The organism is Nocardia sp. NPDC050713 (assembly GCF_040654315.1).
GTDB lineage: Bacteria > Actinomycetota > Actinomycetes > Mycobacteriales > Mycobacteriaceae > Nocardia.
The window spans coordinates 1-57149 of the sequence record NZ_JBFAHS010000022.1 but is presented as its reverse complement, the minus strand read 5'-3'; the positions used below and the strand labels follow the sequence as shown (position 1 = coordinate 57149).

Here is a 57149-nt window from a genome sequence, read left to right as displayed (position 1 = left end):
CCTCGTGCACGAACGCGGCCCGCCGCTCGCAGTATCGCCCGAAAGCCGCGAGGAACAAACCCATTTTGCTGCCATAGGCGGCGTAGATACTTCCGTTGCCGACACCGGAAGCACCCGATACCCCCTCGACCGAGGTGCTGTCGAAACCGTCGGTCCAGAACAGTTCGATGGCGGCATCGAGCAACGCCGACTCGTCGAACTGCCGCGGACGCCCCATTCGTCCACGCTAGCAACGCCCGGCATTCGCCTCCGTCGCGGGCATGACGTCCGGCACACGGTGGCCGGTCAGCTTGGTTGTGGAGGCGTGATTCCATAATGATTGTCCAATGGATTCCACAGCAGGTACCTCATCGCGGCGGCGCATCGGAATCCTGGTCTTCGACGGGGTGAAAATGCTCGATTTCGCGGGCCCGGCCGAGGTGTTCGTCGAGGCCAACCAGTCACTCCCCGCCTACGACCTAGTGCTGGTCTCCGCCGACGGCAACGACGTGCAGACCTCCATCGGCGCGCGAGTCGCCGTGACCTGCGCGGCGGCGGACGCGGGCCGCTTCGACACCGTGGTCATCCCCGGCAGCGAGCTGCCCGCCGCCCAGTTCGTGACGCCGGAAGTACTGCGGGCCACCCGTCACCTCGCCGAGCACACGCGCCGCCTCGCCTCCATCTGTAGCGGGGCCGCCATCCTCGCCCACCTCGGCCTCCTCGACGGCAGGCGCGCGACGACGCACTGGAAGTTCACCAAAGACCTCGGCCGCCAATTCCCCGCGGTCCAAGTGGATTCCGACGCGATCTTCGTGCGCGACGGGCACATCTACAGTTCCGCGGGCGTCGCCGCGGGCATCGACCTCGCGCTGGCGCTGGTAGAGGAGGACCACGGCGCGGCGGTCGCGCGGCGGGTCGCCCAGTCGTTGCTGGTGTACATGCAGCGGGCCGGTGGGCAGTCACAGTTCTCGGCGGCGCTGAGCGGACCCGTCCCGCGCAGCCCGCTCATTCGCGCGGTCGCCAACCTGATCTGCGCCGATCCCGCCCAGCCGTACTCGGTGAAAACGCTCGCATCGCACGCCAGGGTGAGTCCACGGCACCTGACCCGATTGTTCCGCGCCGAGCTGGAGAGCACGCCCGCGGAGTACGTCGCCTTCGTCCGGTTCGGTTACGCCAGAGACAAACTCGACGCGGGCTACAGCGTCACCGAAGCCGCCATGGCCGCCGGATACGGCAGCGCCGAGGCGATGCGCCGCGCCTTCATCGCCCGACTCGGCGTCTCGCCGCGCAAGTATCAGCAGCGCTTCCGTTCCACGGCGTACGCGAACGGCCGCTGATCTTGGTTCTGCGGTTTGCCGTCCGGTGTCCCAAAACGGGCGGATACTTGGCTCAACGGTTGGGGCGCGTGTGCGCCCGGTTCACGAAAACTGGAGGCCCCACTCAACAACGACGCCGAAAGGTAGGGACCATGGCAGGAAATCCCCTCGGTCTATCGCTCGAGCCAGCCGCGCAGGAGTTCGTGGACGCGACCTCCGAGCCGCCGTTCCTGTACCAGCTTCCGCCGGAAGAGGGCCGCAAAGCGGTCGACGGCGTACAGGACAGTCCGATCTTCAAGCCGGAGATCGATGAGGAATGGATCACCATCGAGGGCGGGCCCACCGGCTCGGTCCGGGTGCGCATCGTCAAGCCGGTCGGCGCGGCGGGACCGCTACCCGTCATCCTCTACACGCACGGCGCGGGCTGGGTCTTCGGTGACGCGCACACCCACGATCGGCTCGTGCGCGATCTGGCGATCGGCGCGAACGCCGCCGTGGTGTTCCCCGAGTACGACCGCTCGCCGGACGTGCGCTACCCGGTGGCGAACGAGCAGTCCTACCGGGTCGCCCAGTGGGTCACCACCGAGGGCGGCACCAAGGGCCTGGATTCCGCGCGCATCGCCATCGCGGGCGACTCCGTCGGCGGCAACATGGCCATCGCGTTGACGCTGATGGCAAAGGAGCGCGGCGACGTCTCCTTCGTACAGCAGGTGCTGTTCTACCCGGTCACCGACGCGAACTTCGACACCGGCTCGTACCGTGACTTCGCCGAGGGCTACTTCCTGAGCCGGGACGGCATGCGGTGGTTCTGGGACCAGTACACGACCAGCGAAGAGGACAGGGCGCAGATCACCGCGTCGCCCTTGCGCGCGACGACCGAGCAGCTCGCCGGACTCCCGCCCGCCCTGGTCATCACCGCCGAGGCCGACGTGCTGCGCGACGAGGGCGAGGCCTTCGCGGCCAACCTCCGGCGCGCGGGCGTGCCCGTGACGCAGACCCGCTACGGCGGGATCGTGCACGACTTCGTGATGGTCAACTCGTTGCACGACACCCACGCCGCCAAGGCCGCGATCGCCCAAGCCGTCGCGGCGCTGTCCACGGCACTGCACGACTGAGCGCTTCGCCTGATCAGCCGTCCGCCGCGGCCGGGGACTTCTCGGCCCCGGCGGCTCAGCGGTCAGGGAAAAAGTCGCCGAACTCGTCCAGGAATTCCGATACCGGGTCGACACCCACGCTGTGGTGCACGAGGCGGCCGTCGACGAACAGGCCCAGCGTGGGGAAAGCCCGGACCCCGTACCGCTCGGCCAGTTCGGGCTGCTCCTCCACGTTCACCGTGACGACGACGAGCCGATCGGCGAGTTCGTCGGCGAGTTGGCGCAGCGTCGGTGCGGCCCTGCGGCAGGGGGCGCAATAGGGGGCGGAGAAGGCGACGAGCACCGGCTTGCTGGAGTCGAGCACGGTCGTGGCGAAGGTTTCGGCGGAGACGGTGTTCGGGACCTTCATCGCTTGCCTCCTCGACGCTGCGCTCAGCTATCGCATTGCCGGGTGGTGACCGGGCAAACGTCCGAATTCGCTGCCGGCAACCGTGCCCTTGGCGAGGCTTGGCGCGCCCTCCTCACCTATTGACCGACCGACGGTCGGTCGGTAGCGTCGAACGCAGGGAGGTGCGCCGTGCGACAGGTGAAGAAGCCCGAAGTCCGCAAAGCCGAGATCGTCGACGCGGCCGTGCGCAGTTTCGTGGAGCGCGGCTACGACCAGACCACCGTCGAATCCATCACCGGCGGGCTCGGCGTCGCGAAAGGCTGCTTCTACCACTACTTCAGCTCCAAGGAGCAGGTGTTCGCCGCCGCCGTCGACACCATCGCGCAGCGGCTGTGCGCGACCTATCTCGCTATCCTGCAAGACGAATCGCGATCGCCCAGCGCGCGGCTGCTCAGCTACGTCGACCACAGCTACGCGCTCACCGAACGCAACGAAGCGCCCGGCCTGCTGGCCGCGCTGCACGGGGATCGCTTCCGCGACATGCACCATCGAATCGTGGATAGCGTGGCGAACGAACTACGCCCCGCCCTGTGCACCCTGCTGACAGCGGGTGCGAGCCAGGGCGAATTCCGCGTTCCCGACCCGGAATTCACCGCGATCGCCCTGCTCGGCGCACTGCGGGAACTGCACGAGGTCTACGCCGAGCGCCCGGACCTGGACCTGCGCGCGCATCGCGCCACGCTCGTGGATCTCCTCGAGCGCATGCTCGGCACGAAGCTCCCGCATTCCGATCGGCACGCGGAGGAACGATGAAAACCGTTGCGATAACCTTCGATTCGTCGGGCACCGAATGCGCGGGCGCCCTGTACACCGAGACGGACACCGTCGGTCGCCCCTGCGTCGTCCTGTGCACGGGTTTCAGCGGCACCCAGGACACCCCGTCGGTCGTCGCGGCCGCCCAGACCTTCGCCGCCGCGGGCATGACGGCGTTGACCTTCGACTACCGGGGCTTCGGCGCGAGCGCGGGTCGACCGCGTCAGGTCGTCGACATCGAGGACCAGTTGGCCGACATTCGCGCCGCGGTCCGCTTCGCCCGCGAGCATCCACTGGTCGATCCCGATCGAATCGTGTTGTGGGGCACCTCGCTCGGCGGCGGCCATGTCGTGACGGTCGCCGCCGACGACGAGCGCATCGCGGCGGTACTGGCGCAGGTGCCCTTCAACGGATTTCCGCGCCGAGCCGAAGGACGTTCCACCAGAGCCACTTTCGCACTGCTGCGCGTGATGGTCGTGGACTGGTTGCGCGGCGTCTTCGGCCTCTCGCCGCACTACATTCCCGCTGTCGGCCGCCCAGGCGAACTCGCTGTCATGACCGGCCCGCAAGCACAGGCCACCATCGACGCGATGCGCAGCGACACCTGGCGCAACAGCGTGGCGCCGCGCGGCCTGCTCCAGATGATGCGTTACAAACCAGGCGATCACGCGCCGCGGCTCCGCATGCCGCTCTTGGTCTCCATCGCGGAAGGCGACCGCGAGACCCTCGCCGAGAACACCGTCGAACTCGCCGAGCGCGCGCCCCGGGGCGAGCTGCGCACCTACCCGTTCAGCCACTTCGAGGTGTATCGCGCCGACAACCGCGAGAAGGTCCTCGCAGACCAGATCGACTTTCTCCGCCGAGTACTTCCCGAAGTCTGATCACGCCCCTTCCGTACGGTGTAAGAATCACCTAGGGTGACGGCTGGATGACAGTCCGATGAAGGGAGTGCGCGTGTCGGTCGCCGCCGCGGTCAAGAAGCAGGTCCAGGAACTCGGCGGGGGATTCATGTTCTCCCGGGAGGCGAAGGAATTCGCACGCAGTACCGGGGTCGACGGGTTCTTCGGCCCGTACGTCCGCGGCAGGGGCGGTGTGCTCGGCGACGTCGACGCCGACGTGGTGACCGCCGCCTTCGGATTCTTCCCCGCCCATTCGATCCGCAAGGCCTGGGAGTCGGTGCCGATGCCCGCCGCCAAGGCCGCCGACGGCTACGCCGCCGCATGTCAGGATTTCGGCCGCCGCAAACTCGCCGATTTCGACCAGGCCGAACGCCTCGCCCAACTGCTGGAAGTCGTTGTCGCCGCGGCCGATCCGGCCGGCCTGCCCCTCTTCGCGGGCTGGCGCGCCTTGCCACTTCCCGCCGACGCCCCCGCCCGCGTCGCGCAACTCGCGCACGTCCTGCGCGAACTCCGCGGCGGCCTGCACCTCCTCGCCGTGCGCACCAGCGGCCTCACTCCGCTGCAAGCCGTCCTCGTCTCGGGCTCCCCCTTCAACAACGGCCCCAACCAGGCCCGCTGGTACGGCTGGCCCGAGCCCTTCGAAGAGATCACCCCCACCATCCAAGACCGCTGGCAACGCGCCGAAGCGCTCACCGACACCCTCATCGCCCCCGCCTTCGCCGTCCTCGACGAGGCCGCGGGCGCCGAACTGACCGCCTTGCTCACCACCGCCCACACCACCGTCTTCACCCGCTGACCCACGAGCGGCAGCCTCGGTCGCCCTCTCGCGTTCCTCCGGCAGGTCCACACCGAGCAGGCCGGCGGCACCATGCTTGTTCCAGACCTCGCGGTCCACTTGGTGCCGCTCGGCTCAGCGCCCCTGATTCGGCGTCGACTCCTCAGCGCGAAACGCCCGGTCAGGGGCGAATCACTCCGATGGCCCGTTCACCTCCACCGGGGCATCGAGTCCCGGTAATCTTCTCCGAGCGTGTCGTTGATCGTCTGTGCAGTTAGCCGTGTTGGGATGTGCGGGTGAGTTCCAGCTGTCCGGGCAGCCGCTGACGTTCGCGCTGGTCGCTGCCGATTCGCTCGACGACCGGGCAAGCCCGCCGGGATCACCGAGCGAATCCAGGCCAATGGCCGCGGGCTTGCCGTAGCGACCGAAATCGGCGTCGGACCTTCCCGCCCGACAAGTTCATGCTCCACACCTCGTTGTGCCCGGCCATACCGACCGACCCGAACCAACCGACGAGCCCACGAAATTCGCACCGTCCCGCCGTGATCCGGCCCGTAGCGCGGGCCGACGCCACAACTTGAGCATTGTCGAGAAAGAGGGATACCCGTGAATCTCGAGACCACCATCTCCGCCGCACTATGCGCCCTCGGCCTTGCCATCCTCCCCGCCGTTCCGGCGCAAGCCGACGACCCCGTCGTCGTCGGCCCGGGAACCTCGATCGGAGTCTGCACCATCGCCTCAGTCGGCACGGACAAGCACGGCAACCTCGTCGCGCTGACCGCCGGGCACTGCATGCGGGTCCCGAACCAGCGCGTGAGCGTCGGCGGTCGAGACGTGGGTTACTTCGCGGCGTGGTCCAGCAAGTGGCCTTCGGAACTCTTTCGGGAGGACGCCCAGCTCGACTACGCGGTGATCCAGCTCGACCCCAAGATCGTCAAGCCCACCAACCTGACCCCGGCGGGTCGGCGCGTCGACCGCATCACCCCCTATCCCGATCCCAGTCAGCTGCTGTGCAAGTACGGCCAGGTCACCGAGCACACCTGCGGCAACATGCTCGAACGCGACGGCAACGCGGTACGGTCCTGGCAGCTCGTCTTTCCGGGCGATTCCGGTGGTCCGGCCTACGCGGGCTCCGGGCTGGTGGGCATCGCCTCCTCGATCAACCTGATGCGTATCTGGGCGCCCATTCAGTTCACCGGAATCAGCGGCGTGCTGGCGGATCTCGCGGCCCAGGGTGGCGTCGGCGCCGGCTTCAAGCCGATCGGTTAGGGCAGCTGCTCGTTCGTCAACCTGGCGTTCCGATCCCAGGCGGGCAGACGACTCGCTCCGGGTTCGCTCGCAAGTATTTGAGGCCCTGTTTCATGTAGACGCGGGGGTTGGTGTCGAGGTGCTCGGCCCACAACGGTCTGGGGTCGCCGCGCATCACGCTCCAGCAGGCGAGCGCGTACCCGAACATCGGCTGTGACAGATAGCCCAGCCGCTGGGATCGCCAGCCGTGGCGACTCTGGGCGAACTGGAACGCCGCATTGGCGTTGAAGACGCCGAGCCCCAGGTACACGGTGACCAGATCGGTGAGCTGCTCGCCATCGTGCCGATCGGGCGCGATGCGGTCCTCACCGAGAAGACGTTCGTGCGCCAGCTCATGGGCGACCGTCGCTACCAACGCGACCGGCGAGCGCATCTGGGACATCGAGAGCGACACCACCGCGCGGCCGCGCTCCAGACGGTAGTGTCCCGCCTCCCCGTGCGAAGAACCCTCCAGAAACGCGATGTCCTCCGGCAACACATCGCCGTCCGTGTCGATCTCTACGACGACGCGATCCCGACGGACACCCATGTACCCGCTCACGCGCTCGACCAAGGAACGGACCTCCGGCTCGGTGCCGGAGTACGCGTCGGGAAAGAAGTCCGAAGTCGGCAGGATCACCGGCGTTCGCAGCGTCCTGTGCCCGAATTGCGTTGCGCACCAGCTCAACATCTCCTCGACCCACAGCCGCTCGATCTCCCCCACCGGGCACCTCGGCTTGAAAAATCCCATGCGGCATTATCTCTGGCTGCTCGATCCACCGCGCGACTGCGCTATCGCGCACCCGACGCCGAACGCATCCCGAATGGAAGGCGTTCGCTGGAACGCACACGCGATCTCTGCTGCACCGGTGAATTCCGGGCGGATCCGTCGTCACAGTCTCTGGATATACCGAACGAGATGATCATGGGCCGCCCCGCGGCGCCCGGTCCCATGCTGGCCACCGTCGCGGCCCTGACCGACCTGCGCGTTGGCACCTGGGTGTACGACTCTCCGCTACGCCCGGCCTGGCTGACGGCGTGGGAAGCGCACTCGGCGCCGACCTCGCCGACCGGTGCGCTCCGGTCGTCGCCGAGCTCGCCGGAAGGTAGCCAGGACCGTGGGATTGTCCGAGCCTTGCAGTTCCGTGACCGTCTTGTCCGAAAACTCCGATCAATCGCGGAACGGTGTCGGTTGCGCGACGGATCGGTGGAGATACCGCCCGTTGCCGTCTCGGCCGATGCGTAGCTGCCACATGCTAGCGGACAGAGGTCGGCCCTGCTGCACCCCAGCGAAGGGAGAGACACGGTGGCATTGGGACGTCGTCGGATGCTGATCGGCTTCGCCGGTGCGGGTGGCCTCGCACTGGCCGGATGCGGGCAGTTGGAACCCGCGCCTCCCGAACCCGCCACAATCCGGATCGATCCGCCACCCGGCGCGCACGACGTCGATGCGCGCAGCCCCGGCACGGTCACGGTCACCGACGGGACGCTGCGGTCGGTCGAATGGATCGATGAAACGGGCAGATCACTACCCGGTGCACCGGCGCCCGATCATCGAACCTGGACCAGCGCCGAACCACTCGGTTACGGACACACCTACACCGTGAAAGCCGTCGCGCACGGCGAAACAGGCGACGTCACCACGACGGCGACCTGCGCCACGGTGCGACCGCAACAGCTCATCGACGTCTCGCTGCGCTCCGCCAATCTTGTCGAGCTGGCCGAAAACGACACCTACGGAGTGGGTTTCGTGCTCGTCGCCCATTTCGACGAACCCGTAGACCGGGCCGCCGCGGAACGCCACTTGAAGGTCACCACACAGCCCGCCGTCACCGGCGCCTGGTATTGGCTCGACGATCACAACGCACACTGGCGGCCGGAGCACTATCACGCGCCGGGAACCCAGATCACGGTCGAAGCCGACCTCTTCGGACGCGCGCTCGGCGAGGGCCGCTACGGCCTGCGCGACCAACGGGTTTCCGTGAACATCGGCCCCGCGCACGTCGCGATCGCCGACGACGACACCAAACACATCGAGGTCTTCGACAACGGGAACCTGGTGCGCACCATGCCCACATCGATGGGCAAGGGCGGCACCATAGCTGTCGGAGGCAAATATCTGTCGTTCTGGACCCGCCCCGGCATCTACACCGTGCTGGACCGGAACAACCCGGTGATCATGGACTCCGCCACCTACGGCCTGCCCACCAACTCCGGCGGCTACCGCACGAGCATCGACCACGCGGTCCGCATCAGCCACGACGGAATCTTCGTCCACGCACTGGCCTCGAGCATGTGGGCCCAAGGCAACACCAACGTCTCACACGGCTGCCTGAACCTCTCCCCCGACGATGCCGCATGGTTCTACGACTTCGTCATCCCCGGCGACGTCGTCGAGGTCCGCAACACCGGCGGTGACCCCCTCGACATCTGGCAGAACGGCGATTGGAGCATCCCCTGGCCCGACTGGCTTCGCGGCGGCACCCCCGCCTGACACGAGCAGGCAGCTCACCGAATTCCGCGTGAGGCCGGTGCGGGACCGGCATGCAGACGCCGATCACCGGGCCGCACCGGACGCCGAATCGGGTGTTTGGTTGTGCCGGTGAATTCTGACGTCGTTCGCCGGTGAATTTGGTTGTCGTTCAATGGCGGATCGGTCCGATCCGATCGGTGAATTCTGACGTCACCAGGTCGCTGAGGCGACTGTCCCGGATTCCGGGCTGCTGTCAGTGGGCGGCAGAGATACAAGGGGCCGCTGATGTCGGTAGGTCCGATCGGTGACGGCGTGACGGCGTGACGACGCACACACCCAGAGTTATACCAAGAATCACGACAGAGGGTGTCGTGATTTGTTGGGAGCCTTGATTTGGCGGCCATCGGACAGCGCGATCGGTCAGTTCACGAAGGAGCGTTCGAGTGGGTTCTCAGGTCAATCCATGTATCACGTTCAATGGGAACGCGCGGGAGGCGATGGAGTTCTACCAGCAGGTCTTCGGCGGCGCGCTGGAGGTTTCAACGGTCGCGGACTTCGGCTCACCGGATTCGCCGAGTGCTGACAAGGTCATGCACTCTCGTCTGGATACTTCCGCCGGCTACACGTTGATGGCATGGGACTTTCCGGATGAAAGACCCGGCCACCCGTCCTATCGGCCGGGCAACAACGTTGCGATCTTCCTTGGTGGCGACGACGGAGAGCTCCACGACTACTTCGAGAAGTTGTCTGTCAGTGGCACCGTCACGCTGCCTCTTGAAACGCAGGTATGGGGAGATGAGGCAGGCTCGCTCGTGGACAAATTCGGGATAAGCTGGATGTTCAACATCACCGCCCGGCACCAATGACCGACTCCCGTCGCCTCTCTGATCGGTGACCGGCTCGCCCCAGCCCAGCGTCGTCCTCAGCGGGGCCATTTCTGGATGTTGACCTGGGAACTATCGGTGAATACCGACATCACCCAGCAGCGGCAGCCTTGGCTTGGGCAGTGCGGGCGAGACAGTAGGAGTCGGTGCCGGTCTAGATGATGTGACCGCCGAAGGTGAGTCGGTCGACGATCGCGGCGCAAAGCCTGGGGTCGGTGAAGGTCTTGGTCCAGCCGGAGAACGACTCGTTGGAGGCGATCGCGACGGAGTTCTTCTCCTCGCGTTCGGTCAGGACCTGAAACAGCAATTCCGCGCCGCGGCGGTCGAGTTCCATGTAGCCGGGCTCATCGATACAAAGCAGATCGACGCGACCGTAGCGAGCGATCGTCTTGGTCAGCTGCTTGTCATCGGCGGCCTCGACAAGCTCGTTGACCAGCTTCGTGGCCAGCGTGTATTCGACCCGGTGACCCTGCATGGCGGCTTCGGCGCCCAACGCGATGAGCAAGTGGGATTTGTCGGTGCCGGAGTCACCGATCAGGCAGAGCGGGAACCCTTCTTGATACATTCGCCGTTGGCCAAGGTGTGGATCGTGGCGGGGTCGACGACGTTGGGGTTGGCCTCGAAATCGAACGCGCGCAACGACTTGTCTCGCGGGAACCCCGCGGCGCCCATACGTCGTTCGCTGCGTCGGCGGGCGCGGTCGTCGCATTCGACGAGTAGGAGTTCGGCCAGGCATGCCCGGTAGGTCATCTGCTCGCGTGTGGGGCCCTCGGCGATCTCGTTGAACTGGGCTCGGATGGTGGGGAGTCGTAGCATTCGGCAGGCTTGGTCGACGGCGGCGTCGGCGGCTTGATCGGTCATGCCGTGGCGGCGTGGTGCGGCGATGCTCATGCTGTAGTGCTCCCTTTCGTCGAGGATGGAGTTCGGACAAGCAACTGGTCATAGGCCCGCGACCGAGGGCAACGGCCGCCTCGTTCGGCCACGCAGCGTTCGTTGCGGCTTGCACTGTGCGCCAGCCGACCCCGTACTTCGTCTGTAACGCCCGACCCGACATCCCCGCTCGTGCGTCGCGCCGGATCGCGGCGTAGGAACTCGACCTTCGTCTGGCGAGGCAACGGCGACTCCCTCCAACGCGTCTGTATGGGCGAAGCACACGCATCCTTGCACCGCAACCAAGATCACGACATCAAAATCCGCCGATACGAACATCTTCGAGTTCGAGGGCGACGTCAGTATCCACCGATCGGCGACGTCATAGATCACCGATAGAACCAGGGTGTTCGCTGCGACCGCGCCGAGCACGATCGCCGCCAGCAGTGGGCCGATCGCGGGCAGCCATCGTCCCAGCATCGAGGCGGTGAGCACCGCAACGGCGGCCAGCGCGAGCCCGGGCCAATGCTCGCCGAACCACGACGCGATACGGCCGATGACTCCGTGCCGGGCGCCCGGTCGCGCCGATTCGCCGGGGTGTGTGGGAATGGTTGGTGGAGAGGATGTTTCGGAGGGAACCATGATCCTGGGCTGAGGTTGTCGCGGCGGGCTGCGGTCGCCAGCGGCGTGGACGGCGGTCGGTGGCCAGCGGCAGCGGCGGGCTGCGGTCGCGAGCGGTCTGTGGTCGCGAGCGACGAGCCGCAGGCAGCGGACAGCGGGCAGCGGGCAGCGGGCAGCGGGTAGCCCCCAGTACGCGTGCCACGCGCCCGGATGCGGGTAGCTCCCGGGCGCGCGGCATCGTCAGTAGCTATTTCGCGGTCGAGGCAGGGTTTCCCGGACGCGCGATGCCGGTAGCCGCTATTTCGCGGGTAGCGCGGGCTGTGCCGGGTCCTTACAGGAGGGCAGTTCGGGTGGGCAGGGGGCGAGGACGGTGGAGAAGTACTGGATGGCGGAGAACAGGGTGATGGGTCCGCCGGCCAGGACGACTCCGGCCATCGTTCCGACCGCGCCGAGGGTGGCCATGCCGAGGACGCAGCCTGCGACGGTGGCGCCGACGAAGGGCAGCAGCAGTGCGATGACGGGGCTGGAGACGACAGCTCCGGCGGCGCCGCCGACCAGGCAGCCGATTCCGGCGCCGATGACCGCACCGAGCACGGCGCTGACCGCGGCACCGATGGCGGCGCGTTGGGCGAACACACCCAGTGCCTGGGCATCACGGGGTGTGAAGGATTCGGCGACCTGGGTGGCGGCTCGTTCGACGGTCACGATGTCGGAGGCGGCCACGGGTGTGACCGGTTTCCCATGATCACCCGAGGGTGTCAGGGTCGCGGTCGCACCGTCGATGCTGGCGGTGATGGGGTAGGCGATGTCGTCGACGCGGTAGGTCAGCGGGATCGCCGCGACCGGCTTGTCGCTGGGATCGAACAGCACGAGCTGCTGATCGTCGTGGCGCAGCGTGCCACCGCTGACCGCCACGACAGCGGAGTCCCCGCGGCGGGTGACTTCGTAGTGCACGCCACCGGATTCCTCACCGGCCGCGGGTGCGGCCTGCGCGGTCGCCGCTGCGACCACTACGGCAGTGGCGGCCAGCGCCGCGGTCATAGCCGTTGTTCTCATCTTCATGGGTTCCTCATCTTCATTGGTGAGTTGGGCAGCGCCCTTGTGACCGCCGCCCGCTGGGGATTCAGTGCGTGCTGTGTGCCCTGCGAGCGAGGACAGACCGTTCGATCAGTCCGCGGGGGCAGCCTGGGTGCGGCTGAGGTCGTTCACGAATCCCTCGGCGTCAGGCCAGTGTCCGAACCCTGATGCCGGATTCAGGTGCCTGACGGGACCGAGATCGACCAGTCGGGCACCCCAGGCCTCCGCCATTCCGGCGACCCGCCGGAAAGAGGCGAGGGCGTCGTTGGTACTGGCGGCCACGATGCTGGGGAACGGCAGGCGCTGCCGCGGAATCGTGTTCCAGCCGTGGCGTTCGAGTTCTCCGCGGGAGGGAAACCCTTCGGGCAGGGGCAGTTCGAAGTCCGGCGGGGTGGCCAGCAGCGCACCCAGGATCGGGCGGGTGGGTTGCTGGGCCCAATGAACGGTGGTCAGGACCCCCGCGCTGTGGGCGACTAGGACGACCGGGCCCGCGATGGCGCTCACGGTGGCACCCAGTGCGGCCGTTCGTGCCTCTCGACTGAGCGGAGCATGGGCGGCCGGCTCGACGATCCGGGCCTTGGGCAGCCGCTGAGCCAGCAGGTATTGCCAATGGTCGACGGTGGTGGGTGCAAGGCCGGGCACGAGGACCACGGTCGGGTCGACGGTAGTGTTCACGGTTGTTCCTCGGAGGAGTTCAGCGAGAATCTGCGGCGCCGAGTGCGGCAACCCTGGCTCGTCCTGCCGGGTACAACCGCTGGCCGAGCAGCAGTGCGGCGATGGCGCCGAAGTAGACAACGGGCGACAGTCTCAGGGCAGACTCCAGGCCGATGTCGTCGGCCAGGGCGCCGATCACCATCGGGCCCAGTGCGATTCCGAGAACGTTGTTGGCCAGAATGCCGATGCCGAATGCGGAGGCACGCACGCTCGAGTGGGCCAGGTCGGCGACCAGCGCGGACATCGGTCCGGTGGCGCCTGCGCTGACGAGGGCCCCGGCTCCGAGCAGTACGAACTGTAGCGTTCCGGACGCGCCACCGAATCCCGCGAACAACAGGACTCCCGACACCGTGCAGTAGATGGCCGCGATGAGCCACTTACGGGCTGGGCGATCACGGCTGAGACGATCGGTGAGGCCGCCGAAGACGATCATGCCGATGCTCATGAGCACGATGAACAGCGCCGCGGTCGCCCCCGCCTTGTCCGGGGCCATACCGTGGGAACGGTTGAAGAAGCTGGGTAGCCAGAGCATGAGGGCGGCGCTGACGAACATCAGTAGCCCGCTGCCCACGTAGGCGCACAGCAGCGCCGGGTTGGTGGCCAGCGTCGACAGCGGCGCGCGGTAGGTATCCGTTGCGGCTTGCTCGGCGACGGCCTCGTCGGCCTGGTGGCGAGCGAGTCCGGCTTCGGTGACCAGAACCCGAAGCAGCGCCACCAGGAGCAGGCCGAGAACCGCCATCGAGGTCAATGCCCAGCGCCAGCTCATGTGGACGGCGATGATGCCGCCGAGGGCGACGCCGACGACCGAGCCGAAGGTGGCACCGGACAGGAAGGCGCCGCTGATGGTGGCCCGCAGGCGTGGTCCGAAGACGGTGAGGATGACAGCCAGTCCGACACTGCTGTATGCCGCCTCACCGACGCCGAGGAGGAAGCGGGCGCCGAGCATCTGTCCGTAGTTGGCGGCCAAGGCGCACAACAGTGTTGCCGCGCTCCAGATCACCGCCATCGTGACGAGGCTCTTGATGCGTCCCCATCGATCCGCCAGCAGCGAGATCGGGAAAGCCAGCACGCCGACTGTCAGGGCGACGATGCTGTTGAGCGAGGCGAGTTTCGAATCCGACAGTGCCCATTCGTCCTTCAGAAACGGGAAGACCGCGCTGAGGACCTGCCCGGGACATGTAGTCCGATAGGAGTAAGCCGAAGATCAGGGCGAAGACGAGCCACGGGTAGCCGCGGGTTCGTGTACGCGTCGTTCCCTCCATGGTCGTCGAAGGGGCGATCGCGGTGTTGCGCAGGCCCATGGGCGCTCCTATGGCCGAGTGAAGCTGGGGGCGCGGACTTCGGGCGTCCGCGCCCCCTGGGTTGGAACAGGTTGGTGATCGGTCAGGCGTGGTGCAGGAAACCGACCTGCCCCGGCTTGCGGTTCGGCGGGAAGCCGATCTTGGCCAGCGCCTCGTCGGTGCCGCCGTAGATCTCGTCGAGCTTGTAGATGTCGCGGGATTCCTTGCAGGTGGCGACCTCTCGGCCGAGTTCGTCGGCGATGCGCACCATCTGCTCGACCTGCTCGACCGAGGTGCGGCGCTCGCCCTTGCGGCCCCACAGGTTGTCCTCGATGCCGACCCGGACGTGCTGGCCCAGCGCGATCGCGATCGTGCACATCGGGGTGACATTGCGCATGATCGACTCGATTGTCAGCACCGCACCATCCGGTGTGCGGCGAATGAACTCGATCAGGTCGGCCGGATGCATTCCCGCGGCGCCGCCGCCGATGGCGACGTAGTTCAGCACGAGGGGTCCGGTGTAGTGGCCACGCCGAATCAACCGCTCGACCGTCTCGAGTTGCGTCAGATTGCCGAGCATGAAGTGCGGCTGGATACCCGCCTCCGTGAGCCGGCGCAGGTGTTCGAGGTAGAACTCGGGCCCGGCTTCTACCACCATGTCCCGATAGGCCCGGTAGTAAGCGGGGTTCTGCAGCGAGGTGCCTGCGATGTCGTCGTCGGTCAACAACTCCATGATGTTCATTTGCGAGGTGTTGATGGCAATGGTCACCTGGTCCGGCTTGGGATCGAGCTCGGCGAGCAGGTGCCGGGTGTCGTACGACAGCCACTTCGCCGCGTCGCCGTCACTGGGCGGCGCGAAGGAGATCGAGCCGCCGACCTGCAGGATCATCTCCGGGACGGCCTCGCGCAGCCGGGCGAGCATCTCGTTGAACATCTCGAGCCGCTTGGAGCCGTGGCCGTCCTCCTCGCGCACATGCACATGCAGCACCTGGGCGCCCGCGTTGTAGCAGTCGACGGCCTTCTGGATCTGGGCGTCCATCGTCACCGGGATGTCATCGGAGTCCCCGGGTAGGAACTCCGGCCCGTACGGGGCGACCTGGATGACGAGCTTGTCCTGGGTTTCCGGAAGCAGCGAATCGTCGAGGTAGTGCATCATTCAGTCCTTTCAGTTGTGGTGATCGGCAGGGCAATCGGCCTACGCCTGCGTGCGGCGCTCGAATGCTTCAAGTTCTTCGGCCAGAATCGGCGCACCGAGGTTGCAGGCGTGGATTCCGAGCACGCTGACCATTTGGAGAACGGTCAGGATCTCGTCGCGGCTGACACCGATTTCGAGCGCGGCCCGGATATGGCGGCGAACGCCCGGTGAGTACATGTGGGTGCAAGCCGCATCGATGGCGATACTGAGCAGCTCCACGAACTGCGGCGGGAACACGCCGCGCCGGATCGGTGTAGTCCCCATCGCCATGAATTGCTCGGTCCACTCCGGATCCCACTCGGACAGCTGGTCCCACAGCGGGTTCCAGGTGCCGAGCTCACGCATCCGATCGATGACCGGGGTCGGGACTGCCTGGTCCGGGCTGGTGTTCTGAACGGTCATGACATGGCTCCCTCGCGGTCTCGGTCATATCCAGTGGGCGCCGTATGTGTCGCCGCACTCATCCGTATGGGGTGACGCCGATCACGCTACGAGAAGGGGGGCTGATATTCTTCACCAGATGGGACACAAAATTTGACAATTTGGGGCAGCAGATGGCGCAGTATCAAGTCCGCAAAGCCGTGCTCAACGGGTACGTGGACCTCATGTTGACGTTGGGGCACGATCCGTCATCGCTGATGCGCGAAGCGGGAATCGGTGCCGCGACGATTGCCAGGGAGGGATGGTTGCCGGTCGAGCCGGTGGATCGTTTGTTCGAGATGTCTGCCGCCGTGACCGGCCATGATGATTTCGGATTACTGCTGGCGGCCGCCCGAGGGATGTCCAACCTCGGCCCGGTGGCATTGGCCGCTCGCGAGGAACCGGACGTCCGCGGCGCTTTGGGCATCATGATGCGGCATATCAGCCTGCACAACGAGGGATTGCGCAACCGGCTGATCGAAGAGAACGGGCTGGTCACAGCCGAGGTCGGTCCTGCGCCGAACTTCACTCTCGGGCGGCAGAGCACGGAGATCGCGGTCGCGGCGACATGCCGAATACTGCGCGAGTTACTACACGACGACTGGCAGCCGCTGACGGTGTGCTTCGTCCACGACGCTCCGGCCGATCTCGACGCACACCACCGCGCTCTCGGCCCGCACGTCGAATTCGGCCGCCGATTCAACGGAGTCGTCTTCTACTCGCGTGAACTCGACGCACCCAACGCGATGTCCGATCCGCTGCTGCGGCCCTACGCGCGTCAATACCTCGAATCGCTGCTGCCCCGCGAAGACACCACCACGATCGATCAGGTCCGAGGCATGATCGAGTCGCTATTGCCCACCGGGCGCTGCTCGAGCACCTATGTCGCGCGCAGTCTCGGGATGGATCGGCGCACACTGCACCGTCACTTGACCGAATCCGGGGAGAGTTTCACCTCGCTGGTGGAGGCTGCGCGAATCGAACTCGCTCAACGCTATGTCGTCCACCGAGACAGGCCGCTGACCGAGATCGCCGAGGACCTCGGCTTCGCCGCCCTCAGCTCCTTCTCTCGCTGGTTCAAAGATCGCTTCGGATGCAGCCCGAAATCCTGGACTCCGGCGCATGAACCCCGCGCCCGCCGGCCGGTGAAAATCCCGAGGAGGCACCACCGGCCGACTGACGAGTAACTGGATAGCCTGCCCCGTAACGGTTTCACCGGGCGCGACATACCTCGTCGAATGCTGCGAGCTGGGAGCGGACAAGATGGCGCGGGACTCGTCCAGCAGCATCTTCCCTGCTGCACGCGCCATGGCCACTGGCAGGCGGGGGACTTCTCGAGGTGGGCCCTGTCCTTGTCGAGGTCCGCCGGCAGGCCGTCGGCTCCCATCAGATAGGCCAGACCGAGTTCGAATGGGCGTTGCCCTGCACGAACCGATCGTCGTCGTAGGCGAGCGGGGAGCCGAAAAGGAGGTGTATTCGATCTCGGACTCAGGCGGATGTCGCCGCACCGTTGCGCCGGCAGCCGCACCGACGTCGTTGTCGTTCAGGCCCGATAGATCGATTCGTTTGTCTTGCACTCCCAAGAATGCCGACCTCTGCGAGGGTTTACACGGGTAGTCGACTACGCCAATTTCACGCGAGGCACCGACGAGAACGACGGTTCTGGAGAAGCGCAGCGCCGCCCCGGAGCGCACACCGATTCGCATGCAGTTCAACCCCTTCGGACCGCGGTGGAATCGGAGTAGTGCGCTACTTCGGCTCGGCAAGTACCGGCGGGCAACGGCGAGTACGGGTTGGTCTCACGTGCAGGCGGCGTCGACCACCACCGATGGTTGCCGACGCCGCCTGCACATTGCCGTTGTCGGCGCGGCGCTCGCCGACCACCGCGCCACCGATTCAGCGGTCGGCGAAGACACCTTCGAGCATGCCGGTGGCTTGGCCGATTTCGATGAGGTAGCCGTCCGGATCACGCAGATAGCAACGAATTTCGGCTTTGCGGTCGAGGGGCTCGGTGAGGAACTCGGCGCCCTTGCGGCGTGCGTCGGAATAGAAGGCGGCGATATCGGCTACCCGCACGTTCAGGAACGCCGAAACGGCATCGGTGGGCTCGGGCGGACGCAGGACGATATCGGGTTTGTCGGGGGTGGGTCCACCACCGGGATTCATGATGATCCAACTGTTGGCGACTTTGACGATGCACGGGTTTTCCTCGAGCACCACCCGGCCGTTGAAAATGTCGGCGTAGAAGGTCCGGGAGCGGCTCACATCGGAAACGGTCAAAAAGTGGGTCACCAGTAGCCCCTGGTCAGGGGCGGGTAAATCGGAGTCGTTCATGAGCGCTGCCTGCCTTCGCGGTCGGTCGGTGGGAAGCGGTGTGCTGTGAACTGCGCTGAACCAGAACCCGAGGGGTGCGTACTACGGCACGGTGAACTTCTTCGCCTGTCCGGAGACCACGATGCCGTTGCTGTCGACGAGCGCTACCCGCACCTGCGCCTCGGAACCCGAGGTCAGCGATGGCTCGCCGGGGTCCGCCGTCAGGGAGACGGTGGCGCTCTGCGGGGAGCCGTCGCAGACGACGGAGTTCTGGATGCCCTGGGCGGCGGGACGGTCGGCGTCCGGCTCGCCCATCATCGCCTGAATGCTCGTCACTCCGGCGGAGCCGTCGCAGGTGTAGTCGACTTGGATCAGGTTCGATCCGGCACCGGTGATGTCGAGAGTCGCGGCGGCGAGCGCGGGAGCGGCAGCGGCCACCGAGGCTGCGGCCATCGCGGCGAAAACACCGACGATGCGGGCGGGGCGCCAAGAGTTCGGGGTAGTCGTCATGGGATTTCGTTCCTCCTGTGTGGCGGACATAGATCGCGGAACACAACGGGAAGAGACGCGGTACGCATCGCACCGCTCGCATCCATGGTCCAGCCCTTTTGCCCGCCGCGGCGGGAAACCACTCGAATCGGCCGTCGCGGCGGTGTCACCTGGACGATGAGGGACAGTCGCCGAGCGGCGTCTTGGCCACGACCGCGGACTGCCGTCGCACTGATACCTGCTACCCGCTGGGCGATCGCACAGTCAACGCAGCCAGCGCAGCGCCGCGTCGGCGCAGTCCTCGGGACTGCTGTTGAAGGCGATAGCCGCGTCGGGCGCGTACTGCCGGACCAGATCGACCACCTTCTCGAAGAATTCGAACACGGCGCTGTCACAGACCTGATGGGAGGTGCGCGGGCGATCAACTGTGACGAAGTCCCACCGCGGAACGTGATGCACGTCATTGCCCGAGAAGACGTTGTTGGGCATCGTCATCAATTCGTTATCGGAAAGACCCTGGTTGGAGATGCCCGAAATGGCCGACCACAATTTTGCCTACGACCTCACGCTGGACGAGGCACGCCGGCGCAGCGCCGTCGTCGCGGCGCTCGGTGACAACTGGGATCCGGTGGCGGTCCTCGCCGAGGAAGAGCTGGCATACGACATGCTGTACTCGAATCTCGACGATGAGCAGCAGCGAATCTACGACGAACTCGTCGAGGCCGGGATCCTGCCGGATCGGGCGACGCGCACTATTGCCGACTGATCGCACCGCCGAGACGCAGCTCGATCTGGCACAGGCCGCCGGCAGCTCCGCGCGGCTTCTCTCCTGCCTCGAGACCGGCAAGTCCCCACCCAGCCGGGCAATGGTGGTGAACTCGGCGAAGTCGTGGAAGTGCCACTGAGAGAACGTAATACGATGCTGTTGGTGGGTCCGAAGACCGAATCGGAAGCGGCCGCAAGCCACCGAGCCCGTTGATCACCATCGGCGATGCCCACCCGCCGCCGCACCGGCTTCTGACCAGCCCGAGCGCGTCGCGGGCCAGGTCCCGAGCCCCTCGTAAATTCTCTGATATTCGTGGGCTATGACCAACCCGCATGATTTCGAATTCGAAGAAATCTACCGAGGTACAGGGGGCCCGTTCGGGCCGGGCGTCAAACCACCGTGGAGTATCGGGGAGCCCCAGCCGGAGCTCGCCGCGCTGATCGAGCAGGGCAGATTCCATGGCGATGTCCTCGATGTCGGATGCGGGGAGGCGGCGATCTCGCTGTATCTGGCCGAGCGGGGTTTCACCACCGTCGGCCTGGATCTGTCGCCGACCGCGGTCGAGCTGGCCCGCGCCGAGGCCGCAAGGCGCGGCCTCGACAAAGCCTCCTTCGAGGTCGCCGACATCGCCTCTTTCACCGGCTACGACGACCGCTTCGGCACCATCGTCGACAGCACGTTGTTCCATTCGATCCCCGTCGAGTCGCGAGAGGGCTATCAGCAGTCGATTGCGCGCGCCGCCGCGCCGGGTGCGTCGTATTTCGTGCTGGTGTTCGACAGAGCCGCGCTGCCCGAAGCACCTCAACCGGGGCCATCGCCGGTCACCGCCGACGAGCTTCGCGAAGTGGTGTCGCAGTACTGGGTAATCGATGAGATCAGGCCGGCGCGAATCCATGGCAATCTGCCTGCGGCGTTGCCAGCGGACGCGGGCTTCCAGTTCGAGGGCATGCGCGACGAACCCAGTGGCCGCAAGTCGCTTCCGGCTTGGCTGCTGTCGGCCCATCTCGACTGATCTCGCGACACGGGATCGCGGGTGCGTCGCCCGGGCCGGATGCGTCAGAGCATCGAAGTGCCCGGGCACTCCCAGCCCATCGCTCGTCGGATACAGCGACGATCACGTTCCCAGGTCGGCCATTCGGGTCCACGACGCGGCCCGGGCTTCACCCGCTGCGGTTGGAAGATCCGCTGCAGGCGGCCGAGGGTGATCTCCTCGCCCTCTCGATTGCTCACCGCCGACCGGCAGCGAGCAATCGAGAGGTCACGTGGAATCACCCAGGCAGACCTGCCTCGATCGCGGCGATGATGCGCGGGCGCATGTCGGAGGCGCTGATGATGGCGTCCACCGAACCGACCTCGACGGCGCGCTGGATATTGTGCACGCGATCGAATTCCGCCGCGACATCACCGAGCTTCTCGGCGCGCACCGACGATCGGATCTCGTCGAGCTCGGCGGTCAGGGCCATGCGGTCGGCGCCGGTCGCGTTCGCCGCGCGCGCCTCGAGTTCCCGCACTCGCGGATCCGCCGCGGTTCGCGTGTCGACCTCACCGGAGAACACGACCGCCGCGGCCGGTGCGCCGCCGAGCACCGAGGCGAACGAACCTTCCAGAGCGAGCACGGTCATGTTCGGGTTCAGCGCCTTCGAGAACACCACGAACGCGCCGCCGTGGTAGCGGGAGATCACACAGAACACGATCGGCCCCTGGAAGTTCACGATCGCGCGACCGATTTCGGCGCCGTACTCGAGCTGCAACTTCCGCATCGATTCCGGTGAGCCGTCGAAGCCCGACAGGTTCGCCAACACCACCAGCGGCCGGTTGCCGCTGGCCGCGTTGATGGCTCGCGCGGCCTTCTTCGACGACCGCGGGAACAGCGTGCCCGCCGTGTAGGTGTCCGGGCCGTCGGTGGACGGGAAGCCGCGCCTCGGCACGCCTCGGGATTCGATGCCGAGCAGGCACACCGGAATGCCGCCGAGCCGCGCGTCCTGCACCACCGCGGTCTCGGCGTCGGCCATGCCCGCCCAGCGTTCCAGCACCGGGTGGTCCTGGTCGGACAGCGCCCGCATCACGGTCCGGATGTCGAAGGGCTTCTTGCGGTCCGGGTTGGCGGTGGCGGAGAAGATCTCGCCGACGGTCGTGAAGTCGCTGTCCGCCATGGCATGCGGGAAGTCGGAGACGTCGCGATCGAAGGGGTCGTCGGTCCCCGACCGCCGCGGCGCCTGCTCACCGGGCGCCACATAGGTGTGGTCGTAGTGCGACATCAGCACATCTCGCGCGGCGAGCAGGTTCGGCGCCCAGTACTGGGCCTGCCCGTTGGGACCCATCACCCGGTCGTAACCGCCGATGCCGAAGTTGTCCTCGGCCGACACACCGCCGGAGAAGTCCAGCGACTGCTTGCCCGTGAGCACCATCGCGGAGTCCGGTGTCATCACCAGGATGCCCTTGGTGTGCATGAGCATCGTCGCCTCGGCGTTCCAGTACGGCTGCGCGCCGACATTGATGCCCGCGACCACGATGTTGATCTCGCCGCCGTCCTGGGTGAACTCGACGATCCGCTTGAGCGCGGCCGCCACCCAGTCCATGTTCTCGGTGCCCGACTCCATCGAGATCCGGGCGCCCGAGGACAGCGCGTACCACTCCAGCGGCACCTGCATCCGTTCGGCGAGATCCAGCGCGGCGATCACCCGGCGGCATTCCGGTTCGGACAGTGCGCCAAGCGATTTCGTGGGATCACCGAGCAACACCACCCTGGTGATGCCGTCCGCGTACCGCTCGGTCGGCGTGGTGACCACGCCGGCGACGATCGCGGCGGTGTTGCGTCCCTTGGGCCGGTCGACCGGGACGAGCGTGTGGTCGTCGTCGAGATCGTACTCGGCGAACTCACCGAGCAGCCCGGTCAGTTCGTAGGGGTACACGGTGTTGCGGCTGCCCGCTCGCAGCACCTTTTGCCGGTACGCGTCGAGCGGCTCGATCACCTCGTCGGTCCGTTCCCCGATGGTCACCGTGGTGCCGCCGGTGACGTCGAAGACGACCCGCACGACGATCTTGACCAACTCGCCGGTCTCCGGATCGGGCTGGCGCGCGATGAGGAGCAGCTCCTCCAGCCCGGCGCCGACAGTCGTGGCTTCCACGCGCTCGATGATCGACTCCAACTCGGCGCGGGTGAGGTCCAGCGGCGGCCAGACGTACATCACGATCCGATTGGTGTGCAGGCGTTTGCCCGACGGCCGCCGGGACTGCACTCGCCGAATCGCGTCGACGCAGGCGCTGATGGTGCTCTCGGCCGTCGGCAGCGCGAGCAGCCTGCCATCCTGCTCCCGCAATGCCGCGAGGTCACGGACCTGCGTGAACGCGATGAGTCGCTCGTCCGACGGATTCTCTTTCGCGACGCACCGGAACAGATAGACCTCTTCGTCCGAGGACGGCAGGCGGGTGAGGTCGAACTTGCGCAGCCGCTTCAACTGCATCCGCTCCGCGATGTACGGGTGCAGGCCGCGGATCAATCGCTCCTCGGCCAGTCCGGTGGCCGACGGGCGGAAGGTGAAGTGGTGGTGCATCACCGCCCCGCCGCTACCCGCGACCGTCGCGGTGATTCGGGAGACCTGATTCGGCAGCGGGTGCGCGCTGAGCACCTCCTGCAAGGCCTCGGCCATCGCATCGAAGTCTTCCGGCTGCTTCTCCCAGCCGAGGTAGATGTCGGCCTCGATGGAGGCGGCGCCGCTCGCCAGTTCGGCGAGCCCGCGCAGGACGGTGCCGAGCGCGTCGAAGCTCACGGCGGCAGAGACCAGGGAGAGACCCCGACGCTCGGCGATCACGAACGCGCGGCCGCCGACTTCACGGGTCCGAACGTCGGCGAGGCCCTTGTTGCCGTAATACCGCCGGGTCAGCACCTCCAGCATGACCGTGTTGTCGGCGCTTCCACGCGTCAGCCGCTGGCCGAGCAGCCGCACCAGCGGCTCGGTGCTCCGCACCATCTCGGCCAGGCGCTCGCCGCGATCGGGGGCGTCGGGGTGCGCGTCCAGGTAGCTCAGGTGTTTGCGGACATCGGCGTACACGCGGGCGCGATTACGCCGCAGCAACGGCTGGCCGAACCAGGCGTACACCAGCCCGCGGGTGAGGTCCGCGATGACGGGGAAGCGCACCTGCGTCGCGGCCACCAGCCGCTCCAGCGTCAGACCGACGGGCTCGCGAAGCGCCCTGTCCGGCACCGGCTCCCGCAGCCACTCGCGCAGCAATGTCGTCATGATCGTGACGGTGTCGGCCGGACGTTGCTGGGCGAGGAAGATACGGAAGACCGCGGCTTCGAGGTCGGGGGTGCGCTCCAGATCGGTGACGCCGTAGTGCGCGAGCGCCTTGGCGAGTTTGGCCTGATACGCCGCGGGCAGCCCGGCCCGCTCGACATCGAGACTCTGCAGATAGGTGTGGAAGTACTCGCGGGCACTGTGGACGTGGCTTTGGCCGCCGTCCTCGTCCCAGGACCGGTTGTGGCTCAGTTCGGCGAGGTCGGCGAACACCTGCAGGAGCTCGAGTTCCTCGGCGAGAGGCCTGCGGTTGTCGGCGATGGCGGCCCGGCGCGCGACGAGATAGTCGTCGACCACTCGGCGGTCGTCGTGCGGGTCGACGTCGAAGCCGAGGAGCAGGCTGCGCAGATCCTGCTGGGCGCGGGTCAGACGCACATGCGGTTGAATCGATGCGGGCTCGCCGGGCAGATCCAGCTCGACCGAGCCGACCGCCGCGGCGTCCGAGTCCTCGTCCTCGTCGGCGAGCGGTTCCAGCCGCAGCAGTGGCGCGCCGGTCTCGACCTGAGTGCCGACCGAAACACCGCACTCCTTCAACCGGGCCCGGAACGGCGCGCGCAGCACGGTTTCCATCTTCATGCTCTCCAGCACCAGGACCGGCGCGCCCGCCTCGACCTCGTCACCGATCTCCAGCGGCGTGGCGACGACCAGCGCGGGGGCCGGGGAGCGGACGACGCCGCCCTCGTCGCGGCTGATCCGATGCGCCACACCGTCGACGTCGACCATGTGGATCGGGCCGTGCGTGCCGGTGATCAAGCGGTACCGGGCACCGTTGACGACGACCTGCCCGGAGTGCCGATCGAAGCGTTCGAGATCCACGTCGGCGGTACGAATGTCGCCACCCGCCTCGACACCGACACGGAACCGATGAGCACCGACGCGTGCGACGCGCACGCGATAGCCGACTCCGCGCAACTTGAAGTCGCGCGGCCTACCGCTCTCGTGCTGCACTTGGGGCCGCCCGCCGGACGCCGTGGACAGCAGGCGGTGCCGCTCCACCCGCTCGTCTTCCTCGTAGGCGTCGATGGCGGCAGCGGCCAGCGCGATGGTGGAGTGGCGATGCGACACGAGACGGCCTTCGCCGCGAACACGGTCGATCCAGCCGGTGTCCGCGCTGGCATCGAGTACTTCGGGCTGGGTCAGCAGATCGAGCACGAAGCTCTTGTTGGTGACGCCGCCCTCGATGACGACCCTGGTCTGCGTCAGCGCCCGGCGCAGCCTGGCCAGCGCTTCGTCACGATCGCGGCCGTAGGCGATGATCTTGGCGATCATCGAGTCGAAGTCGGCGGGAATCGTGTCGCCCTCGCTGACTCCGGTGTCGACGCGGATGCCCGGGCCCGCAGGCAGATCCAGCCGCGCGATGCGGCCAGGGGCGGGCGCGAAATCGCGGTCGGGGTCTTCGGCGTTGAGCCGGGCCTCGATGGCGTGCCCGCGTTCGGCCGGCGGCTCGCCCTCGAGCCGTCCTCCGGACGCGACCAGCAGCTGGGCCCGGACCAGGTCGAAACCGGTGGTGGACTCGGTGATCGGATGCTCGACCTGCAGGCGGGTGTTGACCTCGAGGAAGGCGAACTGCTTGTCACCGGGGTGGTAGAGGAACTCCACGGTCGCGGCGCCGCGGTAGCCGACGGCGATCGCCAGCCGCTCGGCCGAGGCCTTCAGCTCGGCCGCCTGCTCGGGGAGCAGCACCGGCGACGCCGACTCCTCGATGATCTTCTGGTTGCGCCGCTGCACCGAGCAGTCGCGGACGCCGAGTGCCCAAGCCGTGCCCTGGCCGTCCGCGATCACCTGAACCTCGACGTGCCGGGCGCCGGTGACCAGCCGCTCGAGGAAGACCACGCCGCTGCCGAAGGCGCGCGCGGCTTCCTGACGGGTGCGCTCGTAGGCGTCGACGAGTTCGGCCTCGTTCGTGATCACGCGGATACCGCGGCCACCGCCGCCCGCGGTCGCCTTCAGCATCAGCGGGTAACCGATCTCGGCCGCGGCCGCCAACGCGGCGTCCACGTTCTCGACCGCACCGCGGCTCCACGGCGCGACCGGCACGCCGACCTCCTCGGCGATCAGCTTCGCGCCGATCTTGTCGCCGAGTTTGCGCATGGCCTCCGGGCTGGGGCCGATGAAGGTGACTCCGATCTGCTCGCACAACTCCGCGAACGCCGGGTCCTCCGCGACGAAACCCCAACCGACCCATGCGGAGTCGGCCTCGGTAGCCACCAGCGCACGCTCGAGCACCTTGAGATCCAGGTACGGGCGCGCGGATGCCGGACCGAGGTCGTAGGCGATGTCGGCCTCGCGCACGAACGTCGCGTTCCGGTCGACGTCGGTATACAGAGCGACGGTTTCGACCGGTAGCCCAGTTTCCGCCGCCAGATCTCGAGCGGCGTGGATGAGGCGCATGGCGGCCTCTCCCCTGTTCACGATGGCGATGCGGTTGAACACTCGCCGGCTCCTTTCCAAGAACTGGCCCGGTCGGGCGGGTTGCGACTACCGGTCCCGCGTAGTGTGCACCTCCATTTCCGCAGGTGCACGGCATGCGGCTGTTACTCACGCGTATCGTGGGCAATCTCTCCACTGAGGTTATGACAACCTCGGAGCCCCCGACTCGCCAGATGCGCTGACCTACAATTCTTCTCTCGCGAATGTTTCTGTTGTTTTCGGTCCGCGAGGGCGGACCGTAACGATCGTCGGAAGTGCGCCCGAGAATCTCTGGAACGCTCCGCCGCAGTGTGGGAGGTGATCCGCGTGCCCGACATCCTCGATGTACTGCACGCTCGCTGTGCCGAGATCGCGGGTGAGGCGATCCTCTCGGGGGAGGAACACCCCAACCTCACACTGACCACACGCGAGGTAGAGGACCTGCTCGACCACATCGAGGACCTACACCGCCGCTACCTCGACCTCGACCTCGCCCACCGCGAACTCGACCACCGGTACACCGTGCTACGTCGAGCGACCCACGAGGCCACCACATCGTTGGAGCGGATCCGTGCCACGCTGGAACAGCGCACCGCGCACCCGGAAGCCGATGCCCGCCAGGCATGCACCATCGCCGATTTCGCCGCCCGCAATCTCACAGCGGCGAGCGTCAACACGGACGGGCCAGCGAGCTGACACTCCGCGGATAGGTCGGCGCGCGTGCACCAGTTGTCACAGCGCTCCCAGCTCGCCGCGTGAGCTGCGGCGGCATCACTGTGCGGCAGGTCAGCTCACCGACATCGACGCGAGAGTTGCCAGGCGCCGTCGATCGCCGACTCCGACGCGGTCAGACTGCCCGCAACTCGGGTCGACGAGGCCGGGGCCGCGATGAGCCCCAGCACCACGAGCGGAACCAACCGAAGATCTGCCAGCGTTCGGTGACCACCGGCTTGGCGAGTGAGAGCGCTGGCTCGGGCGGAATGCCCTGTGCGGCTTGCTGATTCGAGCACGCACTCCGGTAGCGTTCTGAAATCTAGCAACGCTAGACAGATGTGCGAACGACTGCTACCGTTGCTCTCAATTCTAGCGTCGCTAGAACACGAGGTAGAGGGAAGCCGAAATGCTCACTGTCACCGGCCAGATCATTGCCGCCGTCGCCGTTCTCGCCAATGCCGTCGTCTACGGCACCGATGTCTGCGGGGCCGTGATCACCAGGTCCGTATACCGCAAGCTCGATGATGCGACCGTGACCATCAGTGCGGGATGGGGTCACTATTACGGCGACAAACGCATGCCGATTGTCGGTGCGGGCGGTGTGGTCACGGCGGTGCTCACACTGCTGATCGCGCTGTTGGCCGGGCAGATCGGCGCCGCTGTCGCGGCGGGGACCACGGTGGCGGCACTGCTCACCTGGCTCGCCTTCTACGTCCGCATCGCCAAGCCGATCAATTCCCAGCAGACCGCCGCTGCGCAGAGCGGCATCATTCCGGCCAATGCCCGTGCGCTGCAGGACAAGTGGGACAGCATTCTGAAGTACCGGGTCACCCTGCAGTTCATTGCCATTGCCGGACTGTGCGCCGCGCTGATCCTGTTCTGATCTCAGAGCACACCTGATAACGAATTCACCGAGGAGTAATCGACATGACCTTCACCATCAACGAACGGCAGTTCCTCGCGGAGGCCGGGATCGGTCGGCTGGCCACGGTGTCGCCCGACGGCGTCGTGCAGAACAATCCGACCAACTATCGGGTGAACGCCGACGGCACGATCGACATCGGGGGCATGCGGATGCGTGCCAGTCGGAAGTACCGCAACGTCGAGGCGGGCAGCCGGGTGTCGTTCGTCGTCGACCAACAGGTTTCCTTGGAGCCCTATGTGATTCGCGGCATCGAGGTACGCGGCACGGCCGAGACGCTCGATGACGAGGAGCCACCGTTTCAACACCAGGAACGCGCGGTCATCCGAATTCACCCCGAACGGGTCATTTCCTGGGGCATCGACGGCGGGTCCTTCGACTTCACCAGTCGTGGCGCCGAGTAATCAGAAATTTTGGGCGATCCCGCAAGTGGTCAGGTATCGACCTTCGAACACACGGCAAGAACAGAATTCCATTTAATCGCTTTGAAACCAGCGCCATCAGCGACCGCTCTTGTTGTGGGACAACGTCGATGCCATGCCACAGGACGCCTGACCAACAGTCCCAGCAACGATGTCGTCCCTCTCTGCTACGGTCTCGCTTCGTACACCTGCGAGAGGAAATCATGATCAAGTCTTCGTCCGTCGCCGCCGCTCTCGCCATCGCTGCGGGCGCGCTGATCGCCCTGCCCGCCGCGCCCGCGCATGCCCAGTCCCCGAGCTGCGCCAAAGCCATCGAGCTGATCAACATTGCCATCGACACCACCGGCGGCAGCATGGACGAGGCGACCGCGACCGCGCTGTCCGGCAGGCTGAGCGGCCTGGCCGAGACAGCGCAGGGCGCCGAACGGGATGCTATCGCCGCCTACGCCGGCGCCCTCATCGATGACGGGGTCGCCGACCTCACTCCCTTCACCGACGAGCTCAACCGCGCCTGCGCCTGACCGCGCACCAGGGCTGAGCGGTGGACCCCCTGTCGGTAGCGGCATCGCCGAAGAATCGGCAGAGGATTCGCGCAGGTGTTCCAGGGTGCGCGGCGGGCGAGGACGGGCTGCGGGTCGAAGTGTGCTCGGCGAGTGCATATTTCGCCTCGGAGCTCGGGGCCAGGTTCGTGTAGCGGAACAACCATCACCCGATCGAACTCGTCCTACAGGTGTTGAAGATCGCTTCGTCGACCTGCTACGAACGGCTGGCCACCGCGCCTGCATCGAGCGCGGATTCCCCTCGACGCAGGCGGGCTGGACAATCGCTGAGAGGGGCGAGGGTCACTTCATGCCGCCAGCGCCTCTGCAGTCGTTGGCGGCTTTGGCGGCGTCCTCGGCGGCTCTTGTCGCTTCGGCGGCAGCCGAGGCTGCGTCTTGTCCGATCTGCGTGATCTTCTCCTTGCGGACTCGCGCGCGATCGTCGGCGCTGGCAGCGAGGGCGTTCGCGGCGGCGCGGGCCTTTGCGGCGCGGTTTCGGCCGGCGTCGTCGTCCGCTACGGCCTCCAGGAGATCAGCGCGCCTTACCGAATCGTTGACGGAGGTCGGGAAGGCGGGTTCGGTACGAAAGCGGTCGTGGATGTGGCCGGCACCGCCATTGATATCGAACGTGCCCATCTCGAGCGGCGGCCGGTAGGTGTCAAGAGGGCCGAGGGGTTCCTCGAACCGCGCGGTGCTGGCGTTCTCGTCAGTGAGGCGGCGTTCGTAGGTGATGGCGGCTTCGGCCAGTTTCTGGGCACGCGTAGCGGTCTCGCGAGCGGCGAGGGCCAAGGCGGCGGCGAAGTCCGCGTCCATGCGGGCGATATCGCATTCACCGGCCGCTGAGTGCGTCCGAGCTGAGTCGGCCAGACCGCGGGCGGCCTCGGCCAGAGCGCGAGCGTCGGTGACCGAGCGAACGAGGAGATTATCGGCGGCGGTATGGGCGATGTCGCGGAAAGTGCGCGTGAGGACGCTGACGCTGATGTTCTGCGCGGCTTCGGCGGCGCGGGCATCGGGAGAAACGGCGTCGCCGGAACCACGTGTCTTTGCTCGAGTCATTGCATACCTCCTGTGTGACCACAATGGGGATACTTCGATCGACTACGAACATCTGACCCGACACTCTCGGTGGACCAACACATCAGCTCACGGTGTCGGTGACGGGCCCGGTTCGCGACTGCTCAGGTACTGCTCGGAAGCGTGAAATACTGTGCTCACAAAGCCGCAGAAGCGGCGTGGAGCGAGTATCGGCACGCCGCTGCGTCGCTATCGAAATTCGGTTGATCGCGATCGGCCGACGAATTGGTGGTCCGTCGTGGTGGGTGGCGGCTTCCAATTCGCGAACCCGTCCAACGCGCGCCGAACGCCGGCTTCATTCTCGGCCGTGGAGCCGTTCCAACGATAGGCCCAGGAAACCCACGGATTTCATTCCATCCTCCTCGGATGCACCGAAGTTGCTGGTCTGGTGCGGATACCCACAGCGGGGCGAGGTATACCCGCACGTTCTCGTCGCGCTGTCGACCCCGTCAGGCGGCACAGATCATCGAAGCGGGGATAGTAAGGGCCGACCGCGAAACCAGCAAGGACCTGCTTGTCCGGAATGCGGACGCTAGCAAGCCGATACGGCGCCAGTATCGGACATGTCAGCCTGCGCTACCCGATGGCGGAGCGAGAAGCTCTACCTGATCCGGGCGCCGGTGCGCCCGACGACTCGGTAAGCCACACCAGACGATCGGCGGGCAGCCGCTTACGGAGCCTCCCACCGGGTACCTGGGACCCGATCCTGGCCGGGATCAAGCCCTGACACCAGTCTCGGGTACCGCCTACCCGACCGAGCCGCATCGCTGTCGACCAGTACGCGCCCGCCCTGCGCAATCACCGCCTCGGCTACTTGACCACCGCAATGTGCTTGCGGTGCTCATGTGTGGTTCTGGTGTCAGGGGGTCGAGTGGCTGCTCGCTTCAGCGACGCTCGAGTTCGACCTCCTCGGCCTCGCGCACAACGACTTCTGGAACTTCAGGAGCGAACCAGGTTCGGTAGAACACGACAGACAGTGCGGTGAGACTGCCGAGGATCGCTATGCCGAAGGGGACCGGGTAGGTCGCCATCGGCATCGCGAGGTACCGGATGCACAGCAGCACTCCCGCGAACGTGGCGATTCCCATCGCCACCACCCGCACGCGCGGACGGTCCCAGCCTCGGTCGGGGTCGCGCAGGGCGGACTCGATCGTCAGGCACAGCGCGGCGCCCGCCACGAGGTCGATGCCGTAGTGCGCACCGAGGCCCAGCGTCGCGATGAGAGTGCACACCAGCCAGAAAGCACCGCCCCAGCGCAACCAGCCCGGCCCGCGTCGGGAGTGGATGAACAGCGCGAGTGCCCACGCCGTATGCAGCGAGGGCATACAGTTGCGGGGTGTGATGCCGTCGAAGGGCATCGATTCGACCGACGCGGGAAGCGCCGGAACGACATTCGGCCAGACGTCGGCGATTTCCATGCCGTTCCCCTGCGGTCCGAATGCGAGCACAGGCCCCACCACCGGGAAGATCACGTAGAAAATCGGGCCGATGAGACCGAGTACCAAGAACGTGCGCACCAAGTGGTGCCGCGGCCACGAACCCGTGGTCACGCCGCGCAACTGCCAGACGGCGACGACGATGGCCGCCACCGGAAGCTCGAAGTACACCCAGCGCACCACCCCGATCGGTACCGGCCCGGCCAGGTCGAGCGCATGCCCGACGACCCAGGCCGGATTGCCGAGCGCTCGATCGGCCAGCTCCACATACGGGTCGAGGACCTGCGGACAGGACCAGGCCGTGATGTCCAACCAGATTTCGCCGACCTTCGTCGCGAGGATGAGCAGCGCTCCGAGCGCGATCGTGTGCAGTGCTGTCCGCCGTCGCGCACCGCTCCACCGTAGGGCGGCGATCACCGCCAGCGCCGTCAGCACGATGGTCGGTCCGTTGCCGACGGTGAACGGCCGACCGTCGAATGTCCGAACCGCCACGAAGATCAGATCGATGGCGACCGCGGCGGCGAGGGCGCTCACCCGCACCCGGACGGTGACACCGATCAGTGCCAGCAGGAAGCCCGCCCACGGTGTCGTCGCCGACTTGGGTGTCCCGGCATAGTCGCGAAAGAGGCTGGTCAGTGGACCGAGAGCGTGGATGTGAACGGCGATTAGCTGACCCGCGACAAGTACCAGCACCGCGGCGGCAATGCCGCCCCACACCACGAACGGCCGAAATCGACGCTCCTGGAGTCGCTCAACTCCCACTTGCTCCGGGGGTGAGGTCGAACTGCCGTGCGCGTCGTGAACAATCATTCGGACATCGTAAATACGCCGTGAACACGGCTTGACGGGGCACTGAACGCAGACCGACACCGGCGATCGAGTGCGAACCTCACGCGCGCCTGCCGAAGCACATCACCGCACGTCCCAGGGCCGGGGACGCGTGATCGGATCCCGCGTGCCCCGGTGAACCGACCGAGGGTGACCTTGATCGCGGTGGGCCGACCGACGGTGACCTTCGGTCGGATTGCATGTCCGACCTTTGTGGACGCGGCACTAGTTCGGACTCATCCCAATGCCGGAAATGCGCTGCATTCCGGCCCGAGCGGGCGAGCGGGCTTTACTGCCGTCGCTGCGGTGTCGACTGTTGGTCGCTCTCCCCCGCACCAAGGGTTCCCGTGCGAGACCCGCCGCTTGCTCGAGCCGCGGCCAGCAGGCCGCGGCAGTCCAGGCCGGTCCGCCGGTCATTCCGCGCCACACCATTCGATAGCGGCGACCGCGTATGTGCGTGCGGCACATACCAATTCGTCGATCGCGCACCGCTCGTCGACGGAATGAGCCATGGTGAGGGCACCTGGCCCCAGTCCGACGGCCGGGATTCCCGCGGCGGTGAACCAGGTGAGATCGGTCGCCGAGGGGAACGGCCGTACATCGGGTGCACCGGCGAACGGGGTGTCGAGGGTGGCCCTCTCCCGCGCGAGGCACACCATCCGGGTGAACGGATGGTCCCGGTCGGTTCGCCCGCCCGGATAGTGCATGGGCCAGTCGATGCGCGGCGGATTGGCTCGCAGCCACGGGTCCCGCTTCGCGACACCGGCCACGGTCTGCACGATCTCGGACTGGATTTCCGACAGCTGCGCCGCCGGCGGGTAGAAGATCGCGTAGTCGAGGGTGGTCTCGTCGGGAATGAAGGCGACATTGCGGCTGCCGCGCGCCCCGCCGTCGATCACGTCGAGACCTATAGTGAATTGGCCTTTTTCGAACAGCGGATCGACCCGTCCCTCGACCCATTCGTCCTCCAACCGGCGCAGCGCGTCGTGGATCCGCAGTGCCGCATCGATCGCGCTGGCGGCGACGGGGTCGTCGGCGGGCTCGGCACGCATCCGCGCACGCATGGCCGCGTGCGCCGAACGCCCGGTCACGCTGATGCGCATGATCAGCACGCCGGGAGTGGCGGGCATGACGGTCAACGGGGAGAGCGCGCCGGTGGGCTCGGCGATGATCGCCCCTTCGGCGGTGAAGCCCCGCTCCAAGACGGCGGAGGTCCCCATGTGATGTTCGAGGTTCTCTTCCCCCGCGACGCCTTGCAGGACGAGGTCACCGCGCAGCCGCACCCCCGCCTGCCGTAAGGCCTTGGCGGCGAACGCTTGTGCGATCAGTCCGCCCTTCATGTCCACTGAGCCACGGCCCCACACGTGGGTGCCGTCGACGTAGGCGGTGAACGGCGGGTGTGTCCACTGCGCGGGGTCATCGGCGGGAACGACGTCGACATGACCGTTGAAGATCAGCGACCGTCCGCCACCGCTGCCCCGCAGCACCCCGACGACATTGTCCCGACCCGGCGCTTCGCCGAACAGCTCGGTCTCCGCGCCCGCCTCCCGGTATAGCCCGGCCAGCAGCCCAGCAACCTCCGATTCGCCACCGACCAGGTCGTCGTAGTCCTGGTCCGGATAGGTGGGGTTCACGCTGCGGATGGCGATGGCGTCGGCGAGCGCGGCTACCAATTCGTCACGCAGGCCGTCGATCCGGTCGAGCACCCGGCTCGTCGCTTCGGCGTTCACGACCGAACCTCCTCGGTCTCCGCGGCGGACGGCGAGGCGAGTTCGCCGCTGTCGTGGACGATCGAGCCGCCCAGATATGTGCGCAGCACCTTGGTGTCGGGAAGGTCCACGATCGGACAGGTCAGCGGATCGCGGTCCACGATTACCACATCGGCGTGGTTTCCCGGTGCGAGCGAACCGATCTCGGGTCGGCCGAGCACCTTCGCCGCGCCCGTGGTCCACATGCGCAATGCTTCGAGTCGGGAGAGTTTCTGGTCGGGTCCGTCGTTGCGGTGACCGCTGCCCGCGAACCGGTGGGTCTGCGCGAGTTCGATCTGCTCCCACGGGTTCTTCGGGCCCCAGTCGGACCCGCCGCCGAGGTCGAGACCGATCTCGGTGAGCCGGTGCAGCGGTTCCAGGTCCCGCCAGACGTGCTCGCCCATCCGCTCGCCGTACATCGCGCCCTTCCCCCACGCGAATCCCGCACTGGTGGTGACCTGGAAGCCGAGATCCGCATAGCGGCGAGCCTGTCGAGGGGTGATCGTCATGGCATGCTGCAGAATCCAGCGCTTGTCGCGGAAATCGTGTTCACGCACAACGCGTTCCGCGATGTCCAGGAAGTCGTCGTGCTCACGGAACGCGCCGAGGCACAGGTTCGCGCGAATTCCATTGACGGCGCAGAACCTTACGAATTCCTCTTCCTTTTCCAGCGACAGGAACCGCACGCCGCGCGTGCGACGGCCGAAAGGATCGAGGTACGAATCGTAGGTGGCGAAGTATCCCGAGAAGCACGGTCCGCCCGGACTCAAGGTGAGCCCGTCGACCCGCAGCATGTCGTCACCGTCATCCGATGCCTCCGCGGCGAGCCGACGCAACCGGTCGGCGAACTCGGCGTAGGGAAGCGGGTCGAACGGGTAGAAGATGACCGACTCGGCATCCAGTGTCGCCATCACGCGCAGGGTCAACGCGTCGGTCGCGCGCAGATGCCGGTACAGCGCAATGTGTTCCGGGTCCATGGCGTGCCCCTCGTACACGCTCGTCACACCCTGCGCCGAGTACCGCGCCATCTCCGCCGTCGTACCGGCGACGGCGTCCGCCATGCTCGGACGCGGCAGCTTGGTCAGGATTTGCCCCCAGAACGGGTCGTAGGTGTAGTAATTCGTCACCGGTCCACGCAGAATCCCGGTCAGCTCCCCGGCCTCGTTCTTGTCGATCTCGACATCGCAGACACGGTCGGGGACGAACGCGGTCAGCCCGACCGCACGCAGAGCAGATGTGTTGAACGCCACCACATTCGGCATGCGCGGCGCCCACGCCTGGATCAGCACCGGATGAGCCTCGGTGGCCGCATCGAGAGTCCACCGATCCGGCAGCCGCCGCTCGAGCAGATCTCGCTCCGAGCGGCGAATGAAATAGTGGGGTTCGCCGACCGGCGTGCACATGATCCACTGCCCCGGCGGCGTATGCGCGGCCCGTGCCCGGATCCGCGCCACGATGTCCGCGTGATCGACGGCATCGGTCAAATCGACGAGCCCGCCCGCCAGCATCCCGAAGTGCATGACGTGCGGATGGGTATCGATCAGTCCCGGCAGCACGACACCGCCCTCGGCGTCGACATGCCTGGCATCCGGCCCGGCCGCCGCGAGCATGTCGTCCCGGTCCCCCGCCGCCAGCACGCGTCCGCCGGATAGCACCAGCGCCTCCGCTTCGGGTGTGTCCGAGGCGAGCGTCAGCACCCGCCCGCCGGTGATGATCGTGTTGGTCATCGTTGTCCTCCACTAACGACCGTTGTGTCCTGTGCGCACACCGTACCTCAGGTTTTCTCCAAATGGAGAAGTTTTTGAGTTTCTGGACGCCGGTACGATGAGCGCCATGACGACACCCGTGCGTGAGCCGCGGATGGCCCGGGGAGCCGCCCGCCGCGAGGCCCTGCTGGAGGCCGCGATCCGGCTACTGGCCCGCGAAGGCGCACGCGCCGTGACCCACCGGGCCGTGGCGGCGGAGGCGGGAACGACACACGGAATCGCCCGGTACTACTTCGGCACCCTCGACCAGTTGCTCGACGAAGCGTTGCGGCAATTGGCCGCCCGGCAAGTCGAGGAGGTGCGCACACTGTTCGATCAGCTGCCGGATGTTGCTGTCCCGCAACGTATTACGCGGCTCGCCGAGTACGTCACTGGCACTCTGGCCAGCGACCGCGAGTCCGGCATCGCTCGCTACGAGTTCTTCCTCGAAGTCGCGCGCCGCCCCCACCTGCGGGCCAGCCTCGACGAATGGGGAGCCACGCAACGAGCGGCCTTCGCCGCCGAACTCCGCGGCGCCGGATCACCGAACCCCGAAGCCGACGCCGCGGACCTGCTCACCCTCGTCAACGGCCTGGTCCTCGAGCAACTCGCGCTGCCCGTCGACGACTTCGAGACCACCCGCCTGCACCCGGCCATCGCCCGGTTCTTCCCCGAACCGTCACAGCCGGATTCGAGTCCGGTCAGCCGGTGAGCGCGTCGAGCAGGATGCTGGGACGGGAGGAGTTTGTAAGTCGGTGATCCAGCGGAGGAGTCGACAAGAGAAGAAGGCGCTCAGCTATCTGCGAGACCGCTGTTGCGACCGCGAGATCATCACCGCCGCCAACTGGCACGTCCATCTCGCATCTGCTGAGCAAGCCGGGTTCGAATTTGCGGGCGAGGAAATCGAAGTGGTCGGCGACTGGATGAAGGAGGCGGCCCGGCACTCCTCTTGACGCACTGTAATCGTTCGACAAGATGGTTCGGCTCGGATCACGCTCGGCGGATCGGCTGCCACGTCCGCGGCGGCTCGGAGGTGAGGAATGCGCCGACCAAGCGGTAAACCTCGGTGGGCTTCTCCACGACCAACAGGTGCGAAGCGCCGGGCACGACAGCGAGCTCGGAGTTCGGGATCGCGCGGTAGAGCGCGATGGTGTGTTCGAGGCTCATCGCATCGTCGTCCGCGACGATGACGAGGGTGCGGCTCGCGATGACCGACAGGTCCTCGACCGTCAGATTCGGCTCCGCGCGCGCCATGCGCTGCAGCTTCTCGGCGATGACACCGAAGTGGGCTTCGCCGTCCGGCGAGACCTCGCCGTACCGGGCGGCGAGACGCTGCAGCGGCTCCTCGTCCGCGAAGCTGTCGAGCACGCCAGGTAGCAGGCCGTCGCGATGGAAATTTCCGCTGATCGACACCAGTTTTCCCACCAGATCGGGGCGCTGAATCGCCACCAGCAGTGCGACGATCGCGCCGTCGCTGTAGCCGACCAGGTGCGCGGATCCGCCGACGACTGTGTCCAGGAAGGCAATGGTGTCCTGCGCCATCAGCTCGTAGGAGATCGGGCCTTCGACATCCGGCGTTCGCCCATGGCCGCGCCGGTCCATCCGGTACACGTGGAAGTGCTCGGCCAGACCTGCCACGGCCGGATCGAACGAGCGTGAGTCCACGAACCCGCCGTGCAGCAGCAGCACCGGCTCACCGGCACCGATCTCGTCGTACCAGGTCCGAATCGCACCGAGCTGAACGTAATTCGCCATCGCTGGATGATGCCTGAGTATCGGCGGATTCCATGGGTCGTCGTATCTGGGCCCGGCGGGGAGCCGCCCATGCGGCCGGTGTCGGGTCCGGTGACGCAGTCGATTTCGTCCACGCCTACGCCGTGGCGGTCGCGGCGGGCCGGTCCCGCCCCGACATCGCCGACGCCTGGCTCAACAGCCGATCTTCCTCACCCTTGCATGAGACGACATGTGACCGGCGTTACAGTAGTTGCCGAGCAAACACGAAGGAACCCGATTGAGCACAGCAGCGCACGCCAACCCCTGGGTCGCCGTTCGACCGGATGACGATGTCACACAGTTGGCGCGGAGGATATCGTCCGCGCACCACTCCTTTCTCGAAGGTGTCGACCGCCTGCCGACGCTGCGCCCCGACGGCGACTCGGTGCGCCCGGTGGTCCTCGATTCTTGGCGGCGCAGCCGCAGCAACGGCGTCAACCCGGACGGCTTCGGCGATGCGGTGGATCTCGACGGTCTGGAACTGCAGCGGTACCGGGCCGGACATCCGACGGCGCTGATCCGTCCGGTGGTCCGGAAATTGCTGGTCGAAGACGCCGCCGAGGCCGGACTGCTCGTCGCGATCAGCGATGCCCAGGGACGTTTGCTCTGGATCGAGGGCGATTCGAAGGCCAAGGACCGGGCCCTGGCGATGAACTTCGTCGAGGGCGCGGACTGGAGCGAGGACCGGGTCGGCACCAACGCGCCGGGCACCGCACTCGCCCTCGATCACCACGTGCAGATCTTCGGAGCCGAACACTTCAGCCGCGTGGTGCACGACTGGAGCTGCTCCGCCGCCCCCGTACATGATCCGCTCAGCGGCCGGATCATCGGCGCCATCGACATCACCGGCGGTCCACGAGTCGCCGCGATGGAGGCGTTGTCACTGATCCGGGCGACGGTGCTGGCCGCGGAGTCCGAGCTGCGACTACACCTGCTCAACTCGCCCGAACCACTCGATCCCACGACCCCGCGTCTACAGGTGCTCGGCTCGAACCGACCGACCCTGACCCGCGACGGCGAGCGAATCCGGCTGTCGCAGCGACATGCCGAGATCCTGCTGCTGCTGGCCGACCACCCGGAGGGCCTGAGCGCCGACCACCTCGCCATGCTGCTCGACGAATCCGAGCTGGATCCGGTGACGATACGAGCAGAGCTGTCCAGGGTTCGAAAAATGTTGGGCGCCAACGGCCTTGGCTCCCGCCCGTACCGACTGCTGATGGACCTCGACACCGATGTGGACGAGGTTCGCCGCGCGCTCGCCCGCGGCGATACGGCGGCGGCGTTGCGCGCCTATCCGGGTCCGATCCTGCCGCGTTCGCTCGCACCCGGCATCGATGAACTCCGCGCCGAGTTGCGCGGCCGCCTGCGCGCCGCACTTCTGAGGGCGGGCGACCGTCGGCTGCTCGCCCGCTGGACCAGTTCGGTCGACGGGCGCGAAGACATCGCGGCATGGACCGCGTACCTCGCCTCCCTCGACCGGCAGTCTTCGATGTATGCCCAGGTCGAAACGCAGCTGAGGCTTCTCGATCGGAAACTGGGCATCTGACCAGTTACTTGCAACTGTCGTGCAACATGAACGCTCCTAGTGTTCCGGATCACACCCGATGCAGAAATGTCAGCAGAACGAGGAGCATTCGATGACCGTCTTCGCCCGCCCCGGAACACCCGATGCAGCGATGTCGTTCCAGGCCCGATACGACAACTGGATCGGCGGCGAATGGGTGGCGCCCGTCAAGGGCCAGTACTTCGAAAATCCCACACCGATCACGGGTCAGCCGTTCTGCGAGGTCGCGCGCGGCACCGCGGAGGACATCGAACTCGCCCTCGACGCCGCCCACGCCGCCGCGCCGGCCTGGGGCAAGACCTCGGTCGCCGAGCGAGCCGTCATCCTCAACAAGATCGCGGACCGCATGGAGGAGCACCTCGACGCGATCGCCCTCGCGGAGACCTGGGACAACGGCAAGCCGATCCGCGAGACACTGGCCGCCGACATCCCGCTCGCGATCGACCACTTCCGCTACTTCGCCGGCGCCATCCGCGCCCAGGAGGGCTCGCTGTCGGAGATCAATGCCGATACCGTCGCCTACCATTTCCATGAGCCGCTCGGCGTGGTCGGCCAGATCATTCCGTGGAACTTCCCGATTCTGATGGCCACCTGGAAGCTCGCGCCCGCCCTTGCCGCCGGCAATGCCGTCGTTCTCAAGCCCGCCGAACAGACCCCCGCTTCGATCCTGTTCCTGATCAGCCTCATCGGCGATCTGCTGCCGCCCGGTGTGGTCAATATCGTCAACGGCTTCGGCGTCGAGGCGGGCAAGCCGCTCGCGTCGAGCCCGCGGATCAGGAAGATCGCGTTCACCGGCGAGACCACCACCGGCCGCCTGATCATGCAGTACGCCTCCCAGAACCTGATTCCGGTCACCCTGGAACTCGGCGGCAAGAGCCCCAACATCTTCTTCTCCGATGTACTCGCCGCGAATGACGACTACCAGGACAAGGCGCTCGAAGGCTTCACCATGTTCGCGCTCAATCAGGGCGAGGTCTGCACCTGCCCGTCGCGCGCGCTCATCCAGGCCGATATCTACGACGACTTCCTGGCCGCGGCCGTGGTGCGCACCAAGGCCGTGCGGCAGGGCGACCCGCTCGATACCGAGACCATGATCGGCGCGCAGGCCAGCAACGACCAGCTCGAGAAGATCCTGTCCTACATCGAGATCGGCAAGGGTGAGGGCGCCACGCTGCTCACCGGTGGTGAGCGTGCCGACCTCGGCGGCGACCTGTCCGGCGGCTACTACGTGCAGCCGACCGTCTTCGCGGGGAACAACGCCATGCGGATCTTCCAGGAGGAGATCTTCGGACCCGTCGTCTCGGTGACCTCGTTCGCGGACTACGACGACGCCATCAAGATCGCCAACGACACTCTCTACGGACTCGGCGCGGGCGTGTGGTCGCGCGACGGCGCGGTGGCCTACCGGGCCGGCCGTGACATTCAGGCCGGGCGGGTGTGGACCAACACCTACCACCAGTACCCCGCGCACGCCGCGTTCGGCGGCTACAAGCAGTCCGGGATCGGCCGCGAGAACCACCACATGATGCTCGACCACTACCAGCAGACGAAGAACCTGCTGGTCGGCTACGCGTCGAAGGCGCAAGGCTTCTTCTGATGGTCGACGCCACCCCGGCGCTCCCCCGGCGAGTGCGTGCTACCACGGCGGCGATGGATCTGCTCCGTCGCCTCCGTGGTCTGCACGGGCCGCTGATGCTGCACCAGTCCGGCGGCTGTTGTGACGGTTCGGCCCCGATGTGTTACCCCGCGGGCGAATTCGTGATCGGTGATCACGACGTGCTGCTCGGACTGCTCGACCTGCGGTTGCGGGTCGGCGAGCAACCCGCATCCGCTCCCGAGCCGGGAGATATCGCGCCGGTGTGGATCTCGGGTCCGCAGTTCGCCGCGTGGCAGCACACCCAGCTCGTACTCGACGTCGTGCCCGGACGCGGCTCCGGCTTCAGTCTGGAATCGCCCGGGGGGTGGCGGTTCCTCAGTCGCGGAAGGGTTTTCGGCCATGCCGAACTCGCGGCGCTGGCCACGGCCGAGGTCGTGACCGGCGAAGGCTGGGCGCGCGGCGAGCGTCCCGCTGTTTCCACCGAACCGCAGGTCGTCGCCGAGGCGGCCGATGCCTGCCCTGTCCCCGGTCGCGGGACATCTCAGAACTTTATGTAATTCATTCAGCTAGAAGGAGGTCGCGATGGCGATCCCCACCGACAAGTCCGCACACGAGGACTTCCACAACGAGGACGACGCGTACCTCGCGAAGCGAACCCTGAAGTCGGGGTCCGCGGGGTGGCTACTCCTCGCCGGTCTCGGCGTCAGCTATGTGATCTCCGGTGACTACGCCGGGTGGAACAACGGCTTGGCGCAGGGTGGTTTCGGCGGACTGCTCATCGCCACCGTAGTGATCGCGGGAATGTATCTCGCGATGGTGCTCGGCATGGCCGAGATGTCCTCGGCGCTGCCCGCGGCGGGCGGTGGTTATACCTTCGCCCGGCGCGCACTCGGCCCCTGGGGCGGATTCGCGACCGGCGCGGCCGTTCTCATCGAGTACGCCATCGCCCCCGCCGCCATCGCGACGTTCATCGGCGCGTATGTCGAATCGCTGCATCTGTTCGGCATCACCGACGGCTGGTGGGTCTATCTCGCCGTCTACGCGCTGTTCATCGGCATTCATCTCACCGGGGCCGGCGAAGCGCTCAAGGCGATGTTCGTCATCACCGTCATCGCGTTGGTCGGGTTGGTCGTCTTCGCTGTTTCGGCGTGGGATTCGTTCGACGCCGGAAAGCTGACCGATATCCCGGCCGACCCTGCGGCCGTGGGCAGTTCGTCGTTCCTGCCGTTCGGGTACTTCGGGATCTGGGCCGCGGTGCCGTTCGCGATCTGGTTCTTCCTTGCGGTGGAAGGCGTGCCGCTGGCCGCCGAAGAAGCGCGGGAACCGGAGAAGAACGTGCCCAAGGGGATCATCATCAGCATGCTGGTGCTGATCGTCACCGGCGCTGCGGTGCTGTTCCTGGGAACCGGTGCGCTCGGCGCCCAGGCGATTTCGACCTCCGGCAACCCGCTGGTCGAAGCGCTCGGTGATTCGAGCGCCGCCAAACTCGTCAACTACATCGGTCTGGCCGGATTGGTCGCGAGCTTCTTCTCGATCGTCTACGCCTACTCGCGGCAGACATTCGCCCTGTCTCGGGCCGGATACTTGCCGACGAGTCTGTCGGTCACCAACGCTCGCAAGGCGCCGATGCTCGCGCTGATCGTCCCGGGTGTCATCGGATTCGCACTCTCGCTGACCGGCGAGGGCGCGATGCTCCTGAATATGGCGGTCTTCGGCGCAGCCCTCAGCTACGTGCTCATGATGATCAGCCACATCGTGCTACGCGTCCGCGAGCCGCAGATGCCGAGGCCCTATCGCACTCCGGGCGGAATCCTCACCACGGCCTTCGCCCTCGTCATCGCCTGCGCCGCGGTCATCGCCACCTTCCTCGTCGACCGCACGGCCGCGACCTGGACCCTGGTCGCCTTCGCCGGGTTCATGGCGTACTTCGGCCTCTACAGCCGCCATCATCTGGTCGCCAACTCGCCCGACGAGGAATTCGCCGCCCTGGCCAAGGCGGAAGAGGAGCTCGAATGACCGTCTACCACCAGCAGATCGGCGGCACCAACTACACCTTCGACGGCCTCGTCGAACTGATGGCCAAGGCGACGCCGCGGCGCGGTGGCGACGAACTGGCCGGATGCGCGGCGGCCTCCGACGCCGAGCGGGCGGCCGCGCAGTGGGCGCTCGCCGAAGTACCGCTCGAATGGTTCCTCCGGGAACTGCTGGTGCCCTACGAGGACGACGAGGTCACCCGTCTGATCATCGATTCGCACGATCGCGTTGCCTTCCAAGCCATCTCGCATCTCACCGTCGGTGGGCTGCGGGACTGGCTGATGGAAACAGCGGCGCGCGACGATGCCGCCGCACAGCTGCGTGCGGTGTCGCCCGGGCTGACACCGGAAATGGTGGCGGCAGTCAGCAAGATCATGCGCAATCAGGATCTCATCGCGGTCGCACGTGCCGCCGTGGTGACCGCTGGCTTCCGCACGACGATCGGGCTGCCCGGACGCTTGGGCACCCGGCTGCAACCCAACCACCCCACCGACGACCCCCGCGGTATCGCCGCGGCGACCCTCGACGGGCTGCTGCTCGGCTGCGGCGACGCGGTGATCGGCATCAACCCGGCCACCGACTCACCACAGGCCACCGCGGATCTGCTGCACCTACTGGACGAGATCCGGCTGCGCTTCGATATCCCCACCCAGTCCTGTGTGCTCTCCCACGTCACCACCACCATCGGACTGATCGAGGCGGGCGTTCCGGTGGACCTGGTGTTCCAATCCATCGCGGGCACCGAGGGCGCCAATGCCGGGTTCGGCGTGAATATCTCACTGCTACGCGAGGGCAACGAAGCGGGCCGATCACTCGGGCGCGGCACCGTCGGCAACAATGTGATGTACCTCGAAACCGGTCAAGGCTCCGCGCTCTCGGCGGGCGCGCACCTGGGCACCGGCGGCAAACCGGTCGATCAGCAAACCCTGGAAGCCCGCGCCTACGCGGTAGCCCGCGACCTGGACCCGCTACTGGTCAACACCGTCGTCGGCTTCATCGGCCCCGAATACCTCTACGACGGCAAACAGATCATCCGCGCGGGCCTCGAAGACCACTTCTGCGGCAAACTACTCGGCCTGCCCATGGGCGTGGACGTCTGCTACACCAACCACGCCGAAGCCGACCAAGACGATATGGACACCCTGCTCACCCTCCTCGGAGCGGCCGGAGCCGCATTCGTGATCGCAGTCCCCGGCGCCGACGACGTCATGCTCGGCTACCAGAGCCTCAGCTTCCACGACGCCCTCTACGCCCGCCGCGTCCTCGGCCTGCGCGCCGCACCGGAATTCGAGACATGGCTGCAAGGACTTGGCATGGCCGACGCGGCGGGCCGGATCCTGCCGGTGGAGATCACCTCCTCCCCGCTGCGCGAATTGACGGGAGCTCTATGAGCATCGACCGGAGAGCTCGAGTGCCAGAGGACTTCTGGAACAGCCTGCGCTCGAGTACCCAATCAAGGATCGGCCTCGGCCGCGCAGGCGACGCACTGCCCACCACGAGTGTGCTCGAATTCCGCGCCGCGCACGCCGCGGCCCGCGACGCGGTACACCTGCCACTCGACGTGTCGGCATTGGCGACTCGCGTCGAAGCGGTCGGTCTCGGCACCCCCGTGACCGTTCGCAGCCGGGCCACCAGCCGACCCGAATATTTGCGCCGCCCCGACCTCGGCCGGCTCCCCGCCGACCTGACCGCCGTCCCCCGGACCGGGGCCGATCTCGGCTTCGTACTCGGCGACGGACTCTCCCCCCGCGCCCTCATGGACCACGGCGCACCCCTACTGGCCGCCCTCGCGACGGAACTCGCCGACACGTATTCCATTGCGCCACCGGTAATCGCCACCCAAGCCCGGGTAGCGCTGGGCGATCACATCGCCGCCGCACTGGGCGTCCAGACCCTGATCGTTCTCATCGGCGAACGCCCCGGACTCTCGGTGGCCGACAGCCTCGGCATCTACCTCACCCACCTACCGAAACCGGGGCGCACCGACGCCGACCGCAACTGCATCTCCAATATCCATCCGCCCGAAGGCCTCGGCTACCAGCAAGCGGCGAAGGTGGCGTCCAGCTTGATCTCCGGCGCACGGCGGCTGGGCAGATCCGGCGTGGACCTCAAGGACACCTCCCGCACCGACGAGCTGGTCGCCCATGCGGCGCTGACGATTCCGGGACCAACCGGATAGCGGGCTCCGAGCGCCGCATCCGCGCCGCCGGATTTCCCGCGACAAATCGCTGCGGGCATACGATTCCGGTGCGCCACCTGCCGCGGCTGCTCGCAGCGCATCCCACCGAAGACCCGCGCTGCCGATCACGCGGCGCCACGGTCTTCGGCAGTACGACGGCGCAGGCTCGGCTGCTGGAGGTCTGGCGGTACATATGCCACATCGATCGGTCCGGTGTCGGTTCCGGGCGGCACGATCTCATCTATGCGGTCCAACAGGTCGTCGGCCAGGGGCGTGCCGGTTCCCGCGAGTAGGTCGTCCAACTGCTCGACAGTGCGCGGTCCGATGATCGCCGTGGTGACCGCAGGGTGGGCGATGACGAACGCGAGTGCGAGGTGAGTCAGCGGCAGTCCGCTCTGTTCAGCGAGGGGAATGAGCGCTTCGACAGCGTCGAGCTTTCGTTCGTCGCTCATATGTTGTGGCACCCAGCGCATCAGGGCCGCCGATGCCCGCTCTCCGCCACTCTTGCGGTAGCGACCGGTGAGCAGTCCCATCGACAGCGGACTCCAGACCAAGGTCCCCAACCCATAGCGCTGACAGATCGGGAAGATCTCGCGCTCGGCACTTCGATCGAGGATCGAGTAGTGCGGCTGTTCGGTACGGAACTTGGCCAGGCCACGACGTTCCGAAACCCATTGGCCTTCAACGATGCCCGAGGCCGGGAGGTTGGAGTGTCCGATGGCCCGAACCTTACCTGCGCGCAACAGATCGGTCAGCGCGCTCAGGGTTTCCTCGATGTCCGTGCCGGAGTCGGGGTGGTGCATTTGGTAGAGGTCGATGTGGTCGACACCGAGCCGACGCAGCGACGCTTCGACGGCCGAGACGATCCACCGGCGGGAGTTGCCCCGATGGTTGGGTCCGGGGCCCATCGCACCGTTGAACTTGGTGGCGAGAACGACGTCGTCACGACGGCCGCGAAGTGCCTTCCCGACGATCTGTTCGGTCTCGCCGTCACCACCGCCGTAGACGTCGGCAGTATCGATGACGTTGATGCCGCTGTCGAGGGCCCGATGGACGATGCGTGCGCACTCGTCATGGTCGGGGTTGCCGAATCGCCCGAACTTCATCGTGCCCAATGCGTAGGGGCTCACCTGAATTCCGGTGCGGCCGAGGGGGCGAGTGCGCATGCGGTGTCTCCTGTGTGGTTGTTCGCGACCTGGACCTTCGGGGTGCGACCGGGTCTGGTCGCACCCCGAAGAGAGCGTTAGGCCGGGACGTATTCGGCTGCGACGTCGAGGATCCAGGTGACGCCGAAGCGATCACTGAGCATCCCGAAAGCGGGCGCCCATCGAGCTGGGCCGAATGCCTCGATGATCGTCGCGCCTTCGGCGAGGCGTTCCCACAGTGCGCCGACCTCCTCGAGGGTTTCACCGCGCACCGAAAGGAAGAACCGTTCCTCGGTGATGGTGGTGCCGTTTTCGCGGCGGGTGGTGGGCGCAGCTGGCGTCGCGGGGGTGTCCTGGCCGGGCACGTCATAGGCCATGACTCGGAACCCGTTGTCGGCGACGATCTGGCCGAACACCACTTTGGTGGCGTCGGGAAGTTCGGTCGGCATCCCGAAGTCTCCGTAGGTGGCGAGAGTGAGCTGGCCCCCGAACACCGACTGGTAGAACTCCAGGGCCGCGCGGGCCTGACCGCGGAAGTTCAGGTGGGCAACAGCGTTGAGCGTCATGGTGATTGGTGTCCCTTCGAGTGGTTTTCGCCGCCGGTGGGCGACGAATTCCCACACTGTCACCGGTAGCGGACAGGGATTGTCCTCTACTCGTGGCAACCTGGAAACCATGCCGATATCGACCTCGACGGCGACCTCTCGCCGCCTGCTCTCGCTGCTGTCTTTGCTACAGGTCCGCAGGGACTGGCCAGGGGGTCTGCTCGCCGAGCGGCTCGACGTCAGTGGACGCACAGTGCGCCGCGACGTCGATCGCCTGCGCGAACTCGGCTATCCCATTCAGACGATCAAGGGCCCTGAGGGCGGCTACCGGCTGGAGGCGGGCAATGAGCTCCCGCCGCTGTTGTTCGACGACGAGCAGGCCGTCGCGCTCGCCGTGGCATTGCGGATCGCGGTGGGGACCGGGGCGGGAATCGAAGAAAACGCCGCGCGAGCCCTCGCGACCGTGCGACAGGTCCTGCCTTCCCGATTACGGCAGCGAGTCGATGCGCTCGAGATCGCCGCGGCCGGGGCCGACGTCCAAGTCGATACTCAGATCCTGGTGGATCTGAGTATCGCGATTCGTTCCGCGGAGGAAGTGCGGTTCGACTACCAGGGGGCGACCCCCTCCGACGCGGTCGATCCACGCCCGCCCCGCCGGATACAGCCCCACCACCTCATAGTCCGGAACGGGCGCTGGTACCTGATCGGCTGGGACCCCGAGCGCGCCGACTGGCGGACCTACCGCGCGGACAGAATGACCCTCCGCATCCCCAACGGCCCACGCTTCTCACCCCGGCAACTCCCAGGCGGCGATGTCGCGGCCTTCCTCTCCGCCCGCTTCAAAGGCTCTGCCGGTGCCGACGTCTGGCCGTGCAACGGCGAGGTGATCCTCCATCTACCTGCCCCGCAAGTTGTTCCGTTCGCCGGCAATGCAGTCGTCGAGGCGCTCGACCAAGCTCGAACCAGACTGCTGATCGGTTCGTGGTCATGGGCGGCGCTCGCTGCGACGCTGGCGCGCTTCGATACCGAGATCGAGGTGGTGGCACCGCAATCGCTACGCGACGCCTTCGCCGATCTAGCCGGTCGCGCAAACCGGGCCGCGCAGGTCAGCGCATAACCTGCTTTGAGGACGCAACCTAGCGCATTCGGCAACCGAACCATTCCGCCGTGCACCGCCAGGACTGGCAGCGGCACCGCCATCGTCCTCTCGTCAGCGCCTGCCGGGAGCAGTCAGTCGGAGTCGCTGTCGGCGACGAGACTGCCGATGGCCGAGGCGATCGCTGCCAACGATTGATCGTCCCGGGTAGAGGCCGCGACGATGAACGCTGAGGTTCCCCCGCCTACCCGGAGAGCGAATTATCTGGTTGCGGCTGGAACCGGTTGATGGTAACCGGCTTCGAACTCTTCCGGCGATCGCCAACCCAGCCTCTTCTGGGTGCGCTGGGAGTTGGTACCAGGCATCGATATAGGCGAACAGGGCGTTCTCGGCCTCGTCGCGGGTGCGCTAGGTCCGCCGGTAGACCAGTTCAGTCTTCAGGGTGGAGAAGAAGTTCTCCATCCCCGCGTTGTCATAGCTGTCACCGACCGTCCCCATCTATCGGGCGATTACGTTGTCGGCCAACCGATTAGAGAACCGGAAGGCAGTGTAGGTCGAGCCCCTGTCGCTGTGGTGAATCAGCTGCCCGTCGCGGACATCGCGGCTCCAGATCGCGTATTCGAGGGCGCCGAGCACCAGATCGGTGTCGCAGCGGTCGGAGGTCTTCCACCCGACGATCCGATTGGAGAACGCGTCGCGCACCGCCGCCAGCCAGAAGGCACCCTGCCGCAAGGGATCCGGGTGGCATCGACAACCCACAGTCTGTTGGGTGCGTCCGCGGTGAAGTCCCGCTCGACACTTGCGGCGCAGGAACGCGCCCTGCAACCCGGCCCGTCGCATCAGCCGCTCCACGCGCTTGCGGCCCATCGTGATGCCTCGCCGGCGCAGCACCGCGTGCACCCGCACCGGTGGCCCCTTCAGCCTGGCAGGCGACAGGGCGCTACGCCTACCTGCAATTTGCACGGCTGGCAGTGGGATCTGGAATCTGGTCGATGCCCGACCTCCAAGGGACACGAGCTGCGCAGCCGCAAGCTCGTCCGGGTCGGCATCACTTCGACCACGGCGACCCGATGGGCTGCGGCCGACGGCACCTCACGTCGGCCAGAGCCGGGGCGGTCTACGGCTGCACTTCGCGGGTCAGCTCGGAGTCCCACGGACACACCCTGCGACCACCCCGGCAACCACGGCCGACTACCGATGCCACCACCCGCGCCCCAACACCGCAGTCACCGTGAATCCACCCGACCAGCGCTCACAAGACAGCCTTGCCCAGCGAGCCATCGAAACCCTTGCAAGGAAGACTACGATGTCACGCCAGTGGAGTCGCTGAGCAGGTCAAGGGTGATGTCGATGATGAGATCTTCTTGCCCGCCGACCAGCCCGCGGCGTCCCACCTCGAGCAGGATCGTGCGCACGTCGATGCCGTAGCGCCGCGAAGCCGTTTCGGCATGGCGCAGAAAGGACGAGTAGACCCCGGCGTAACCGAGCGTGAGGGTTTCGCGGTCCACGCGCACCGGGCGATCCTGCAGCGGCCGCACCAGGTCGTCGGCGGCGTCTTGCAGGGCGAACAGATCGCAGTTGTGGTGCCAGCCGGATAGGTCGGCCACGGCGATGAAAGGTTCGATCGGGCAGTTGCCCGCACCCGCGCCGTGTCCGGCGAGCGAGGCGTCGACTCGGGTGACTCCTTCTTCGACCGCCGCCACGGAATTGGCCACCGACAGCGAAAGGTTCTCGTGCGCGTGGATGCCGATCTCGGTGCCCGGGTCGAGCGCATCGCGGTAGGCGCGGACCCGGTCGCGGACACCGTTCATGGTCAGCCGGCCACCGGAATCGGTGACGTAAACGCACTGTGCCCCATACGATTCCATCAGTTTCGCTTGTTCGGCGAGGCGAGCCGGTTCGGCCATGTGCGACATCATCAGGAATCCGGAGACGTCCATGCCGAGTTCCCGTGCGGTGGCGATGTGCTGGGACGAGACATCGGCTTCAGTGCAGTGAGTGGCCACGCGCACCGACCGGACGCCGAGCCGGTAGGCGTGTTTCAGTTCTGCGATGGTGCCGATGCCGGGCAGCAGCAGCGTGGTCAGCCGGGCGTTCGTGAGATTGTCGGCGGCGGCCTCGATCCATTCCCAGTCGGTGTTGCTCCCTGGGCCGTAGTTCAAGCTGCCTCCGGCCAGACCGTCGCCGTGGGCGACTTCGATGCCGTCGACACCCGCCGCGTCGAGCGCGGCCACGATCCTGCCGACGTCGTCGGGCGTGATGCGATGGCGCACCGCGTGCATGCCGTCGCGGAGTGTGACGTCTTGGATGAACAGCTGGTTCGTCATCGGAGCGCTTCCTGTCCTGCCGGTGCGGTGATCGTGTCGGCGATGGATTCGGCGTAGCGCACCGCCGCTGAGGTCATGATGTCGAGGTTGCCCGCGTAGGCCGGGAGATAGTGGGCGGCTCCTTCGATTTCGAGGAAGACCGTCACCTGATGGGTGGGCGCGGCTGCGGTGTCTAGGCCGAGCAGGGTACGCACCGGTTGATCCTGCGGGACGGCGCTGATCTGAACTCGTTGCTTGAGGCGGTAGCCGGGCACGTAGGTGGCCACCTGCGCGACCATCTGTTCCACCGATTCGCGAATCGCCTGGTGCGTACCGGTATCGGGCGCTGCGATCAGGCATAGCACGGTATCGCGCATGATCAGCGGCGGGTCCGCGGGATTGAGGATGATGATGGCCTTGCCCCGTTGGGCGCCACCGACCGTTTCGATCGCGTGCGCGGTGGTCTCGGTGAATTCGTCGATGTTCGCGCGGGTACCGGGCCCGGCGGATTTCGACGCAATGGAAGCGACGATCTCGGCGTAGGCGACCGGGGCGACCCGGGAGATCGCCGCGACGATCGGGATGGTGGCCTGCCCGCCGCAAGTGACCATGTTGACGTTGCGGGAGTCGCGATGTTCGTCCAGGTTCACCGCCGGCACCACGAACGGGCCCAGCGCGGCAGGTGTCAGGTCGATCAGGTACTTACCCAGCGGTTCGAGCACCGCGGCGTGAGCGGCGTGGGCCTTGGCGGAGGTCGCGTCGAACACCACGTCGATCTCGTCGAAGTTCGGCAGCTTCAGCAGGCCCTCGACACCGTCGGCCGTGGTCGGGACACCGAGTCGTCGCGCGCGGGCGAGACCGTCGGAGTCGGGATCGATGCCGACCATCGCGCCCATCTTCAGGACGTTCGAGTGCCGGATCACCTTGATCATCAGGTCGGTGCCGATATTGCCTGACCCGATCACCGCGACTGCGATCTTGGCGGGGCTGTCGTTCATTGATTTCACTCCTGGACGAAGGACACGGTCACCGAGCCGAGATCGGTGATATCCGCGGTGACGGTTCCGGGTGCCTCGATCGCGGCCATCGGCCCGAGCGCTCCAGACAGAACTATCTGGCCCGCACGCAGGGGCTGACCGAAATCGCGAGTGGTACGTGCCAGCCACGCCAGCGCCAGCAACGGATCACCGAGGCAGGCGGCGCCGGTCCCCGTGGATACGCACTTGCCGTCGATCGACATCCACATCCGCGCCGAAACAGTCTCGAACTCATCGAGAGTGCGGCGCTGAGTACCGAGCACGAACAAGCCGCTGGAGGCATTGTCGGCGACGGTGTCACCGAAGGCGATATCCCAGCCCGCGATGCGGCTGTCGACGATCTCGAGCGCGGCCACGGCGTAGTCGACCGCGCCGCGCACCTGCTCCTCATCGAGTGGTCCGTCGATCAGGTCCTCGGCCAGGACGAAAGCGATCTCGGCTTCCACCTTCGGTTGCAGCAGCCTGCTCAGCGGCACGGGAATGTCCTGCTCACAACGCATGTCATCGAACAACACACCGAAATCCGGCTGGTCGACACCGAGCTGCCGCTGTACCGCCGGGGACGTCAAGCCGATCTTGCGTCCTACGATCGTGGCGCCCGCCGCGAGGCGCTCGGCGGTCAACCGCTCCTGCACCGTGTAGGCGGCGGCCACATCGTCGGCCCCGATGAGATCCCGCACCGGAGCGCACGGGGTGCCGGAGCGCGCAGCGGCGCTCAGCAGGTTCGCCGCGGCGATCGTGGCGGAATCCGCGGCCACGACGGGTCGGTCAAGACGGGAAGGTGTTGGCATCTGGGCTCTCGGATTCGTTCGAATGGGACTGGCAGTGGCACCCACTGTCGCCGCCGGGATATCCGGTCGGCCAGCATCGCGTTCCACTGAGTCGAACGCCGAGCGATAGAGTTGGCAGGAAGCCCGAATGGTTGGAGGTCGACGGTGTCATCAGCGGTGCCGGGTCGCGCAGTGGACGGTGCGACCGTCCTAGGCAAGATCATGGCGGTGCTCGAGTCGTTCTCGATCGACGACACCGCGCTGACGCTGGCGGAGATCGTGCGACGGACCGGCATTCCGAAGGGAACGATGCACCGTATCCTCGCCGACATGGTGGTGGTGCGGTTGCTGGACCGAACGCAGGCCGGCTACCGGCTCGGCGGATACCTGTTCGAACTGGGCATGCGCGCGTCGGTCGAGCGAAGTCTGCTCGAGGTGGCCATCCCCTTCCTGGAGGAGCTGAACGCGCGCATCCACGAAACCGTGCATCTGGGCGTCCTCGATGGCACGGACGTGGTCTACCTGACGAAGATCGGCGGACGACGCCAAGCGAGCGCTCCCTCGCGCATCGGCGGGCGTATGCCAGTGCACTGCACCGCCATCGGCAAGGTGTTGCTCGCGCACGCCGACCCGGCGCTGCGCGACCAGGTATTGGCAGGCCCGCTCAGTCGCTACACTCCGCGCACAGCGATCCTGCCGGGCCCGTTGCGCAAGCAACTGGATCGCATCGCCGCCGAAGGCGTTGGATACGAATACGAGGAATCGGCTCCCGGCCTCGTATGCGTAGCCGCCCCCGTTCACGACACGGACGAGGTGGTCGCCGCGATCAGCGTCGCCGGCCCATCACACCGATTTGACCCCCACACCCATGCAGCCTCGGTCCGAGCAGCGGCCGACGGCATAGGACTCACGCTGACCCGGCGGTCGAGAATGTTGACAGCGCATCCCTTCTAGGTGGAACCAGAACCGGTCGGTCGCGATGTTCACCTAGTCAAGGATTCAGCAGGCTCTCGAGAGCCTACTGACACCAGCCGACAGCGTCCTCGTGAGCCAGGCCAGGAAGTCGTTCGCGCCAGGCGTACTCGTCCGGAAATCCAATGTTTGACGCAACACTGGGATTGTCCTGGTGAACAAGGGATGTGATGCGCGATTGCCTCGAGCAGACCGCTGTCGGAGAAGAGAACCCCGCTGACCGAAGCTCAGGTCGAGGAGGTGTGGCGGCGGTGGCGATCCGGGCAGGCGATCAAAGTCCTAGCCCGGGAGATGCGCCGACATCCCCCAACAGTGCGCGAACTCCTCAAACGGTGCGGAGGCGTCCGGCCCGTCCCGCGCCGCCGCAACGGCCGGCATCTGAGTCTGGCTGAACGCGAAGAGATCTCACGTGGATTGGCGGCCGGGGATTCGCTGCGCAGTATCGCCCGCAGCCTGGGACGAGCGCCCTCGACGATCTCCCGCGAGGTCGCCAAACGCGGCGGTCGCTTCGTCTACCGGGCCTTGCCGGCGGATCGAGCGGCGTGGGCGCGGGCAGTGCGACCGAAACCGACGAAACTGTCGCGCGATCCCCGGTTGGCGGCGCTAGTGGCCGAGAAACTGGTCCAACGCTGGTCACCGCAGCAGATCGCGGGCTGGTTGCGCCGAACCCGCAGTCCAGCATGGGTTATGTGTCACACGAGACGATCTACCGGACACTGTTCATCCAGGCCCGCGGCGAACTGCGCCACGAACTGACCCGCTAGCTGCGCACCCACCGCGCCACGCGCCGGCCCAAAGTCACGCGCCAGCCCGACGGCCGCGGCCAGCGCCGCGGCGTGCTCACCATCGCCGAACGCCCCGCCGAGGCCCCTATAGATTTGCAATGTAGTCACTCATCCCACCGACTCCTAGCGTTCCCATAACTGGCAACACCGCGGCCCGAGTCCATACCCACTGAACGATCCCCGTCGATCACAACAAGATCAGCGCGTCATCCGGGCCCAGGAGCTGCTGGAAACGACCGACTTGCCGATGGACCAGGTCGCTCGCCTCAGCGGACTCGCGACGACGGACCCGCTGCGCCAACATCTTTCGCGACGGACCGGACTGACACCGAGTGCGTATCGCGCCGCGTTCACCCAGCGCCCGGATCGGACCTCCAGCGACGTCACTGCGCGGTAGCGGTGGCGGCGGGCGGAACTGACCGACAGCCCCCGCCAAGTGATCGGGTGCGTCGGACCGTCGGCGTTCGACGGGTCGACACCACCTCTTGACCATCAGTCATGAGATGCTCTTAACTGTTGTTCAAGACTTGTTTGCTGGAAAGGCCCGCCGATGACCGAACTCACCACCGAACCGACCACACCCGCCCTGCCGGCCCTCGACCCCGCCGCGCGCGCGACCTTGTTCACCGCGGCACGGACCGCGAACACCTTCACCGATACCCCCGTCACCGACGCGGAGCTGACGCAGATCTGGGAGCTCGCCCGGTGGGCGCCCACCGCGGCGAACACCCAGCCGTTGCGAGTGCTCTTCGTCGGCCAGGGTGCGGGCCGAACCCAGCTGGTCGAGCACATGGACGAGGGCAACAAGTCCAAGACGGCGGCCGCCCCTGCCGTCGCCGTTCTCGCGGTGGACACCCGCTTCCACGAACATGTGCCGACCTTGCTGCCCTTCAAGCCCGAACTGGCCGGGCTCTTCGAGGCCGACGCGGAGCTGCGCACCGCCACCGGCGCGTTCAATTCGGCCCTCCAGGCGGGCTACTTCGTCCTGGCCGTGCGCAGCGTCGGTCTCGCCGCGGGTCCGATGGGCGGATTCGACCGCGCCGGAGTGGATTCGGCATTCTTCGCCGACGGCCGCTGGCGATCGATCCTCGTCGTGAACATCGGACACCCCGGCGAGAACGCGTGGCGCGAGCGGCTGCCTCGCTTGGCCCACACGGACGTCGTGCGTTGGGCGTGACGCCCGCTGTCGAGACTGCCGATTCCTTCTCGAGGAGAACACAATGACCGACCTGCGCCATCACTATGTCGAGGTCAATCGCATCCGACTGCACTACGTCGAGGCCGGCGAAGGCCCGGCCGTCATCCTGTGTCACGGGTTCCCGGAACTCTGGTACAGCTGGCGTCATCAGCTTCCCGCGCTCGCGCAGGCGGGCTACCGGGCCATCGCACTGGACATGCGCGGTCACGGCGAATCCGACGCACCGCCGAACATCGAGGACTACGACGTGTGCCGCACGGTCGGCGACGTCATCGGCCTGATGGACGAACTCGGTATCGGCAGAGCGGCTTTCGTCGGACACGACGCGGGCACGTCGACGGCCTACACCGCCGCCCTGATGCGGCCAGATCGAGTGCGCGGCGTGCTTGGGCTGTCGGTCCCCTATATTCCGCGGGGTCCGCTCAGCATTCTCGAATCCTTCGACGGCGCTGTCCCGCCCGGCTTCTACATGGTCTACTTCCAGGATCCAGGCCGGGCCGAACGGGATCTCGAACGCGACGTCGCCGAAAGTCTGCGGCGCATCGTCTACGCCAACTCCGGCGAGAATCCGAACACCCCCTTCCTCATGACCGTGCCGGAAGGCGGCACCCTGATCGACGGACTCCCCGCACCCGAGGGCGTAATCGGCTTCCTGTCCGACGCCGATCTCGACGTCTACGCGACCGCCTACTCCCGCAGCGGATTTCGCGGCGGCCTGAACGGCTACCGGGTGTTCCATCGCAACTGGGAACTCACCGCCCCGTGGAACGGCGCCGCACTGCCGGTGCCCTGCGGCTACGTCGGCGGCACCGCCGACACGGTATTGCACTTCCCGGGCTTTCGCGCCGCGGCGGAGGCGATGGGAACAGCGATCTTCCTGGACGGGGCCGGTCATTGGATTCAGGCGGAGCGACCGGACGAGGTCAACGCCGCGCTGTTGTCGTTCCTCGGGTCGCTCCCCAACTGACCGGCCGAGCGCGAAACCACCGTAAAGCTCCACCGAGGAGACATCATGCGTCTTTACACCACTGACCTGGGCATCGCCCGGGAGGACAGCCACGGTGTACTCACCGTGCTCGACCTCCCGTTCGCCGACGTGGGCGAACTTCTACGCGGACCGGGTCTCGAACTCGCCGCGACGGCGCCGCCGAGGCAGGTCGTGCCGCTGCGCCGAGCGAAACTCCATCCCGTTCTGCCTTGTCCCGGCAAAATTCTCGCCGTCGGCCTCAACTATCCCAGCCACGCCGAGGAGGCACTGGAGAAGTTCGCCGAGGCCGGGCGCCACGACGTGACGCTGCCGACGGAGCCCAATGTCCAAGTCACGGCCGGATCCGCGGCGGCCGCGCACGACGGGCCGATCGTTCTGCCCGCGGTGGCGCCCGGCTACGTCGACTACGAGGGCGAGGTCGGCGTGGTGATCGGTCAGCGTGCCACCGATATCGGGGCAGGCGAAGCGTGGCGTCATGTCGCCGGGCTGACGGTGATCAACGACATCACCGCCCGCGACATCCAGCGCCGCGCCTACGCGGGCGACCCCATCGCCTCGATCGCGATCGCCAAGAGCTTCGATACGTTCAAGCCCATCGGCCCCTGTCTCGTGACGACCGACGAGTTCACCGAGCCTCTCGACCTGCGCATCCGGACCTGGGTGAACGGTGAACTGCGCCAAGATGATCGGACGAGCAACTTTCTTCACCGCATCCCGGAGCTCGTCTCGTACCTGTCCCGTTATCAGACGCTCGACGCCGGTGACGTCATCGCCACCGGAAGCCCGCGCGGCGCGGGCCAGTTCACCGAGCGCTTCCTGCGGCACGGAGATGTCGTGGATGTGCAAGTCGAAGGCGTCGGGATACTCGGCAATCATGTCCTGACAGCTTGATCGCACCTCATAGGCGGCCCGCCCGGCGTTTGCCGCGGCGGGCCGCGCGTTAGGGCCCGAGAAACAATCGTTCACACGGCAGGCGTGGCAACAGCCGACAGTCGTCGATGGCGTTCTGGATCAATTCGATCGTGCACCAACGCTTCTTCCGCCAGTCACGAACCAAGCTGGGTATCGCCGCGCCATCAGCCCAATAGTCGAATGCGATGTCGGCCAGCCAAATCCGCAGGTACACATCACTATCGGAGCGGAACCGCACTTCGGCGGTCATGGCCTGTCGCCTCGATCGAAGCACATCAGGGACTCCTTCACCTTCCGATCTTCTTCCGGAGTCGCGAACGGCCGCACGAACGCCTCTGACTCACCGGCTGTGTGCGGGCGGTCCACCCGGGCCACCCGGGGTGGGGGGGCGCGCCGGCCCCGAGGGGGCCGGCCGGGGCGTTAGGCCCCCCCAACAACCCGTGGGGGGGGGGGGGGCGGT

At 66.7% G+C, this 57149-nt stretch carries 54 protein-coding genes and 2 pseudogenes (1 of these 56 running past the window's edge); 30 read left to right on the top strand and 26 right to left on the bottom strand.

The features are described from left to right. On the bottom strand, positions 1 to 217 hold the 5' end (the start) of the coding sequence (locus AB0H49_RS31140) for a TetR/AcrR family transcriptional regulator (protein ID WP_357256354.1). Its footprint begins 368 nt before the window's first position; 217 of the gene's 585 nt are visible here — the first part of the coding sequence; it begins with the start codon at positions 215 to 217; its stop codon lies off the left edge, out of view. Positions 218 to 326: 109 nt separating this feature from the next. On the opposite strand from AB0H49_RS31140, the gene AB0H49_RS31135 reads away from it, so the two are divergent. Beyond that, a complete protein-coding gene (locus tag AB0H49_RS31135) occupies positions 327 to 1316 on the top strand; it encodes a GlxA family transcriptional regulator (RefSeq protein WP_357256353.1) in 990 nt (329 codons plus the stop codon). A 131-nt stretch (positions 1317 to 1447) separates the two neighbouring features. After that, positions 1448 to 2410: an alpha/beta hydrolase gene (locus AB0H49_RS31130; protein ID WP_357256352.1), complete on the top strand. Its 963-nt coding sequence runs from the start codon at positions 1448 to 1450 to the stop codon at positions 2408 to 2410. Positions 2411 to 2465: 55 nt separating this feature from the next. Here the strand turns inward: AB0H49_RS31130 and AB0H49_RS31125 are convergent, their stop codons facing one another. Further along, a complete protein-coding gene (locus AB0H49_RS31125; RefSeq protein ID WP_357256351.1) occupies positions 2466 to 2798 on the bottom strand; it encodes a thioredoxin domain-containing protein in 333 nt (110 codons plus the stop codon). 168 nt (positions 2799 to 2966) lie between these two features. On the opposite strand from AB0H49_RS31125, the gene AB0H49_RS31120 reads away from it, so the two are divergent. From AB0H49_RS31120 to AB0H49_RS31105, 4 genes are all read left to right on the top strand, one after another. Beyond that, the gene (locus AB0H49_RS31120) at positions 2967 to 3590 is read left to right on the top strand and encodes a TetR/AcrR family transcriptional regulator (RefSeq protein WP_357256350.1); all 624 of its coding nucleotides are present in this window, start codon (positions 2967 to 2969) and stop codon (positions 3588 to 3590) included. Continuing rightward, positions 3587 to 4471, top strand: coding sequence for an alpha/beta fold hydrolase (locus tag AB0H49_RS31115; protein ID WP_357256349.1), 885 nt, complete (start codon positions 3587 to 3589; stop codon positions 4469 to 4471). The genes AB0H49_RS31120 and AB0H49_RS31115 overlap by 4 nt, the downstream gene beginning before the upstream one ends. 58 nt (positions 4472 to 4529) lie before the next feature. Beyond that, complete coding sequence (locus tag AB0H49_RS31110; RefSeq protein ID WP_357256348.1) at positions 4530 to 5285, top strand: hypothetical protein; 756 nt, start codon at positions 4530 to 4532, stop codon at positions 5283 to 5285. A 585-nt stretch (positions 5286 to 5870) separates the two neighbouring features. Then, positions 5871 to 6533 (top strand): trypsin-like serine protease, encoded by a 663-nt coding sequence (locus AB0H49_RS31105; protein WP_357256347.1) that lies wholly within the window; start codon positions 5871 to 5873, stop codon positions 6531 to 6533. A 16-nt stretch (positions 6534 to 6549) separates the two neighbouring features. On the opposite strand, the gene AB0H49_RS31100 is transcribed toward AB0H49_RS31105, so the two are convergent. Next, positions 6550 to 7275 (bottom strand): hypothetical protein, encoded by a 726-nt coding sequence (locus AB0H49_RS31100; RefSeq protein ID WP_357256346.1) that lies wholly within the window; start codon positions 7273 to 7275, stop codon positions 6550 to 6552. A 582-nt stretch (positions 7276 to 7857) separates the two neighbouring features. Here AB0H49_RS31100 and AB0H49_RS31095 point away from each other — a divergent pair. Next, on the top strand, positions 7858 to 9045 hold the full coding sequence (locus AB0H49_RS31095) for an Ig-like domain-containing protein (RefSeq protein ID WP_357256345.1): 1188 nt from the start codon (positions 7858 to 7860) through the stop codon (positions 9043 to 9045). A gap of 422 nt (positions 9046 to 9467) precedes the next feature. Then, positions 9468 to 9890, top strand: coding sequence for a VOC family protein (locus AB0H49_RS31090; protein ID WP_357256344.1), 423 nt, complete (start codon positions 9468 to 9470; stop codon positions 9888 to 9890). 172 nt (positions 9891 to 10062) lie between these two features. Here the strand turns inward: AB0H49_RS31090 and istB are convergent. The 6 genes and pseudogenes from istB to AB0H49_RS31060 form a co-directional block, all read right to left on the bottom strand. Then, positions 10063 to 10799: pseudogene (gene istB / locus AB0H49_RS31085) on the bottom strand (IS21-like element helper ATPase IstB). A gap of 897 nt (positions 10800 to 11696) precedes the next feature. After that, positions 11697 to 12461 (bottom strand): hypothetical protein, encoded by a 765-nt coding sequence (locus tag AB0H49_RS31080; RefSeq protein ID WP_357256343.1) that lies wholly within the window; start codon positions 12459 to 12461, stop codon positions 11697 to 11699. A 105-nt stretch (positions 12462 to 12566) separates the two neighbouring features. Then, on the bottom strand, positions 12567 to 13151 hold the full coding sequence (locus AB0H49_RS31075; protein ID WP_357256342.1) for an alpha/beta hydrolase: 585 nt from the start codon (positions 13149 to 13151) through the stop codon (positions 12567 to 12569). Positions 13152 to 13170: 19 nt separating this feature from the next. After that, a pseudogene (locus tag AB0H49_RS31070) lies at positions 13171 to 14491 on the bottom strand (MFS transporter). Positions 14492 to 14573: 82 nt separating this feature from the next. Then, positions 14574 to 15623 (bottom strand): 3-keto-5-aminohexanoate cleavage protein, encoded by a 1050-nt coding sequence (locus AB0H49_RS31065; RefSeq protein ID WP_357256341.1) that lies wholly within the window; start codon positions 15621 to 15623, stop codon positions 14574 to 14576. Positions 15624 to 15665: 42 nt separating this feature from the next. Then, positions 15666 to 16067 carry a carboxymuconolactone decarboxylase family protein gene (locus AB0H49_RS31060; RefSeq protein WP_357256340.1) on the bottom strand — a complete coding sequence of 134 codons (402 nt, stop codon included), beginning with the start codon at positions 16065 to 16067 and terminating at the stop codon, positions 15666 to 15668. A gap of 71 nt (positions 16068 to 16138) precedes the next feature. On the opposite strand from AB0H49_RS31060, the gene AB0H49_RS31055 reads away from it, so the two are divergent. After that, positions 16139 to 17272 (top strand): AraC family transcriptional regulator, encoded by a 1134-nt coding sequence (locus AB0H49_RS31055; protein ID WP_357256339.1) that lies wholly within the window; start codon positions 16139 to 16141, stop codon positions 17270 to 17272. Between the two features lie 709 nt (positions 17273 to 17981). Here AB0H49_RS31055 and AB0H49_RS31050 read toward each other — a convergent pair. From AB0H49_RS31050 to AB0H49_RS31040, 3 genes are all read right to left on the bottom strand, one after another. Next, complete coding sequence (locus AB0H49_RS31050) at positions 17982 to 18419, bottom strand: VOC family protein (protein WP_355003049.1); 438 nt, start codon at positions 18417 to 18419, stop codon at positions 17982 to 17984. 81 nt (positions 18420 to 18500) lie between these two features. Next, entirely contained in the window at positions 18501 to 18908 is a 408-nt protein-coding gene (locus AB0H49_RS31045; protein WP_357256338.1) for a hypothetical protein, read from the bottom strand. Between the two features lie 243 nt (positions 18909 to 19151). Then, the gene (locus AB0H49_RS31040; RefSeq protein ID WP_357256337.1) at positions 19152 to 19382 is read right to left on the bottom strand and encodes a hypothetical protein; all 231 of its coding nucleotides are present in this window, start codon (positions 19380 to 19382) and stop codon (positions 19152 to 19154) included. A gap of 31 nt (positions 19383 to 19413) precedes the next feature. Here AB0H49_RS31040 and AB0H49_RS31035 point away from each other — a divergent pair, with 31 nt between their 5' ends. Together AB0H49_RS31035 and AB0H49_RS31030 are read left to right on the top strand one after the other, a co-directional pair. Continuing rightward, positions 19414 to 19653, top strand: coding sequence for a DUF6400 family protein (locus AB0H49_RS31035; protein WP_355003097.1), 240 nt, complete (start codon positions 19414 to 19416; stop codon positions 19651 to 19653). Between the two features lie 319 nt (positions 19654 to 19972). Further along, on the top strand, positions 19973 to 20665 hold the full coding sequence (locus AB0H49_RS31030) for a class I SAM-dependent methyltransferase (RefSeq protein ID WP_357256336.1): 693 nt from the start codon (positions 19973 to 19975) through the stop codon (positions 20663 to 20665). A 256-nt stretch (positions 20666 to 20921) separates the two neighbouring features. Here the strand turns inward: AB0H49_RS31030 and AB0H49_RS31025 are convergent, their stop codons facing one another. Beyond that, positions 20922 to 26384, bottom strand: coding sequence for a carboxyl transferase domain-containing protein (locus tag AB0H49_RS31025; protein WP_357256335.1), 5463 nt, complete (start codon positions 26382 to 26384; stop codon positions 20922 to 20924). 303 nt (positions 26385 to 26687) lie between these two features. Here AB0H49_RS31025 and AB0H49_RS31020 point away from each other — a divergent pair, with 303 nt between their 5' ends. The 4 genes from AB0H49_RS31020 (at position 26688) to AB0H49_RS31005 (ending at position 28939) form a co-directional block, all read left to right on the top strand. After that, entirely contained in the window at positions 26688 to 27056 is a 369-nt protein-coding gene (locus AB0H49_RS31020; protein ID WP_357256334.1) for a hypothetical protein, read from the top strand. 424 nt (positions 27057 to 27480) lie between these two features. Continuing rightward, positions 27481 to 27957: a DUF1772 domain-containing protein gene (locus AB0H49_RS31015; protein ID WP_355003058.1), complete on the top strand. Its 477-nt coding sequence runs from the start codon at positions 27481 to 27483 to the stop codon at positions 27955 to 27957. A 44-nt stretch (positions 27958 to 28001) separates the two neighbouring features. Further along, the gene (locus AB0H49_RS31010; protein ID WP_357256333.1) at positions 28002 to 28400 is read left to right on the top strand and encodes a PPOX class F420-dependent oxidoreductase; all 399 of its coding nucleotides are present in this window, start codon (positions 28002 to 28004) and stop codon (positions 28398 to 28400) included. A 221-nt stretch (positions 28401 to 28621) separates the two neighbouring features. After that, the gene (locus AB0H49_RS31005; RefSeq protein ID WP_355003060.1) at positions 28622 to 28939 is read left to right on the top strand and encodes a hypothetical protein; all 318 of its coding nucleotides are present in this window, start codon (positions 28622 to 28624) and stop codon (positions 28937 to 28939) included. Between the two features lie 321 nt (positions 28940 to 29260). On the opposite strand, the gene AB0H49_RS31000 is transcribed toward AB0H49_RS31005, so the two are convergent. The 4 genes from AB0H49_RS31000 to AB0H49_RS30985 all read right to left on the bottom strand — a co-directional run bounded on the left by AB0H49_RS31000 (position 29261) and on the right by AB0H49_RS30985 (position 35770). Beyond that, entirely contained in the window at positions 29261 to 30013 is a 753-nt protein-coding gene (locus AB0H49_RS31000; protein ID WP_357256332.1) for a hypothetical protein, read from the bottom strand. Positions 30014 to 30915: 902 nt separating this feature from the next. After that, entirely contained in the window at positions 30916 to 32337 is a 1422-nt protein-coding gene (locus AB0H49_RS30995) for a phosphatase PAP2 family protein (RefSeq protein ID WP_357256331.1), read from the bottom strand. Positions 32338 to 32708: 371 nt separating this feature from the next. Next, entirely contained in the window at positions 32709 to 34025 is a 1317-nt protein-coding gene (locus AB0H49_RS30990; RefSeq protein ID WP_357256330.1) for a M20/M25/M40 family metallo-hydrolase, read from the bottom strand. Then, positions 34022 to 35770 (bottom strand): amidohydrolase family protein, encoded by a 1749-nt coding sequence (locus tag AB0H49_RS30985; RefSeq protein ID WP_357256329.1) that lies wholly within the window; start codon positions 35768 to 35770, stop codon positions 34022 to 34024. The genes AB0H49_RS30990 and AB0H49_RS30985 overlap by 4 nt, the downstream gene beginning before the upstream one ends. Before the next feature lie 106 nt (positions 35771 to 35876). Between AB0H49_RS30985 and AB0H49_RS30980 the strand changes: the two genes are divergently transcribed. After that, positions 35877 to 36500, top strand: a complete 624-nt coding sequence (locus AB0H49_RS30980; protein ID WP_357256328.1) for a TetR family transcriptional regulator — start codon at positions 35877 to 35879, stop codon at positions 36498 to 36500. A 43-nt stretch (positions 36501 to 36543) separates the two neighbouring features. Beyond that, entirely contained in the window at positions 36544 to 36741 is a 198-nt protein-coding gene (locus AB0H49_RS30975) for a hypothetical protein (RefSeq protein ID WP_357256327.1), read from the top strand. 37 nt (positions 36742 to 36778) lie between these two features. Here the strand turns inward: AB0H49_RS30975 and AB0H49_RS30970 are convergent, their stop codons facing one another. Next, the gene (locus AB0H49_RS30970; RefSeq protein ID WP_357256326.1) at positions 36779 to 37543 is read right to left on the bottom strand and encodes an alpha/beta hydrolase; all 765 of its coding nucleotides are present in this window, start codon (positions 37541 to 37543) and stop codon (positions 36779 to 36781) included. A gap of 256 nt (positions 37544 to 37799) precedes the next feature. Here AB0H49_RS30970 and AB0H49_RS30965 point away from each other — a divergent pair, with 256 nt between their 5' ends. The 6 genes from AB0H49_RS30965 to eutC all read left to right on the top strand — a co-directional run bounded on the left by AB0H49_RS30965 (position 37800) and on the right by eutC (position 44935). Beyond that, a complete protein-coding gene (locus AB0H49_RS30965; RefSeq protein WP_357256325.1) occupies positions 37800 to 39107 on the top strand; it encodes a transcriptional regulator in 1308 nt (435 codons plus the stop codon). Positions 39108 to 39198: 91 nt separating this feature from the next. Next, a complete protein-coding gene (gene adh / locus AB0H49_RS30960; protein ID WP_355003069.1) occupies positions 39199 to 40722 on the top strand; it encodes an aldehyde dehydrogenase in 1524 nt (507 codons plus the stop codon). Beyond that, the gene (locus tag AB0H49_RS30955; RefSeq protein ID WP_357256324.1) at positions 40722 to 41279 is read left to right on the top strand and encodes a DUF779 domain-containing protein; all 558 of its coding nucleotides are present in this window, start codon (positions 40722 to 40724) and stop codon (positions 41277 to 41279) included. The genes adh and AB0H49_RS30955 overlap by 1 nt, the downstream gene beginning before the upstream one ends. Positions 41280 to 41304: 25 nt before the next feature. Continuing rightward, complete coding sequence (gene eat, locus AB0H49_RS30950; protein ID WP_357256323.1) at positions 41305 to 42738, top strand: ethanolamine permease; 1434 nt, start codon at positions 41305 to 41307, stop codon at positions 42736 to 42738. Beyond that, positions 42735 to 44147 (top strand): ethanolamine ammonia-lyase subunit EutB, encoded by a 1413-nt coding sequence (locus AB0H49_RS30945; protein WP_357256322.1) that lies wholly within the window; start codon positions 42735 to 42737, stop codon positions 44145 to 44147. The genes eat and AB0H49_RS30945 overlap by 4 nt, the downstream gene beginning before the upstream one ends. Continuing rightward, positions 44144 to 44935: an ethanolamine ammonia-lyase subunit EutC gene (gene eutC, locus AB0H49_RS30940; RefSeq protein WP_357256321.1), complete on the top strand. Its 792-nt coding sequence runs from the start codon at positions 44144 to 44146 to the stop codon at positions 44933 to 44935. The genes AB0H49_RS30945 and eutC overlap by 4 nt, the downstream gene beginning before the upstream one ends. 125 nt (positions 44936 to 45060) lie before the next feature. On the opposite strand, the gene AB0H49_RS30935 is transcribed toward eutC, so the two are convergent. Both AB0H49_RS30935 and AB0H49_RS30930 read right to left on the bottom strand, forming a co-directional pair. After that, the gene (locus tag AB0H49_RS30935) at positions 45061 to 46101 is read right to left on the bottom strand and encodes an aldo/keto reductase (RefSeq protein ID WP_357256320.1); all 1041 of its coding nucleotides are present in this window, start codon (positions 46099 to 46101) and stop codon (positions 45061 to 45063) included. A gap of 77 nt (positions 46102 to 46178) precedes the next feature. Then, positions 46179 to 46646, bottom strand: coding sequence for a VOC family protein (locus tag AB0H49_RS30930; RefSeq protein ID WP_357256319.1), 468 nt, complete (start codon positions 46644 to 46646; stop codon positions 46179 to 46181). On the opposite strand from AB0H49_RS30930, the gene AB0H49_RS30925 reads away from it, so the two are divergent. Further along, positions 46645 to 47742 (top strand): WYL domain-containing protein, encoded by a 1098-nt coding sequence (locus AB0H49_RS30925; RefSeq protein ID WP_357256318.1) that lies wholly within the window; start codon positions 46645 to 46647, stop codon positions 47740 to 47742. The two genes, AB0H49_RS30930 and AB0H49_RS30925, sit on opposite strands and share 2 nt — an antisense overlap. Positions 47743 to 48219: 477 nt before the next feature. Here the strand turns inward: AB0H49_RS30925 and AB0H49_RS30920 are convergent, their stop codons facing one another. From AB0H49_RS30920 to AB0H49_RS30905, 4 genes are all read right to left on the bottom strand, one after another. Further along, complete coding sequence (locus tag AB0H49_RS30920) at positions 48220 to 48627, bottom strand: DDE-type integrase/transposase/recombinase (RefSeq protein WP_357256317.1); 408 nt, start codon at positions 48625 to 48627, stop codon at positions 48220 to 48222. A gap of 395 nt (positions 48628 to 49022) precedes the next feature. Further along, a complete protein-coding gene (dmpG, locus tag AB0H49_RS30915; RefSeq protein WP_357256316.1) occupies positions 49023 to 50048 on the bottom strand; it encodes a 4-hydroxy-2-oxovalerate aldolase in 1026 nt (341 codons plus the stop codon). Continuing rightward, complete coding sequence (locus tag AB0H49_RS30910; RefSeq protein ID WP_357256315.1) at positions 50045 to 51025, bottom strand: acetaldehyde dehydrogenase (acetylating); 981 nt, start codon at positions 51023 to 51025, stop codon at positions 50045 to 50047. The genes dmpG and AB0H49_RS30910 overlap by 4 nt, the downstream gene beginning before the upstream one ends. A gap of 5 nt (positions 51026 to 51030) precedes the next feature. Beyond that, entirely contained in the window at positions 51031 to 51855 is an 825-nt protein-coding gene (locus tag AB0H49_RS30905) for a fumarylacetoacetate hydrolase family protein (RefSeq protein ID WP_357256314.1), read from the bottom strand. Positions 51856 to 52056: 201 nt separating this feature from the next. Between AB0H49_RS30905 and AB0H49_RS30900 the strand changes: the two genes are divergently transcribed. Both AB0H49_RS30900 and AB0H49_RS30895 read left to right on the top strand, forming a co-directional pair. After that, positions 52057 to 52788, top strand: coding sequence for an IclR family transcriptional regulator (locus AB0H49_RS30900; protein WP_357256313.1), 732 nt, complete (start codon positions 52057 to 52059; stop codon positions 52786 to 52788). Between the two features lie 309 nt (positions 52789 to 53097). Continuing rightward, positions 53098 to 53562, top strand: a complete 465-nt coding sequence (locus AB0H49_RS30895; protein WP_357256389.1) for a helix-turn-helix domain-containing protein — start codon at positions 53098 to 53100, stop codon at positions 53560 to 53562. On the opposite strand, the gene AB0H49_RS30890 is transcribed toward AB0H49_RS30895, so the two are convergent. Beyond that, on the bottom strand, positions 53499 to 53699 hold the full coding sequence (locus AB0H49_RS30890) for a hypothetical protein (protein ID WP_357256390.1): 201 nt from the start codon (positions 53697 to 53699) through the stop codon (positions 53499 to 53501). The genes AB0H49_RS30895 and AB0H49_RS30890 overlap by 64 nt on opposite strands. 61 nt (positions 53700 to 53760) lie before the next feature. On the opposite strand from AB0H49_RS30890, the gene AB0H49_RS30885 reads away from it, so the two are divergent. From AB0H49_RS30885 to AB0H49_RS30870, 4 genes are all read left to right on the top strand, one after another. Next, a complete protein-coding gene (locus tag AB0H49_RS30885; RefSeq protein ID WP_357256388.1) occupies positions 53761 to 53988 on the top strand; it encodes a helix-turn-helix domain-containing protein in 228 nt (75 codons plus the stop codon). A gap of 153 nt (positions 53989 to 54141) precedes the next feature. Beyond that, on the top strand, positions 54142 to 54768 hold the full coding sequence (locus AB0H49_RS30880) for a malonic semialdehyde reductase (protein WP_357256312.1): 627 nt from the start codon (positions 54142 to 54144) through the stop codon (positions 54766 to 54768). Between the two features lie 43 nt (positions 54769 to 54811). After that, positions 54812 to 55756 carry an alpha/beta hydrolase gene (locus tag AB0H49_RS30875; protein WP_357256311.1) on the top strand — a complete coding sequence of 315 codons (945 nt, stop codon included), beginning with the start codon at positions 54812 to 54814 and terminating at the stop codon, positions 55754 to 55756. Between the two features lie 45 nt (positions 55757 to 55801). Then, a complete protein-coding gene (locus tag AB0H49_RS30870; RefSeq protein WP_357256310.1) occupies positions 55802 to 56668 on the top strand; it encodes a fumarylacetoacetate hydrolase family protein in 867 nt (288 codons plus the stop codon). 49 nt (positions 56669 to 56717) lie between these two features. On the opposite strand, the gene AB0H49_RS30865 is transcribed toward AB0H49_RS30870, so the two are convergent. Then, a complete protein-coding gene (locus AB0H49_RS30865) occupies positions 56718 to 56939 on the bottom strand; it encodes a hypothetical protein (protein ID WP_357256309.1) in 222 nt (73 codons plus the stop codon). Between the last annotated feature and the right edge of the window lie 210 nt (positions 56940 to 57149).

Excerpts from the sequence above, each read along its gene's own strand:
- AB0H49_RS31135 (WP_357256353.1), top strand. The coding sequence starts at position 327 with ATGGATTCCACAGCAGGTACCTCATCGCGGCGGCGCATCGGAATCCTG.
- AB0H49_RS31130 (WP_357256352.1), top strand. The coding sequence starts at position 1,448 with ATGGCAGGAAATCCCCTCGGTCTATCGCTCGAGCCAGCCGCGCAGGAG.
- AB0H49_RS31125 (WP_357256351.1), bottom strand. The coding sequence starts at position 2,798 with ATGAAGGTCCCGAACACCGTCTCCGCCGAAACCTTCGCCACGACCGTG.
- AB0H49_RS31115 (WP_357256349.1), top strand. The coding sequence starts at position 3,587 with ATGAAAACCGTTGCGATAACCTTCGATTCGTCGGGCACCGAATGCGCG.
- AB0H49_RS31110 (WP_357256348.1), top strand. The coding sequence starts at position 4,530 with ATGAAGGGAGTGCGCGTGTCGGTCGCCGCCGCGGTCAAGAAGCAGGTC.
- AB0H49_RS31080 (WP_357256343.1), bottom strand. The coding sequence starts at position 12,461 with ATGAAGATGAGAACAACGGCTATGACCGCGGCGCTGGCCGCCACTGCC.
- AB0H49_RS31065 (WP_357256341.1), bottom strand. The coding sequence starts at position 15,623 with ATGCACTACCTCGACGATTCGCTGCTTCCGGAAACCCAGGACAAGCTC.
- AB0H49_RS31060 (WP_357256340.1), bottom strand. The coding sequence starts at position 16,067 with ATGACCGTTCAGAACACCAGCCCGGACCAGGCAGTCCCGACCCCGGTC.
- AB0H49_RS31050 (WP_355003049.1), bottom strand. The coding sequence starts at position 18,419 with ATGAACGACTCCGATTTACCCGCCCCTGACCAGGGGCTACTGGTGACC.
- AB0H49_RS31045 (WP_357256338.1), bottom strand. The coding sequence starts at position 18,908 with ATGACGACTACCCCGAACTCTTGGCGCCCCGCCCGCATCGTCGGTGTT.
- AB0H49_RS31040 (WP_357256337.1), bottom strand. The coding sequence starts at position 19,382 with ATGACGATGCCCAACAACGTCTTCTCGGGCAATGACGTGCATCACGTT.
- AB0H49_RS31035 (WP_355003097.1), top strand. The coding sequence starts at position 19,414 with ATGCCCGAAATGGCCGACCACAATTTTGCCTACGACCTCACGCTGGAC.
- AB0H49_RS31030 (WP_357256336.1), top strand. The coding sequence starts at position 19,973 with ATGACCAACCCGCATGATTTCGAATTCGAAGAAATCTACCGAGGTACA.
- AB0H49_RS31015 (WP_355003058.1), top strand. The coding sequence starts at position 27,481 with ATGCTCACTGTCACCGGCCAGATCATTGCCGCCGTCGCCGTTCTCGCC.
- AB0H49_RS31010 (WP_357256333.1), top strand. The coding sequence starts at position 28,002 with ATGACCTTCACCATCAACGAACGGCAGTTCCTCGCGGAGGCCGGGATC.
- AB0H49_RS31005 (WP_355003060.1), top strand. The coding sequence starts at position 28,622 with ATGATCAAGTCTTCGTCCGTCGCCGCCGCTCTCGCCATCGCTGCGGGC.
- AB0H49_RS31000 (WP_357256332.1), bottom strand. The coding sequence starts at position 30,013 with ATGACTCGAGCAAAGACACGTGGTTCCGGCGACGCCGTTTCTCCCGAT.
- AB0H49_RS30985 (WP_357256329.1), bottom strand. The coding sequence starts at position 35,770 with ATGACCAACACGATCATCACCGGCGGGCGGGTGCTGACGCTCGCCTCG.
- AB0H49_RS30980 (WP_357256328.1), top strand. The coding sequence starts at position 35,877 with ATGACGACACCCGTGCGTGAGCCGCGGATGGCCCGGGGAGCCGCCCGC.
- AB0H49_RS30970 (WP_357256326.1), bottom strand. The coding sequence starts at position 37,543 with ATGGCGAATTACGTTCAGCTCGGTGCGATTCGGACCTGGTACGACGAG.
- adh (WP_355003069.1), top strand. The coding sequence starts at position 39,199 with ATGACCGTCTTCGCCCGCCCCGGAACACCCGATGCAGCGATGTCGTTC.
- AB0H49_RS30955 (WP_357256324.1), top strand. The coding sequence starts at position 40,722 with ATGGTCGACGCCACCCCGGCGCTCCCCCGGCGAGTGCGTGCTACCACG.
- eat (WP_357256323.1), top strand. The coding sequence starts at position 41,305 with ATGGCGATCCCCACCGACAAGTCCGCACACGAGGACTTCCACAACGAG.
- AB0H49_RS30945 (WP_357256322.1), top strand. The coding sequence starts at position 42,735 with ATGACCGTCTACCACCAGCAGATCGGCGGCACCAACTACACCTTCGAC.
- eutC (WP_357256321.1), top strand. The coding sequence starts at position 44,144 with ATGAGCATCGACCGGAGAGCTCGAGTGCCAGAGGACTTCTGGAACAGC.
- AB0H49_RS30935 (WP_357256320.1), bottom strand. The coding sequence starts at position 46,101 with ATGCGCACTCGCCCCCTCGGCCGCACCGGAATTCAGGTGAGCCCCTAC.
- AB0H49_RS30925 (WP_357256318.1), top strand. The coding sequence starts at position 46,645 with ATGGTGATTGGTGTCCCTTCGAGTGGTTTTCGCCGCCGGTGGGCGACG.
- AB0H49_RS30930 (WP_357256319.1), bottom strand. The coding sequence starts at position 46,646 with ATGACGCTCAACGCTGTTGCCCACCTGAACTTCCGCGGTCAGGCCCGC.
- dmpG (WP_357256316.1), bottom strand. The coding sequence starts at position 50,048 with ATGACGAACCAGCTGTTCATCCAAGACGTCACACTCCGCGACGGCATG.
- AB0H49_RS30910 (WP_357256315.1), bottom strand. The coding sequence starts at position 51,025 with ATGAACGACAGCCCCGCCAAGATCGCAGTCGCGGTGATCGGGTCAGGC.
- AB0H49_RS30905 (WP_357256314.1), bottom strand. The coding sequence starts at position 51,855 with ATGCCAACACCTTCCCGTCTTGACCGACCCGTCGTGGCCGCGGATTCC.
- AB0H49_RS30900 (WP_357256313.1), top strand. The coding sequence starts at position 52,057 with ATGGCGGTGCTCGAGTCGTTCTCGATCGACGACACCGCGCTGACGCTG.
- AB0H49_RS30895 (WP_357256389.1), top strand. The coding sequence starts at position 53,098 with ATGCGCCGACATCCCCCAACAGTGCGCGAACTCCTCAAACGGTGCGGA.
- AB0H49_RS30880 (WP_357256312.1), top strand. The coding sequence starts at position 54,142 with ATGACCGAACTCACCACCGAACCGACCACACCCGCCCTGCCGGCCCTC.
- AB0H49_RS30875 (WP_357256311.1), top strand. The coding sequence starts at position 54,812 with ATGACCGACCTGCGCCATCACTATGTCGAGGTCAATCGCATCCGACTG.
- AB0H49_RS30870 (WP_357256310.1), top strand. The coding sequence starts at position 55,802 with ATGCGTCTTTACACCACTGACCTGGGCATCGCCCGGGAGGACAGCCAC.
- AB0H49_RS30865 (WP_357256309.1), bottom strand. The coding sequence starts at position 56,939 with ATGACCGCCGAAGTGCGGTTCCGCTCCGATAGTGATGTGTACCTGCGG.